General features: G+C 66.2%; 42 protein-coding genes, 1 pseudogene and 1 riboswitch (1 of these 44 running past the window's edge). Of the genes and pseudogenes, 29 read left to right on the top strand and 14 right to left on the bottom strand.

All coding sequences use genetic code 11. The features are described 5' to 3' along the window. From J7E80_RS09100 to J7E80_RS24245, 4 genes are all read right to left on the bottom strand, one after another. On the bottom strand, positions 1-709 hold a 709-nt coding region (locus J7E80_RS09100), incomplete at its 3' end, for an IS30 family transposase (protein ID WP_215051152.1). A gap of 672 nt (positions 710-1,381) precedes the next feature. Beyond that, positions 1,382-2,236: an aminoglycoside phosphotransferase family protein gene (locus tag J7E80_RS09095; RefSeq protein ID WP_215051151.1), complete on the bottom strand. Its 855-nt coding sequence runs from the start codon at positions 2,234-2,236 to the stop codon at positions 1,382-1,384. Between the two features lie 63 nt (positions 2,237-2,299). Then, on the bottom strand, positions 2,300-3,850 hold the full coding sequence (locus tag J7E80_RS09090) for an amidase (RefSeq protein WP_215051150.1): 1,551 nt from the start codon (positions 3,848-3,850) through the stop codon (positions 2,300-2,302). Then, complete coding sequence (locus J7E80_RS24245; RefSeq protein ID WP_285291836.1) at positions 3,843-3,971, bottom strand: hypothetical protein; 129 nt, start codon at positions 3,969-3,971, stop codon at positions 3,843-3,845. The genes J7E80_RS09090 and J7E80_RS24245 overlap by 8 nt, the downstream gene beginning before the upstream one ends. Before the next feature lie 115 nt (positions 3,972-4,086). Here J7E80_RS24245 and J7E80_RS09085 point away from each other — a divergent pair, with 115 nt between their 5' ends. The 3 genes from J7E80_RS09085 to J7E80_RS09075 all read left to right on the top strand — a co-directional run bounded on the left by J7E80_RS09085 (position 4,087) and on the right by J7E80_RS09075 (position 5,766). Then, positions 4,087-4,413 carry a rhodanese-like domain-containing protein gene (locus tag J7E80_RS09085; RefSeq protein WP_215051149.1) on the top strand — a complete coding sequence of 109 codons (327 nt, stop codon included), beginning with the start codon at positions 4,087-4,089 and terminating at the stop codon, positions 4,411-4,413. A gap of 61 nt (positions 4,414-4,474) precedes the next feature. Next, the gene (gene pheA / locus J7E80_RS09080) at positions 4,475-5,455 is read left to right on the top strand and encodes a prephenate dehydratase (RefSeq protein WP_215051148.1); all 981 of its coding nucleotides are present in this window, start codon (positions 4,475-4,477) and stop codon (positions 5,453-5,455) included. A gap of 92 nt (positions 5,456-5,547) precedes the next feature. Next, on the top strand, positions 5,548-5,766 hold the full coding sequence (locus J7E80_RS09075) for a hypothetical protein (protein WP_215051147.1): 219 nt from the start codon (positions 5,548-5,550) through the stop codon (positions 5,764-5,766). Here J7E80_RS09075 and J7E80_RS09070 read toward each other — a convergent pair. After that, complete coding sequence (locus J7E80_RS09070; protein WP_215051146.1) at positions 5,763-6,845, bottom strand: diacylglycerol kinase family protein; 1,083 nt, start codon at positions 6,843-6,845, stop codon at positions 5,763-5,765. The two genes, J7E80_RS09075 and J7E80_RS09070, sit on opposite strands and share 4 nt — an antisense overlap. 135 nt (positions 6,846-6,980) lie before the next feature. On the opposite strand from J7E80_RS09070, the gene serS reads away from it, so the two are divergent. Then, positions 6,981-8,261 (top strand): serine--tRNA ligase, encoded by a 1,281-nt coding sequence (gene serS / locus J7E80_RS09065; RefSeq protein WP_215051145.1) that lies wholly within the window; start codon positions 6,981-6,983, stop codon positions 8,259-8,261. 160 nt (positions 8,262-8,421) lie between these two features. Further along, positions 8,422-9,267: an HAD family hydrolase gene (locus J7E80_RS09060; RefSeq protein WP_215051144.1), complete on the top strand. Its 846-nt coding sequence runs from the start codon at positions 8,422-8,424 to the stop codon at positions 9,265-9,267. Positions 9,268-9,309: 42 nt separating this feature from the next. On the opposite strand, the gene J7E80_RS09055 is transcribed toward J7E80_RS09060, so the two are convergent. The 3 genes from J7E80_RS09055 to J7E80_RS09045 form a co-directional block, all read right to left on the bottom strand. Further along, positions 9,310-9,909 (bottom strand): hypothetical protein, encoded by a 600-nt coding sequence (locus J7E80_RS09055; RefSeq protein ID WP_215051143.1) that lies wholly within the window; start codon positions 9,907-9,909, stop codon positions 9,310-9,312. 165 nt (positions 9,910-10,074) lie between these two features. Then, the gene (locus J7E80_RS09050) at positions 10,075-10,956 is read right to left on the bottom strand and encodes a LysM peptidoglycan-binding domain-containing protein (RefSeq protein ID WP_215051142.1); all 882 of its coding nucleotides are present in this window, start codon (positions 10,954-10,956) and stop codon (positions 10,075-10,077) included. Positions 10,957-10,959: 3 nt separating this feature from the next. Next, positions 10,960-11,124, bottom strand: a riboswitch (cyclic di-AMP (ydaO/yuaA leader). A gap of 204 nt (positions 11,125-11,328) precedes the next feature. After that, positions 11,329-11,817, bottom strand: coding sequence for an inorganic diphosphatase (locus tag J7E80_RS09045; protein ID WP_214968320.1), 489 nt, complete (start codon positions 11,815-11,817; stop codon positions 11,329-11,331). 142 nt (positions 11,818-11,959) lie between these two features. Between J7E80_RS09045 and dacB the strand changes: the two genes are divergently transcribed. The 4 genes from dacB to hpt all read left to right on the top strand — a co-directional run bounded on the left by dacB (position 11,960) and on the right by hpt (position 16,577). After that, a complete protein-coding gene (gene dacB / locus J7E80_RS09040; protein WP_215051141.1) occupies positions 11,960-13,477 on the top strand; it encodes a D-alanyl-D-alanine carboxypeptidase/D-alanyl-D-alanine-endopeptidase in 1,518 nt (505 codons plus the stop codon). A 106-nt stretch (positions 13,478-13,583) separates the two neighbouring features. Continuing rightward, positions 13,584-14,714, top strand: coding sequence for a zinc-dependent metalloprotease (locus tag J7E80_RS09035; RefSeq protein ID WP_215051140.1), 1,131 nt, complete (start codon positions 13,584-13,586; stop codon positions 14,712-14,714). 218 nt (positions 14,715-14,932) lie between these two features. After that, positions 14,933-15,982 (top strand): tRNA lysidine(34) synthetase TilS, encoded by a 1,050-nt coding sequence (gene tilS / locus J7E80_RS09030; RefSeq protein WP_215051139.1) that lies wholly within the window; start codon positions 14,933-14,935, stop codon positions 15,980-15,982. 43 nt (positions 15,983-16,025) lie between these two features. Continuing rightward, positions 16,026-16,577 (top strand): hypoxanthine phosphoribosyltransferase, encoded by a 552-nt coding sequence (gene hpt, locus J7E80_RS09025; protein WP_215051138.1) that lies wholly within the window; start codon positions 16,026-16,028, stop codon positions 16,575-16,577. A gap of 189 nt (positions 16,578-16,766) precedes the next feature. Here hpt and J7E80_RS09020 read toward each other — a convergent pair whose 3' ends face one another. After that, positions 16,767-17,609, bottom strand: coding sequence for a type IV toxin-antitoxin system AbiEi family antitoxin domain-containing protein (locus J7E80_RS09020; protein WP_215051137.1), 843 nt, complete (start codon positions 17,607-17,609; stop codon positions 16,767-16,769). Between the two features lie 398 nt (positions 17,610-18,007). Between J7E80_RS09020 and ftsH the strand changes: the two genes are divergently transcribed. The 11 genes from ftsH (at position 18,008) to J7E80_RS08965 (ending at position 28,734) form a co-directional block, all read left to right on the top strand. Beyond that, positions 18,008-20,074 carry an ATP-dependent zinc metalloprotease FtsH gene (gene ftsH, locus J7E80_RS09015; RefSeq protein WP_215051136.1) on the top strand — a complete coding sequence of 689 codons (2,067 nt, stop codon included), beginning with the start codon at positions 18,008-18,010 and terminating at the stop codon, positions 20,072-20,074. 10 nt (positions 20,075-20,084) lie between these two features. Beyond that, complete coding sequence (gene folE / locus J7E80_RS09010; protein ID WP_215051135.1) at positions 20,085-20,723, top strand: GTP cyclohydrolase I FolE; 639 nt, start codon at positions 20,085-20,087, stop codon at positions 20,721-20,723. A 10-nt stretch (positions 20,724-20,733) separates the two neighbouring features. After that, positions 20,734-21,654, top strand: a complete 921-nt coding sequence (gene folP, locus J7E80_RS09005) for a dihydropteroate synthase (RefSeq protein WP_215051134.1) — start codon at positions 20,734-20,736, stop codon at positions 21,652-21,654. A 25-nt stretch (positions 21,655-21,679) separates the two neighbouring features. Then, positions 21,680-22,039, top strand: coding sequence for a dihydroneopterin aldolase (gene folB, locus J7E80_RS09000; protein ID WP_215051133.1), 360 nt, complete (start codon positions 21,680-21,682; stop codon positions 22,037-22,039). Beyond that, positions 22,036-22,590, top strand: a complete 555-nt coding sequence (gene folK, locus J7E80_RS08995) for a 2-amino-4-hydroxy-6-hydroxymethyldihydropteridine diphosphokinase (RefSeq protein WP_215051132.1) — start codon at positions 22,036-22,038, stop codon at positions 22,588-22,590. Before folB ends, folK begins: the two co-directional genes overlap by 4 nt. 2 nt (positions 22,591-22,592) lie before the next feature. Further along, complete coding sequence (locus J7E80_RS08990; RefSeq protein ID WP_215051131.1) at positions 22,593-23,120, top strand: DUF3180 domain-containing protein; 528 nt, start codon at positions 22,593-22,595, stop codon at positions 23,118-23,120. Next, the gene (locus tag J7E80_RS08985) at positions 23,101-23,613 is read left to right on the top strand and encodes a PH domain-containing protein (protein WP_215051130.1); all 513 of its coding nucleotides are present in this window, start codon (positions 23,101-23,103) and stop codon (positions 23,611-23,613) included. Before J7E80_RS08990 ends, J7E80_RS08985 begins: the two co-directional genes overlap by 20 nt. Positions 23,614-23,615: 2 nt before the next feature. Further along, positions 23,616-25,211: a PH domain-containing protein gene (locus J7E80_RS08980; RefSeq protein ID WP_396020738.1), complete on the top strand. Its 1,596-nt coding sequence runs from the start codon at positions 23,616-23,618 to the stop codon at positions 25,209-25,211. Beyond that, the gene (locus J7E80_RS08975; protein ID WP_215051128.1) at positions 25,204-26,124 is read left to right on the top strand and encodes a Rossmann-like and DUF2520 domain-containing protein; all 921 of its coding nucleotides are present in this window, start codon (positions 25,204-25,206) and stop codon (positions 26,122-26,124) included. The genes J7E80_RS08980 and J7E80_RS08975 overlap by 8 nt, the downstream gene beginning before the upstream one ends. Position 26,125: 1 nt before the next feature. Beyond that, positions 26,126-27,055, top strand: a complete 930-nt coding sequence (locus J7E80_RS08970; RefSeq protein WP_215051127.1) for a pantoate--beta-alanine ligase — start codon at positions 26,126-26,128, stop codon at positions 27,053-27,055. A gap of 143 nt (positions 27,056-27,198) precedes the next feature. After that, on the top strand, positions 27,199-28,734 hold the full coding sequence (locus tag J7E80_RS08965; protein WP_215051126.1) for an MDR family MFS transporter: 1,536 nt from the start codon (positions 27,199-27,201) through the stop codon (positions 28,732-28,734). Positions 28,735-28,874: 140 nt separating this feature from the next. On the opposite strand, the gene J7E80_RS08960 is transcribed toward J7E80_RS08965, so the two are convergent. Together J7E80_RS08960 and J7E80_RS08955 are read right to left on the bottom strand one after the other, a co-directional pair. Further along, entirely contained in the window at positions 28,875-29,711 is an 837-nt protein-coding gene (locus J7E80_RS08960; RefSeq protein WP_215051125.1) for an alpha/beta fold hydrolase, read from the bottom strand. A gap of 105 nt (positions 29,712-29,816) precedes the next feature. Next, the gene (locus J7E80_RS08955; RefSeq protein ID WP_215051124.1) at positions 29,817-30,767 is read right to left on the bottom strand and encodes an alpha/beta fold hydrolase; all 951 of its coding nucleotides are present in this window, start codon (positions 30,765-30,767) and stop codon (positions 29,817-29,819) included. 97 nt (positions 30,768-30,864) lie between these two features. On the opposite strand from J7E80_RS08955, the gene lysS reads away from it, so the two are divergent. From lysS to dhaM, 9 genes are all read left to right on the top strand, one after another. Next, positions 30,865-32,403, top strand: a complete 1,539-nt coding sequence (gene lysS, locus J7E80_RS08950; RefSeq protein WP_215051123.1) for a lysine--tRNA ligase — start codon at positions 30,865-30,867, stop codon at positions 32,401-32,403. 2 nt (positions 32,404-32,405) lie between these two features. Continuing rightward, positions 32,406-32,696: a hypothetical protein gene (locus tag J7E80_RS08945; RefSeq protein ID WP_215051159.1), complete on the top strand. Its 291-nt coding sequence runs from the start codon at positions 32,406-32,408 to the stop codon at positions 32,694-32,696. A gap of 135 nt (positions 32,697-32,831) precedes the next feature. After that, complete coding sequence (locus J7E80_RS08940; RefSeq protein ID WP_215051122.1) at positions 32,832-33,158, top strand: Lsr2 family protein; 327 nt, start codon at positions 32,832-32,834, stop codon at positions 33,156-33,158. Between the two features lie 487 nt (positions 33,159-33,645). Further along, a complete protein-coding gene (locus tag J7E80_RS08935) occupies positions 33,646-36,138 on the top strand; it encodes an ATP-dependent Clp protease ATP-binding subunit (RefSeq protein ID WP_215051121.1) in 2,493 nt (830 codons plus the stop codon). 212 nt (positions 36,139-36,350) lie between these two features. Then, complete coding sequence (locus J7E80_RS08930) at positions 36,351-38,474, top strand: prolyl oligopeptidase family serine peptidase (RefSeq protein ID WP_215051120.1); 2,124 nt, start codon at positions 36,351-36,353, stop codon at positions 38,472-38,474. Positions 38,475-38,511: 37 nt separating this feature from the next. Beyond that, positions 38,512-39,021, top strand: coding sequence for an amino-acid N-acetyltransferase (locus J7E80_RS08925; protein WP_215051119.1), 510 nt, complete (start codon positions 38,512-38,514; stop codon positions 39,019-39,021). A gap of 262 nt (positions 39,022-39,283) precedes the next feature. Next, the gene (gene dhaK / locus J7E80_RS08920; RefSeq protein WP_215051118.1) at positions 39,284-40,285 is read left to right on the top strand and encodes a dihydroxyacetone kinase subunit DhaK; all 1,002 of its coding nucleotides are present in this window, start codon (positions 39,284-39,286) and stop codon (positions 40,283-40,285) included. A gap of 2 nt (positions 40,286-40,287) precedes the next feature. Then, positions 40,288-40,914 (top strand): dihydroxyacetone kinase subunit DhaL, encoded by a 627-nt coding sequence (gene dhaL / locus J7E80_RS08915; RefSeq protein ID WP_215051157.1) that lies wholly within the window; start codon positions 40,288-40,290, stop codon positions 40,912-40,914. Beyond that, positions 40,911-41,657 (top strand): dihydroxyacetone kinase phosphoryl donor subunit DhaM, encoded by a 747-nt coding sequence (gene dhaM / locus J7E80_RS08910; RefSeq protein ID WP_215051117.1) that lies wholly within the window; start codon positions 40,911-40,913, stop codon positions 41,655-41,657. The genes dhaL and dhaM overlap by 4 nt, the downstream gene beginning before the upstream one ends. A 92-nt stretch (positions 41,658-41,749) precedes the next feature. Here dhaM and J7E80_RS23760 read toward each other — a convergent pair. The 3 genes and pseudogenes from J7E80_RS23760 to J7E80_RS08895 form a co-directional block, all read right to left on the bottom strand. After that, a pseudogene (locus J7E80_RS23760) lies at positions 41,750-41,995 on the bottom strand (hypothetical protein); the annotation flags it as partial. Positions 41,996-42,568: 573 nt separating this feature from the next. Further along, the gene (locus J7E80_RS08900; protein WP_311380790.1) at positions 42,569-43,387 is read right to left on the bottom strand and encodes an A/G-specific adenine glycosylase; all 819 of its coding nucleotides are present in this window, start codon (positions 43,385-43,387) and stop codon (positions 42,569-42,571) included. A 575-nt stretch (positions 43,388-43,962) separates the two neighbouring features. Next, positions 43,963-44,022, bottom strand: partial view of a hypothetical protein gene (locus J7E80_RS08895; protein ID WP_215051116.1) — the 3' end only. Its footprint extends 390 nt past the window's final position; only the last 60 of its 450 coding nucleotides appear in the window; its start codon lies off the right edge, out of view; the stop codon is at positions 43,963-43,965.

Below are 44,022 nucleotides of genomic sequence, written 5' to 3'. Positions count from 1 at the left end.
AGAAACATTGAGATTCCCAATGGCCCGCTTCTTCCCTGGTAGCGATGTGGGCTGGGCGGTCACTGATCTTCAGAGCATCAGCCATGTACTGGCGTGGCTTCACCTTGGTCCTGGTCCGCGGCCGCCTGCTGAACTTACCCGATCGCAGCAGCCGTGCAGACCCGGCTGGAACGGGGCGGATGCTCAAATGGTAAAGCGCGCGGTAGACCGTTTCATGCGCCAAGTGCCGATGCTTTTCTCCTGGAAACCGTGCCTTCAAGGCCCGGCAGACCTGCTGAGGGCTCCACCGCTTCGACAGGCACTCCACAACGTAACGCCGCAACTCGTCATCGCTGGCAAGCTTGGCCGGCCTTGGCCTCGGCCTTCTCTTCTGTGCCATCTTCTTAGCGCGGAACGGATGATACCGGCGTGAGTCGGGACGATTCCGGACTAACTCCCTGCTGATTGTGGACGGGGACCGCCCCAGATCACGGGCGATGGATTGAAGGCTCGCCCGCACCAGTAAACGGTCGGCGATGAAGATCCGTTCGTCCTCCGATAAATAGCGGCTGGAAACAGCTGCTGCAGGAACCGCCTTACGAGGCCTTGGATCCAGGCCTTGCTGCACCAAGCCCTCCACCCCGTTGCGTCCATGCAGCCAACGGTGGCCGGTGTTCTGGTTGATCCCGAGAATCTTGCATGCTGCCCGGTTGGAGTGCCCTTCTTTCATGAGCTGAACATACAAGGGCCTCTTCTCAACCAAGCCCGGAGGCCCCATTTTCCTCGATCGGCGCGTCGAACTGCGCATGTATCAACACCACTTTCCGTCGGTGTTGCGACGTTTGTGAGAAACCGCCCAGTTTTAAGCTGCGTGGAGGGCTCCACCTGTCCCCAGTAGGCACACCCTATCTAGGGTTAGGGCTTCGTGCCGCGCGTTCTTCCAGTCCTCCACCCCGGGGCGGCAGCGGCTAGGGCGTCCGGGCCACATGGTCAGCCTGCCGGCGTCAGGACAGACCTTTCATGAGCGTTTGCTGAGCTCCTTGCTGATGGCTTTGTACTGTCTGGAGAGCCTACTTGCATCGGAAATTACTCTCTCGTCTTTGCTCTTCGCCAAAAATTCTCAAGACACTCAGGGTTGTACCAGTTTGGGACGAAATCGCCGCACCTTAGTCCCAGCTGGAAGTCTTAGGTGGGTTGGCTAATGTGGGTTGGCTAATGAATAAGTCATCTTCTCGGTCATCTGCCTCATGGGCTATTGCCTCAGGGCGGAGGTTGTCTTCAGCGACGCCCTGGTTCCGGGCTTTGTCTTCGCGGTCGGCCTCTGCGAGCAGCTGAGCTGCTTGCAGGTTTTCGGCCGGGGCTGCCCTGCCAATCCGCCTGTAGGCAGCCTGACAGCGCCCGGTCAGTCTGTCAGGGCCAGGATGAGGCGGCTGCCGTTGGCCTCAAGCCACGCGCGCCGGCGTTCGATCAGGCCACCTGCCCCCTCTGCCCACATCCGTGCCCAGCCGCCGCCGAGGGTGCGGGCCCGGTGCTTCATGCGGCGCTGCGAAAGGACGGCGGCATGCGCGCCGACCTCCGGCAGCCGCCGTCGTTCTTCCTCCGTCCAGCCGTAGGCGTCGGCGAAAACGCGCAGCCGCCGCAACGGATCCAGCGCCTCCCAGCCGGGCCATGAGTCGGCCGGGTCACGCAGCGGCACCCAGTGCATGGCCGTGTTGAAGGAGTCCTTGAATCCTGTGGCGGGGCCGGCGAGGTCAAAGTCGACCAGCCCCACCGCCAGGCCTCCGCGGACCACGACGTTCTGCGGGGTCACATCCAGATGACAGACAAGCCCGTCCTGCTCTTTGTGGTCTTCGGGCAGGGGACACGGCGGAAAGGGGTGGGCGGCAGGGACAAAACCGGCTGAAGCGGTGTGCAGCCGCCGCACCAAACGGGCCACGGAGACCAGCAACTCCTCTGACTGCACCCACTGTTCGGGAACAGCACTGGCGCAGTCACCCGGGACGAATGTCAGGACGTCGCGGCCGGAGGAGTCGCGGCCCAGGAACCGTGGCGAGCCTTCGAAACCGGCATCCTCCAGCCATTCCAGATAGTCAGCAACCGCATAGCTTTGCGGCTGGTGCGGCCGGCGGACCGTTCCCCCCACCCGCAGCACACCTTCGGTGACATCCCCCGCCGGCAGAAGTTCGACGTCGGACGCCTCGCCGGGCGAAGGGACGTACAGGCGCTGTTCAACCGGGAGGCGCCGGGCTGGGGTCATCCAGCCAGCGTACGCCCGGCCGCCTCTGCCCCGCGAGGCAGAGGCCAGTACCCAAGTTGCGCCTTAGTATCCGAGCCGGGCCGCGACCTGCAGGAGCAGTGCCTCAGATCCCATCGGGCCGATCAGCTGGATGCCCATGGGAAGTCCGTCGCCAGCGCTGGAACGTTGGGCCGGGCCTTCACCGTGCCCATTTCTGCCGGGCCCATTGCCGCCGCGCCCGTTGCTGCCGGTCCCTTCCGCCGTGCCGGACATCAAGCCGGACATCGCGCCCGTCCAGTGCACCGGGATGCTGACGGCAGGCAGGCCGCAGACGTTCACCATCGAGGACCACGGGGCGAACTCACACTGTTTCCGGTAATCGCCGTCGGCATCTCCTGCCCATTCCGACACCGGCCAGTGGCCGTCCCCGTGGACCGAACCCGTGAACCAGCCCACCGGCCGGGGTGTCTGGGCGAGCGAGGGCGTCAGGATCAGGTCCCAGGCAGCGTACTGGGTCACGGTGTCCCGCTGGAACTTGCGCAGGAAGGCCAGCGATTCGTTCAGTTTTGCGGCGCTCCGCTGCTGTGCCCGGCGCCGGAAAGTGCGCGTGAGCGGCGTAAGCAACGCCTCACGCTGCGGGGCTATCCGTGCCGCTCCAACGCCGGCGGTCCAGGCGGTCGTGAAGGCATCGGGATAGCGGTTGTCGTAGCGGATGGTGGTTTCGACGACGTCATGCCCTGCCGCCGTCAGCAACCGGACGCCGGCGGCCAGCGCATCCAGCGCTTCGGGCTCCGGGGTGAACGGAAAGATGCCGGACCACGGGCTGTCCAGACTCACGCCGATCCGCAGCCTGGGCGGGGCAGACTTGATGGCTTTGAGGTACCCGGAGGCAGCCGGCCGCACGTTACCCGCACTGCCGTCAGTGCCCTCCGGGGCCAGCGCATCGAGCATGAGTGCCGCGTCTGCGGCGGTGCGTGCCAGTGGTCCGGCGACCACCAGCCCTGCCGGATCGCCGCTGCTTTCCCCCGAAGGAACCAGGCCGCGGCCGGGCTTGAGCCCCAGCAGGCCACAGGCGGCGGCGGGAATCCTGATCGAACCGCCGCCGTCGGACCCCGGCGCGAACGGCAGCAGTTTGGCTGCCACCGCCGCGGCACTGCCGCCGGAGGACCCGCCTGAACTACGGCTCAGTGCGTGCGGATTGCGCGACGGCGGGGCGATGCGGTTTTCGCTGTAGGCAGTCAGCCCGAATTCCGGAACCTGGGTCTTGCCAAGTGAGATGGCGCCGGCACCTCTCAGCGCTGCCGCGAGGGCGCCGTCCACGGGGGCGGGGCGGCGGTCCAGGGCCGCGCTGCCGTGGGTGGTGACCACCCCCGCGACATCGGTCAGATCCTTGAAGGCCAGCGGAACCCCATGAAGCGGGGGAAGCTGCTCGCGCGGAACGCGTGCCTGCGCTTGGTCCCTGGCCGCGGCCTCGGCCAAGGCCATATCCGCGGTGATCGTGATGAACGCCCCAAGCCGGGGATTGGCGTCCTCGATTCTCCGGAGGAAGTGGGCCGCGGCCTCCCTGGCGGAGAGCTCTCCGGAGCGCAGCGCGTCCCTGAGCTGAAGGGCGCAGAGGTCATGGATCTCAGCCAAGGGCGTGCCAGTCCTGGAAAATCAGCTCCGCGAAAAGCGGCAGGGCCGCCCGGTCACGGGACTGCCCGCGGGACTGCTGGTCACGGGACGGTTTACGGGCCGGGATGGTGCTGGCTGGCAAGGCTGCTCTCCTTTGCATGATCCAAGAAGCCTAACGCGCCGTCCGAGGGGCGCGCGCGGCCAGCAGCTGGCGATACGCTGGTGCTAAAGAGCTTGCAGCCAAGGAGAGGCCTCCCATGAGCGATTTCGATACGGTCACTGTCAACGACGTTCCGGCGGACGCCGTCATTCTGGACGTGCGCGAAGACTACGAGTGGGTGGCCGGGCATGCCGAGGGCGCCACACACATCCCGCTGGACCAGCTTCCCGGCCATCTTGACGAGCTGGATCCGGACCAGGACCTCTACGTCATCTGCCGTACAGGCGGACGGTCATTCCGGGCTGCCCAGTGGCTGGTGGGGCAGGGCTATTCTGCCCTGAACGTGGCCGGCGGCATGGACCAGTGGCTTGAGTCCGGTAAACAGCTGGTCTCGGACAACGGCCTCAAGCCTGTGGTCCTCTGACCTGCAGTTCTGACCCGTGCGGCCGCCGCGCGGTCTCCTATATGACGTTGAAGGAATACTGATGCCTGCCGCACGCCCCACCTACACCTTCCTTGGCCCCGAGGGCACTTTCACGGAGGCGGCGCTGATGCAGGTTCCGGATGCGGCAAAAGCCGTCCGAATTCCGTCCTCGAATGTGAACACCGCCCTGGATAAGGTCCGTGACGGCTCAGCTGATGCCGCCATGGTTCCGATCGAGAACTCCGTAGAGGGCGGAGTGACGGCCACCCTCGACGCGATCGCTACCGGCCAGGAACTACGGATCATCCGCGAGGCCCTTGTCCCCATCAGCTTTGTGCTCGTGGCCAGGCCGGGTACGGACATTTCTCAGATCCGGCGGGTCTCCACTCACGGCCACGCGTGGGCGCAGTGCCGGCTGTGGGCGGACGCGAATATTCCTTCCGCTGAATATATTCCGGGTTCGTCCACGGCGGCCGCAGCCCTGGGCCTCCTAGAGGAGGACGCGCACTACGACGCCGCGATTTGCGCCCCCCTCGTCGCTTCGGAACAGCCCGGGCTCCGCGTGCTCGCAGAGAACATCGGCGACAACCCCGGGGCCGTGACCCGCTTTGTCCTCGTCAGCCGTCCCGGGGTTCTTCCTGCCCGGACAGGCGCGGACAAGACCACCGTGGTGGTGCCGCTGCCCGAAGACCGCCCCGGCGCGCTCATGGAGATCCTCGACCAGTTCGCCACCCGCGGCGTGAACCTGAGCCGGATTGAGTCCCGTCCGACCGGACAGTATCTGGGTCACTACTTCTTCAGCATCGATGCCGACGGTCATGTGGCCGATGCGCGGGTGGCCGATGCCCTGGCCGGCCTCCACCGCATCAGCCCGGCCACTCGGTTCCTGGGCTCGTACGCGAGGGCAGACGAGCAGAGCCCGATGGTTGCCCCGCACACGTCCGATGAAGCATTCCGTACTGCGCATGCGTGGGTCCGGGAAATAGTCGCAGCGGAAACTCTGGAGCCGGGAATGACCGTAAATGCTTCGCCCACAGCGTAGACAAATGCCGCTTGCGGTACTTCCCTGCCCCTAGGACTGTGCGTATGCTTGCCTGATCACTAGGAGGGTGGCCCCAACGAAGGGAGCGGGTCATGTCAGAGCACACCAGAGACGATAACGACGGCCAGGGAATGATCGTCAATCCCAAGCCGACTTCTGAAAGCCTGGACTGGGACGGAGACGACGCCGACCGGGCGGACCGCCTGCGCTTCGAAGAGGAACAGGCCATGATCCGCGAACAGTCAGAAGCCCGTGCCGCCGCCAAGGCCGCCGAGGCTGCCAAGCACCCGGGTACTGCCAAGTCGGCCTAGGACCGGCTGCCGCCTGCGTTAATGCCAGGCATTGCCCTGACCCTGATGAGCAACGATCGGGGATCAACCTGAACCGTGACCTTAGTGGCCTCGCCTGACGTGTCGCCATCGAGCTGGGTAGGCATGGGCTCCGGGCACTTGATCACCACTTTCCCGGAGCGGTAGACGCTCATCACGGGCAGGTGCCGTTTGTGCTTGAATAGAATCTTGGTGTACATCGCGAGCCATCCCACGGCGCTCCGCGGACTCATGACCACCACGTCCAGCATGCCGTCGTCGATCATGGCCTGCGGGATCAGGTCGATGCCGCCGGGGACGAGCCCGCAGTTTGCAAAGAGAACACTGCGGATCTTGCGGGCCTGTTCAGGCTGGTCGTCCAGCGAGATGGACACTTTTTTCCTGCGTCCTTGCAGGTGGCGGACTCCTGCCTCGGTATATGCCAGCCAGCCCACGGCGCGCTTCAGCCCGTCGTTTGTGTCGCCCACCACCTCGGCGTCCATGCCAATGCCGGCGATGACCAGGAATGCATGGCTCGAGGAGCGGCCGGTCTGGGAGTTTTCGATACCCATCCGAGCAGTGTCAATGTAGCGCTGATGGCCGAACAATGCGGTCTGGATATTGCCGTGGAGGTCATAGACGTCCAGGTCCACGTTGCGCGCCAGCAGGTTTCCCGTGCCAAGAGGGACCAGGCCCATCGCCACGCCCGTGTGCGCCAGAGACTCAGCCACCACGCGTACGGTCCCGTCGCCGCCGCCCACGAGGACGACGTCGGCTCCGTATTCCAGCGCCGCCCGGGCCTGAGAGTGGCCGGGGTCCTCCAATGTGGTCTCAAAAAAGCGGGGGGCCTCCCAGCCTGCAGTGAGGCAGGCCCGCTGTATCGCGGCGCGGGCCTCGGGAGACTTGGCCTTGATGGGGTTCAGAACCACGGCGACGCGCTGGTGTTCCAGACCGTGCGCGTGGGCATCCTCCCGGACGGCACTCCTCGCGTGCAGCGCCTTGAGGCTGCGCACGCCCCACCAACTGGAGACGGCGAATGCCAGGGCCCCAATGATCAGGACGTAGAGAAGCAAGTCGCTCATGGTGCTTCAACACTATCCCCCGGGAGCCGCGCCGAACGCAGTGATCTGACGCGCAATCCGGGCGGCAATCCGGCGCTGCCCGCCCGGCGGCCGCGTCGGCGCCGGGCACCCCTTCAGATTCGATACTCTTGTGTGGTGATCGACGTAAAAGACCTCAGTGAAAATCCGGACAAGTACCGCGCCAGCCAGCGCGCCCGAGGTGCGGACGAAACCGTGGTGGACGCGATCATCGACGCGGACGCCACGCGACGCTCCGCTCTGATCCGTTATGAGAACCTCCGCGCGGAGCAGAACGTGTTCGGCAAGAAGGTTGCCCAGGCTAAGGGCGAGGAAAAGCAGGCCCTGCTCGCCGAGGTCCGCGAGCTTGCCGGTGCGGTGAAGGCGGCCTCCGCCGAAGCTGACGCCGCACAGACCAAGCAGGAAGAACTGCTACGCAGCATCCCAAACCTCATCGAGGACGGCGTGCCCGAAGGCGGCGAGGACGACTACATTGTGGTCAGGACCGTCGGCACGCCCCGCGAATTCCCCGAGTTCCAGCCGCGGGACCACCTGGAGATCGCTGAGTTGATCGGTGCGATTGACATGGAGCGCGGCGCCAAGGTGTCCGGCTCACGGTTCTATTTCCTCCGCGGCGTCGGCGCCCGGCTGGAAATGGCCCTGCTGCAGATGGCCATGGACCAGGCTATCGAGGCGGGCTTCATTCCCATGATCACCCCCACGTTGGTGCGCCCCGAGACCATGCAGGGGACCGGTTTCGATGTGAAGCACGACGCCGAGATCTACCGTCTCGCCGAAGACGACCTCTATCTTGTGGGAACCTCCGAGGTGCCCCTGGCCGGGTACCACGCAGACGAGATCCTCGATCTCACGGCAGGTCCCATCCGTTTCGCCGGCCAGAGCTCCTGCTACCGTCGGGAGGCCGGATCGCACGGCAAGGACACCCGCGGCATCATCCGCGTGCACCAGTTCAACAAGGTGGAGATGTTTATCTACACCACGGTTGAGGAGGCCGCGGCGGAACACGAGCGTCTGCTTGCCTGGGAAGAGGAGATGCTGGCCAAGTGTGAGATCCCGTACCGCGTGATCGACACCGCCGCCGGTGACCTCGGCATGTCCGCGGCCCGCAAGTTCGACTGCGAAGCGTGGGTCCCGACCCAGGGCGCCTACCGCGAACTGACCTCCACCTCCAACTGCACCACCTTCCAGGCCCGCCGCCTCAACATCCGCGAACGCGTGCTGAACGAGGACGGCGCGCCCAAGGGCACCCGCCCGGTTGCCACCCTGAACGGAACGCTGGCCACCACCCGCTGGATCGTGGCCATCCTGGAACACCACCAGAACCCGGACGGTTCCGTCAACGTGCCCCCGGCGCTGCAGAAGTACCTCGGCGGCCTCCAGGTCCTCCCTGTTTTGTAGGCCTGGGTTTCTGTGGGCCAGACAGGCGGGCCCACGCCAAGAATTTCGCGCCGGGTAAACACTCACACCGTGGACAACCTGTGAGTATTTACCCGGCGTTCACTTTGCCATGTGGCCTTCGTCCTAGCGGGCAAGAGGGCCGTCTGGTCTACTAGGAAGCATGACTCTATTGACTGAATCCTCAGCCGCTGGCATCGAAGACCAGCGAGAAACTCCACAGAAATTCATGATTGCCCTGGACGTCGACGGCACGCTGGTGGACCACGACGGCCACATGTCCTCGCCGGTCCGCGAGGCCGCGCAGGCCGTGGTCGCGGCAGGCCACGAGGTCATGATCGCCACGGGCCGTTCGCTCAACGCCGCCCTTCCCATCATTGAGCAGATCGGGATCGACCGCGGCTACGCCGTCTGCTGCAACGGCGGCGTCACCCTGCGGCTGCATCCCGAACTGACCGACGGCTACGAGATCATCCACAAGGCCACCTTCGATCCCGGGCCCGCGCTCCGCGCCCTCCGCATGCGCCTTCCCACGGCCAAGTACGCGCTGGAGGACGAGGACGGCAACTTCCTGTCCACGGAGCGGTTCCAGGACGCCAGCTTCGGAGTCGAGGCCATTGGTGTCGACTTCCAGACCATGCTCGAAGCCACTGCCGTCCGCGTTGTGGTGTTCAGTACGGAGAACACCCCCGAGGAATTCAACGAGGCCATCCAGCACATCGGCCTCGCCGGCGTCACCTATTCGGTCGGCTGGACTGCCTGGCTGGACATTGCAGCCGCCGGTGTCACCAAGGCCAGCGCGCTCGAGAACCTTCGCGACAACCTCGGCGTGGACGTGGCCAGCACGGTCGCCATCGGCGATGGCCGCAATGACATCGAGATGCTTCTCTGGGCGGGCCGCGGCGTTGCCATGGGCCAGGCGCCGGAGGAAGTGGTTGCCGCCGCGGACGAGGTCACCAAGTCCGTTTACGACGACGGCGCCGCCCACGTTCTGCGCAGCCTCCTCTAGCGCCGGGCCGGCCATTCAAGGCCCAGAGCGCTTAGCGGACCGCTACCGCACATCGAGGATGAGGGACAGCAGCCGGGCGGCGGCGGGCCGGGCGGCATGCTCCTCATTCCACTGCGACCGCGCCACAGCTTTGCTGACGGCCTGCGTCGTGATGCCCAGTTCCGCGGCCACAGCTTTCTGCTGACCACGGACGCCCGGAGTCAGCAGGTCCAGAACGCGCCATTCCGCTTCGCTCCGGTCGCGCACGATGTGGCCCAGGAGCCGCAGGACGGCTTCACCTTCCGCAGCAAGCTCTACCAGCGGTCCCTCGACGGCCACGGGAATCCGTTCCTTGCTGTTGCGGAGCCGGTCCACGGCTCTGCGCGCATAAACCAGCCCGTGCCCGGAAGCGTCCTTGATTTGGTTCGGCAGCGGCTCATTCACGGGCCCCACACCGATACCCACGTACCAACTGCCGCAACGGAGTGCGATCAGGGCCGCATCCACCGCCTGATGCGGGCAGTCCAGAATGCCTTGGACCTCGTCCTCCACGGAGCGGTCGAAGTCCAGGCGCGCCGGGATATGGCGCAGGTCCTTGAGCAGCGTCGGTACCCGGTCGCCGTCGCGCCGGCTGTCTGTTTGGTTGATAGTCAGCGTGAACATCGTGAAAAACACACTACTACCCGTTGGCTGCTGCGAGACAAGTTGGTCTTATCCCCGGTGACGGTCTGCGCCGGAGCGCCTATGGGGGAGACGGCTCCTATGGAACTCAGAAACAACAGCGGCAGGTGCCGTTGCACCTGCCGCTGTTTGGTCTTGATCTGGCGCTTAGGCGTTGACCCGTACGTAGCTGGATCCTGTGAGCCAGGAGGTCGGGTGCACGATTGTTTCGTTGACACCGTTCATGCCGCTGCTGATGGCTTGCCCGCCGCCGATGTAGATGGCGACGTGTCCGGCGCTGATCATCAGGTCACCGGCCTGCGGGGTTGAAACGGGCGTTCCGTACTGGTGGAACTGGGCGGGTGCGAGGTCGCCAACCGACTTGCCGACGGAGCGCAGGGCCTGCTCCACGAGAATGGTGCAGTCCTGGGTGGCCCCCAGTTGTGCCCGGGCAGACGCCACGAGGGCGGCGCCGACTCCACTGGCCGGAGCGGGAGATGCCTTCGGGGTAACGGAGGCGGAAGCGTGGTAGATGCCCATACCGGCCGGCTTGGGTGCTGCCGGGACGGTCTGGGGTGCGGGCTGCGGAGGAGTCTGGGGGGCCGCGGCAGCCTGTCCGGGACCGGGAATCAGGATCTGGTCACCTGGATAAATCACCGAGGACAGGGACAGGCCGTTCGCAGACAGGACTGTGTTCAGGTCAACGCCGTGGCGTGCCGCTATCGCACCGAGGGTGTCACCGGGTACAACGGTGTGGGACACGGCGGCGACGCCGGGCACGGCAGGTGCAGGTGCCGGTGCCTGCACCGCGGGTGCCTGGACGGCGGGTGCCTGCGCCTGAATGCTGGCGCTGCCAGAGCCCTCCGGGGCGTAAGCCCCGGCGTGTGCGGGTGCTCCGACACCGAAGACCAAGCCCGATACGGCGGCAGCGGCGGCGGCTGGCTTTACCAGGGATGATGCGTTGGACTTCAAGGAATGCGACAGTCCCTGCAGAGCGATGGACTGTGTCGGGGTTGCGCGGTGGCGCGCCGAAATGGACTTACGTGACATGGTTTTTTACCTCTCCCATGCCTGCGGGGTGAGCTGTCGGGTTCGGGTGGGAGGTCACCCGGTCCATCCCCCGTCGCTGGACGGAGCGCCTGGACTTAACCCCAAGGCCTCTAAGGGAGGCCGGTAAAAAGGTGGTTCCCCCGTCCCTGCCATCGGAAATTGCGAACGGATCCCGGTGCAGCGGCAGGGCTCGGCATTCTGCCCGGGAATGCCCCGACTAAAACCAGGGCACGCGTCGAGGCTACCCCACAAGACCGGCCAAAGTCACATTTCGGTAACGTCGGTTGCTATGTACTCGGCTGTTTTGTCCGTTAAACACCGACGGCGGCGGGTGCGGTTCGCGAGGAACCGAACCCACCGCCGTCTTGGGTACTAGTGCGCTGCGGGCACGTAACGCTTGATGGAAGCCTCAAGCTCCGCCTCGGCTGCGGCACGGTCGGCCCAGCCCTCGGCCTTGACCCACTTGCCGGGCTCGAGGTCCTTGTAGCGGGTGAAGAAGTGCTCGATTTCCTTGATCAGGAATTCGCTGACGTCGCTGACTTCCTGGATGTGGTCGAACCGGGGGTCGGCCGGCACGCACAGCACCTTGGCGTCGCCGCCGCCGTCGTCGGTCATGTTGAAAACGCCGATGGGGCGGGCTTCAACGATGACGCCCGGGTGCAGATCAAAGTCCTGCAGGAGCACCAGTGCGTCCAGCGGGTCGCCGTCTTCGCCGAGGGTATTTTCGAAGAAGCCGTAGTGGGTGGGGTACTGCATGGAGGTGAAGAGGACGCGGTCCAGGCGGACTCGGCCGGTCTCGTGGTCGACTTCGTACTTGACGCGCGATCCCTTGGGGATCTCGATGGTCACGTCATGCTTCATGGAATTGCTCCTCGACGATTGCTGGGGTGTTCGCGGCATGCTGAAAGGACAGTCATTGCCGCCGACTACTATTGAGGATATAGCGAGAGTCCCAGGTTTCAGGAACTAATGGGGTAACTTCGGAACTTTGAGGACCAACAGCATGAGGGGCACCACCGGCACGGCCAGCGGCCGTTCAAGGCTCAGCGCCGGAATCCACGCACTGTTCAATCTACCGTTCAGTGCACTGATCAGGGCTTGGCCAATGATGCTGCTCACGGTGCTGCTTACCGTCGTCGCGCTTCCTGCCGGAATAATGATTGCGCCGGCCTTGACCGGCCCGGATGACTCCGTAGCCCCTGCCGCCGTCCCGACCTGGCAGCTTGTGCCGGAACAGCTGTCCGTCCCGCAGGCCGCCGGACCCCTCAGCAATTCCGCGCCCGTTCCGGTGCCTGCTGCGGTGGCGGCCAAGCTGGATCCTGTACTCAGGACCGACGGCGGCGGCACCTTCACAGGAGTCGTCCAGGACGCGGTCACCGGCAAGGTGCTGTTCGACCGGGGCGGTTCGGCCAGCAGGATCCCGGCTTCGAACATGAAGCTGCTCACCGCAGTGGCGGCACTGCGGGCCATCGGGCCGGAGACGCGTTTCAGCACCAAGGCCGTGGCAGGTCCGGGAGCGGGCAAGACCAGGGCCGTCGTGCTCGTCGGCGGAGGGGACGTCCTCCTGGGGGCGAGCGAATCGATTGAAGACAAGGTGCTTGGCCACGCCGGGCTCGCCACGCTGGCGAGGCTGACCGTGGCGTCGCTGCGCAAGGACGGACTTACCGGTCCGGTGCAGGTGCTGGTCGACGACGCCCTGTTCACCGGCCCTTCCCTCAACCCGGCCTGGAGCCCGGACGACGTCGCAGCAGGGGAGATGGCGCCGCTCTTCCCCCTCGCGCTGAACTCGGCACGGTTCGATCCCGCACTGACCACCGGACCCCGTCCGCAGGATTCGGCCCTCACGGCGGGTGAGGCGTTCGCAGCCCAGCTCAAAGCGGTCGGTGCGGCCGCGGGACTGAATGTGCTGGCCGGCGTCGGACGTTCTGAAGGAAAGCCGGCAGCGGACGCAGCGGTACTGGGGGAGGTGCAGTCAGCGACGGTCAGCCAGCAGGTGGACCTCATGCTCCAGACTTCGGACAACTACCTCGCTGAGACCCTGGGCCGCATGGCTGCCGCTGCCGTCGGACAGCCAGCAAGCAACGAAGGGGCCAAGGCTGCCGTACTGAAGCAGCTCACGGATCTCGGGATCCCCACTGACGGCATGGCTGTCGCTGACGTTTCCGGGCTGGCGCTGGCCAATCAGGTCTCCGCCCGCCAGTTCGCGGAAGTGGTCCGGGCCATCACCTCCGGCAAGGACACGAGGCTGCGGGCCGCGCTGGCAGGCTTCCCGGTGGCCGGCCTTACGGGGACCCTGGACGACAGATATATCGATGAATCCACCGAGGAAGGTGCCGGGCTAGTCCGGGCCAAAACGGGAACCCTGAACGCCGTCATCGCTTTGAGCGGGTATGTCGTGGACGCCGACGGGCGGCTTCTCGTGTTTTCCTTCATCGGCAACGGACTGACTCCGGGTGCAGCCGGCAACAAGCCGGCACTGGACGCGTCGGCAACGGTGCTCGCAGCCTGCGGCTGCCGCTGAGCGCCTATGGCCGCTGCCCGCCGCTGACGTTGGCTGACGTGGCCCGCTGTTCGCCGGTCAGCGAACTTAAGGCGCGCAGCCCGGAGCGTGTGGTCTGATGGTGCGTATGGAGTCAACAGCAGGCCCGGCATCGGCCGCAGGCCAGACCTCAGCCCAGTCCCTGATCAACTGGGAGCTGGCCGCATCCGCCGCCGCCCGGCTGGCTCCCCCCGGCCCTTCCTTGAACGCGCGCGAGATCGGGGACGCCGTCGACCAGCTCCGCGCAGCAGCCGATGCGTCCGTTCCGCACGTGCACCACATTACCCGGCTGGAAGCCGCCCGCGATCTTCGGGACTCCTCCGTACTCGTGGTTGACCGCGCCTCCTGGTCAAGGGCAAATACGCAGAGCTTCGCCGTCATGCTGAAGCCCGCCATCGAGCGGATGATGGCAAACCGCAAGGGAACCATCAGCCCCGGCGCGGCCAGCGTCAGCGGGGCCATCACGGGCAGCCAGCTCGGCGCCGTCCTGGCATTCCTGTCGAGCAAAGTCCTGGGCCAGTACGATCCCTTCGCCGCGCTCGCCGAAGGTTCCACGGCACCGTCCGGCGGCCGCCTGCTTCTCGTCGCTCCGAACATCATCTCCGTGGAACGCGAGCTCAACGTGACGCCGGCGGACTTCCGGCTCTGGGTCTGCCTGCACGAACAGACACACCGGGTGCAGTTCGCCGCGGCGCCGTGGCTGCGGCACCACATGCTGAACGAGATCGACAACCTCAGCAGCCACCTCCTCGGCAACGTCGACTCCCTGATGGAGCGGGCCTCCGCAGCAGCCCGCTCCCTGAAGGACCGCACCGCATCAGGCTCCACCCCCAGCCGCGGCGCCATCCTGGACCTGCTTCAAAGCCCTGAGGAGAAGGCGGCACTGTCCCACCTCACCGCCGTGATGAGCCTGCTCGAGGGGCATGCCAACGTGGTGATGGACGCCGTCGACGCGAGCATCGTTCCGTCCGTGAAGACCATCCGGCAGCGCTTCAACGACCGTGGCCAGGACCGGGGCGTCATCGAGAAGTTCATCCGCAGCCTCCTCGGACTGGATGCCAAGATGCGCCAGTACACCGACGGGGCAAAGTTCGTCCGCGCCGTGGTGGAAGTTGTCGGGATGGACGGCTTCAACCGGGTCTGGGACTCCGCCGGGAACCTCCCCACCGAGCCGGAAATCCACGACGCCAAAATCTGGCTCAACAGGATGGGGCTCTAGTTTCCGTGCAGGGTGTTTCCAGCGGCTCTCCAGAGGCCGCGCCCGCTTCCGCGGGCTCTGCTGCCGCGGGAGCCTCTGCTTCGGCTACTTCTGCGGGGGTGCCTTCCTCTGGGGGAGTGCCTTCCTCTGGGGGAGTGCCTTCCTCTGGGGGAGTGCCGGGCCGCAGCGGACGACGCCGACCTGGCCGGCTCGCGCCAGTTATCGGCACTGCGCGGAAAATGGTGCAGGACGCCCTGGCCCAGGCGGGCTATCCGGACCGGGTCCTGGTGGCCTGCAGCGGCGGACCGGATTCGCTGGCCCTTGCTGCCGTGGCGGCCTATTTCGCCCGCCGGGGTCACGTGGACGGCCATGCGGTGGCCGTGGGGGCCGTGGTGGTGGACCACCAGCTGCAGCCCGGATCCGCGGAGGTCGCCGCCCGCACTGCAGAAACCCTGGCAGAACTCGGCCTTAATCCAGTTCTTGTCCGAGCAGTCGATGTGGCCTCCAGCGGCGTCGGCCCCGAAGCGGCGGCCAGGGATGCGCGCCATGCCGCCCTTGAAGCTGCGGCGGCAGAGTGGGACGCGGCCGCGATCCTCCTGGGACACACGATGGACGACCAGGCGGAGCAGGTCCTGCTGGGGCTCGCCCGCGGCTCGGGGACCAGGTCGCTGGCCGGGATGAGGCCTGTGCGCGGGAAACTGCTGCGGCCCTTCCTTGGCCTGCGCAGGGCGGACACGCTGGAAATCTGCCGCGCCGAAGAACTCGATCCCTGGCACGATCCCAGCAACGCCGATCCGACCTTCGCGCGGTCGCGGACCCGGGTGGAAGTCATGCCCATGCTCGAGGAAAAGCTCGGCCCGGGCGTGGCGGAATCCCTGGCCCGGACCGCCGCGATCCTTCAGCTGGACGCTGACTATCTGGAAGAGGCGGCCAACAACACCTTCGCCCAACTCGCAGAGCGCACGGGGACGGATATCAGTCTTCCGGAAGCGGCCCTCAACGAACTGGCGCCGGCCATCAGGTTCCGGGTGATCGCGAAGGCGGCGGCCGACGTCGGCGGTCAACAGCCCAGTTACCAGCGGCTCCTCGCCGCGGAAGCACTGCTGCGGCGGAAGGGTTCAGCCGGACCGGTGGAGCTGGCGGGAGGAGTGAGCGTCTACCGGCTTTCGCTGGCACAGCTGCTGGACGAACCCGGCGGCGAGGCCGAGCGTGGGGGGTCCGGGGTTCCCCGTGGGAGCGCCCGCTGTGGGAAGCTAGTATTCCGGCTTCAAAAACCGACCCGTTTCTAGTCGCACCCGCATCTACACACCCGCATCTACACAGGAGCATTTGGTGGATTCATTCGACGTCCAGGCAGACCTCAAGCACGTCCTCTACACCAAGGAACAGATCCAGCAGCGCATCACTGAACTCGCGGCGCAGATCGACAAGGACTACGAAGGGCGCGAACTCCTCATCGTCGGCGTGCTGAAGGGCGCCGTCATGGTCATGGCCGACCTCGCGCGGGCACTCCACAGCCACGTCTCCATGGACTGGATGGCCGTTTCCTCCTACGGCTCCGGCACGCAGTCCTCCGGCGTGGTGCGCATCCTCAAGGACCTCGACACCGACCTCATGGGCAAAGACGTGCTCATCGTCGAGGACATCATCGATTCGGGCCTCACCCTCTCCTGGCTGAAGACCAACCTTGAATCCCGCGGCACCGCCTCCGTGGAAGTCTGCACGGCTTTCCGCAAGCCGACTGCCGCCAAGGTGCAGATCGACGTCAAGTACGTCGGCTACGACATCCCCAACGAGTTCGTGGTGGGCTACGGCCTGGACTACGCCGAGAAGTACCGCAACCTGGACTTCGTGGGCACCCTGGCGCCGCACGTTTACGAGTAAGCCCCCTTTGGCTTTGGCGGGCGGCGCGCATTCTGCACCGCTTTGGGCCACCACGCCGCCGCCGGACCTTGGAATCATGGGTCCGACGGCGGCGTGACCTGGTTAAAGGGGTGCAAAAAGGCTGCGGACGGGCTGGTTTGGTCTGCGGGCTGGTTTGGTCTGCCGGCGGAGTGCCAACAGGCGGGGAAGTCAGTGCTGCTGGCGGGGAGTCCGCGGCGGAGTGGCCAGGGCCAGCCGTATCTGCGCGAGCATCTCCTCGGGCCGGTGAACCACGTCCTCGTAGAGGTACCTGAGGACGCGGTAGCCGGAGGCCGCGCCCACGTTGTTCCGCCTGATGTCCTTCTTAAACTGGGGTTTGTTGAGGTGGAATCCCACGCCGTCTATCTCCACGATCAGGCAGCCGTTGATCAGGAAGTCCACATAGCCGACTCCCTCGACATGGACCTGGGTCCGGACGCTGAAGCCGTGCCTTCGGAAGAGCACGCGGGCCACTGTCTCCAGCAGCGAATCCGAGCCGCGTTCCATGAGGTCAAGAACAGCCCTGGCAGGGCCATTTCGGGCACCCGGCAGCAGGCTTCGCAGGAAGTCGGGATCGGTCTCGCCGCGGTTGTAGGCGCACTCCACCATCACCAGGGCCTCGAGTTCAGGAAGGCATTGGAGCGCATGGACGAGCACGTCCTTCAACGGCAGTACGGGAGGAAGCAGGGCGGAGGTGTCGCCGCTGAACCGGTGCGGCGGAATCCCGGCAGGAAGCCGTCTGTGGCACGCGGCCAGATGCGGGCGGTCCGGTGCCCGGAGCGCCCAGAGTGAGTAGTAGCTGGCAGCGGAGACACAGGTGATCGCCGCGTTCAACTGGTAGGCCCGAACAAAGTCCGGATTGGCTTCCGGCAGGCGGTATACCCCGTGCCGGTGCCTGACAAGGAGGCCGGAGTCCACCGCGCGGCCGATCTGGCTCCGGGTGAAGCCGGCTCTTTTGAGGTGCGCCAGCCTGGTGACGCCGCCCTGCCGGGTGAGGAAGTCCACTGGCTGCATGAAGCCCAGCCTGCTCCGCCGGGCGGAACTGCGGCAGCCCGGCGGCAGACTATGTGGACAACCCGGGCCATTCGCGGCTGTGGAGGGGGAGTGGAGGCCGCTTTGCCCGGCATTTCTGCACCGCATTGGCAGCCCACGGAGCAGCCGGGCCCAGCAATTCCGCGGCTTCGAGGTCCCGCGGCGCCGTGAAATGGTGCAGAAATGCAGGCAGGCAGCGCCCGCATGCGGCATCCGGGCCTCTCGGCATATCGTTTTCGCTACGCCTACAGGGAACTTTTCGTCTACACCGTGCGTGAATTACTCCGGCGGTGTATAGCTAGAAGCTGACGCAGCACCACACGCGCGCAGACCACGCGCTGTGCAGCACTACCAGGAGGGACGGGGCCAGCCCCGAACAGATGAAAGCTAAGAGTTTCTTCAAGGGCCCAGGCATCTGGATCATCGTTGTTGTCGGCATGCTCCTGCTGGCCTTTGCGACGTTGGCCCCGGGCGGTGCGACACGGATCGACACCCAGCCTGGCCTCGAATTGCTTGCCGAGAGCGGCAAGGTAGAACAGGCAAAGATCTTCGACGGCGAGAACCGCGTGGACCTGGTCCTGAAGGACAACCTGGTCATCGACGGGCAGGACAAGGGCAAGAACGTGCAGTTCTTCTTTGTCAACGACCGCGGCCCGGATGTGGTCAAGGCTGTCACCGATTCCAACCCCTCCAAGGGCTACACGGACCAGCCTGTGGAGAGCAACTGGCTGTCCGGACTGTTCTCCCTGCTGATCCCGGTGCTGCTGCTCGGTGTCCTGTTCTGGTTCCTCCTGTCCCGGATGCAGGGCGGCGGATCCAAGGTCATGCAGTTCGGCAAGTCCAAGGCCAAGATGGTCAGCAAGGACATGCCGCAGGTGACGTTCGCGGACGTCGCCGGTGCCGATGAAGCCGTCGAGGAGCTCCAGGAGATCAAGGAATTCCTTGCAGAGCCGTCCAAGTTCCAGGCCGTGGGCGCCAAGATCCCCAAGGGCGTGCTGCTGTACGGCCCCCCGGGCACCGGCAAGACCCTCTTGGCCCGCGCCGTCGCAGGCGAGGCCGGCGTGCCGTTCTTCTCCATCTCCGGCTCGGATTTCGTCGAAATGTTCGTCGGTGTGGGTGCTTCCCGCGTCCGTGACCTCTTCGAGCAGGCCAAGGCCAACTCGCCCGCCATCATCTTCGTTGACGAGATCGACGCCGTCGGCCGCCACCGCGGTGCCGGCATCGGCGGCGGCAACGACGAACGGGAGCAGACACTCAACCAGCTGCTCGTTGAAATGGACGGCTTCGACGTCAAGACCAACGTCATCCTGATTGCCGCCACCAACCGGCCCGACGTCCTGGACCCGGCATTGCTCCGCCCCGGCCGTTTCGACCGGCAGGTCTCGGTTGAAGCCCCGGACCTCGTGGGCCGCGACCAGATCCTGCAAGTGCACGCCAAGGGCAAGCCGATCGCACAAGGCGTGGACCTCAAGGCCGTCGCCAAGAAGACCCCGGGCTACACCGGCGCGGACCTGGCCAATGTGCTGAATGAGGCCGCCCTGCTGACCGCCCGTTCCAACGCCAACCTGATCGATGACCGCGCCCTGGACGAGGCCATTGACCGCGTCATGGCGGGCCCGCAGAAGCGCAGCCGCGTCATGAAGGAGCACGAGCGCAAGATCACGGCCTACCACGAAGGCGGCCACGCCCTCGTTGCCGCGGCGCTGCGCAACTCGGCACCGGTCACCAAGATCACCATCCTTCCCCGCGGCCGCGCCCTCGGTTACACCATGGTGGTCCCGGAGAACGACAAGTACTCCGTTACCCGCAACGAGCTGCTGGACCAGATGGCCTACGCCATGGGCGGCCGCGTCGCCGAGGAGATCGTCTTCCACGATCCTTCCACCGGCGCCTCGAACGACATCGAGAAGGCCACGTCCACTGCCCGCCAGATGGTCACGCAGTACGGCATGAGCGAACGCGTCGGCGCGGTGCGCCTCGGACAGGGCGGCGGCGAGCCGTTCCTCGGCCGCGACGCCAGCCACGAGCGCAACTACTCCGACCAGATCGCCTACATCGTGGATGAGGAAGTCCGCCGCCTGATCGACCAGGCGCATGACGAGGCCTACGCCATCCTCACAGAAAACCGGGACGTCCTGGACCGGCTGGCGCTGGAACTGCTGGAACGCGAAACCCTGAACCAGGCCGAGATCGCCGACGTCTTCCGCGACATCCGCAAGCGCGACTTCCGCGAGGTGTGGCTGTCCAAGGAGACCCGTCCCGTCCAGAAGGCTGGTCCGGTGGAGTCCCGCCAGGAGCGGGCCGAACGTGAAGCCCAGGAGGAGGCCAAGGAGGCCCGTCTCGAGGAACCCCTGGACGCGCTGCCGCCTCACCCGCAGGGTGTTCCTGAGGATGCCACCTTTCAGGGCGAGGTAACGGAAGCGGGCCCAGACGGCCACCACGGCTAAGCTCTTTGCTGTGACTTACTTCGACGACGACGACCTTGCCGCCTCCGCTGACCACTCGGCTGCGGGCGGACATGGTAAGCACCACAAGGTGGACAGGCCGCGGATTGAAGCGGCAGTGCGTGAGATCCTGCTGGCTATCGGCGAGGATCCGGACCGCGGTGGGCTGCAGGATACGCCCAAGCGCGTAGCCAAGGCCTATGCGGAGATGTTCGCCGGCCTGCACCAGGATCCGGCAGGCGTTCTCGCCACCACCTTCGACCTCGACCACGAGGAACTGGTGCTGGTGAAGGACATCCCGTTCTACTCAACATGCGAGCACCACCTGGTTCCGTTCCACGGCGTGGCCCACGTTGGCTACATCCCCTCGCACGACGGGAGGGTGACGGGCCTGAGCAAGCTGGCACGGCTGGTGGACATCTACGCCCGCCGTCCCCAGGTCCAGGAACGGCTCACCACGCAGATCGTCGAAGCGCTGGTCACATTCCTCAAGCCGCGCGGAGCCATCGTGGTGGTGGAATGCGAACACATGTGCATGTCCATGCGCGGCATCCGCAAGCCCGGGGCCAAAACCGTCACAAGCGCGGTCCGCGGGCAACTTCATGACCCGGCCACCCGTGCCGAAGCCATGAGCCTCATCATCGGAAGGTAACAAACAGACTATGGATTCCCTAGCTGCAGCACCTGGAACCGGACCCGCAACATCCCCGCTGCCCGTTCTGCGCAAACCGCGGCGGGCTGCCAAATATGAAGACCTGCCCACCGGCCGCACCCTCGTGATGGGCGTCCTCAACGTCACCCCGGACTCGTTCAGCGATGGCGGCCAGCACCCGACGGCGGACAGCGCTATCGCTGCCGGCCTCCGGATGTTTTATGCCGGAGCTGACATCATCGACGTCGGCGGTGAGTCCACCCGTCCGGGAGCCGAGGATGTCAGCCCCGAAGAGGAGCAGCGCCGCGTCCTGCCCGTCATTGGGGCTCTGGTCAAGGCCGGTGCCCTGGTGAGCATCGACACCACCCATACCTCCACGGCCGAAGCTGCGCTCGACGCGGGAGCTGCGATCATCAACGATGTCTCGGGTCTGACCATCGAGCCGGGAATGGCCGAACTGGTGGCCAAAAGCAAGGTGCCGTACGTCCTGACCCACCGCCGCGGCGACGCGAAGACCATGACTTCCCTGACGGAGTACGACGACGTTGCGAACGACGTCGTTGCGGAGCTGAGCGGCGTACGGGACAAGTTGTACGCCGCCGGGGTGCTGCCGGAGCAGATCATCATTGACCCGGGCATCGGCTTCTCCAAGACGGACGAGCAAAACTGGGAGCTGCTGGGGAACCTCGACCGGCTTGAGGCCATGGGCCACAAGATCCTGGTGGGCGTCTCACGCAAGCGCTTCCTGGGCACGCTTCTGAGCGTGTCCGGTAAGGCTGCGCTCCCGGAGGAACGCGACGCCGCCACCGCGGCCATCACGGCGATCACCGCCGCCCGCGGCGTCTGGGCAGTGCGCGTGCACGACGTCGGTCCCAGCCTGGACGCAGTCAAGGTCGCCGCACGCATGTCCGCGCCGCATCCCGGCCGCTGACGACGAAGGGCTGAGCGCAAAGACCATGGACAGGATCTCACTGAGCGGTGTCACCGCCACCGGCTACCACGGGGTGCTCGATTTTGAGCGCCGCGAGGGCCAGCCGTTTGTGGTTGATGCCGTGCTGCACCTGGACTTCAGCCAGGCCGCGGCATCCGACGACGTCAGGGATACCGCCCACTATGGGGAAGTGGCCGGGCGGATCACGGACTGGATCACCGGTGAGCCCCTGAACCTGATCGAGGCGCTGGCCGTGCGGATGGCCGAAGGCCTGCTCAGGGAATTCAAGATCGAGGCCGTCGAGATCACGGTCCACAAGCCGAAGGCACCCATCGAGGTCCCGTTCGGGGACGTGGCCGTGAGCGTCTACCGGGAGCGAACATGAGCCCGGTGCCCACGAACGCCCGGTACACGCGGGCGGTCCTCGCCCTGGGCAGCAACCTGGGGGCGCGCAATGACACGCTGTCCGAAGCTGTTGCGGATCTTGTGGACCGGCCGGAAGTGCGGCTCCTCGCCGTCTCTCCGGTGGTGCAGACCAAGGCGGTGGGCGGCCCGGAAGGCCAGCCCGACTTCCTGAACATGGTGATTTCCGTCGAGACGTCCCTGGAGCCGCTTGATCTCCTGAGGCACTGCCAGTCAGTCGAAAACAAGCACCACCGGGTCCGTGCGGTGCATTGGGGGCCGCGGACCCTTGACGTGGACATCATCGTCTACGGAGACGTGGAAAGCTCCGATCCCGTGCTGACCCTGCCGCACCCCCGGGCGGCGGAGCGGGCCTTCGTGCTTTACCCGTGGTCCCTGATCGAGCCGGCGGCCACCCTGAACGGGGAGCGGATCGGCGAGCTCGCAGCCAAAGCCGCCGACTTCCCGGGCCTCACCCCGTTTGATGGGTTCGGAGACTTTAATGGCGTGCCCACAGCGGGGGCGGTGGAATAGCAGTGAAGCCCATGAATCCGCTGCTGCTCGCGGCAGTCGGCCTGGCCGTGGCCCTTGCGGGCTGGTCCGCTGCCGTCCTTACCGGACGGTACGGCATGGCCACTCCGGTGCTGCCGCCCACCGGCCTCGTGACCATGGGCGTGATCGTGGTCCTCACGCTGGTGTTGGGCATCCGGGTGCTGCGCTGGCGGAACGGCAAGAAGAAGAAGATGCTGAACCCGATTCTGGCCGCCTGGACGCTGGTCCTGGCCCAGGCGTGCGCCTACACTGGCGCGATGCTGCTGGGCTGGCACGCGGGGATCTTCGTGGAGCAGATGCGGATCTGGAACCTTCGAAGCAGCCAGGAACTCACGTGGCTCGCTCTTGGCATGGGTGCAGGCGGGCTGGTCATGATCGTGGTGGGACTCGTCGTCGAACGTTTCTGCAGGATCCCGCCCGAAGACGGAGAAGACGCGGCGAAGGGGCTGCCGGGCCACCCGCGCCCCGGCAAGGCCAAAGGGGAAGGCGAATATGCCTACCGCGGCGATTGATCCGCCCGGGATCATCTGGCTTCGCGTATCCCCTAAGTACGTCACCGTCCGGCTGGTGGAGTGGGCCGTGGGCAACCTCATCACCATCGCGTTCATGAGCCTTCCCCTGGTCTTTGTCCTGCTCGACTGGTGGTCCTGGCCGCCCTTGTGGCTGGCCATCGCGGTCCCGGCGTTCCTGCTGGTGCTCGCCCTGTGGCGCTTGGTGCTTATTCCGCGCCAGGTCCGTGCGATCGGCTACGCGGAGCGCGACGACGACCTCCTGATCCGCGGCGGCATCTTCTTCCAGCGCGTCATGGTGGTGCCGTATGGGCGGATGCAGTACGTGGACATCAGCGTGGGGCCGGTGGAGCGCAGCCTGGGGCTGTGCACACTCAAGCTGTACACGGCATCCGCTGGAACCAGCGCCTCGATCCCTGGGCTGCCCGCCGAGGAAGGGGCGCGGCTACGGGAACAGCTCTCAGCGCGCGGTGAAGCCAGGCTGGCCGGACTGTGACCGTGCCCGGGCCCTCTTCCGGAAAGCCCGACGGCGAGTGGCTCCGGGTGCATCCGGCGTCCCCTTTCGTGCGGGGCTGGCTGGCGCTGGTCGCCATCGGGTATTTCTTCGGACGTGAATCCTTCGAGCGGATGCTCCAGGGCCAGCCCATTTTTGATGACCGGATCGCGGGGAGTGCCCCGTGGCTCCTCGCCGTCGGCGCCCTGATGCTGCTGCTGGCGGTCTCCGGATTCATCCTGTCCTGGTACTTCACCCGGTATCAGGTGGCCGAGGGCTATGTCCGGGTCAATACTGGCTTCCTGTTCAAGCAGCAGCGGCAGGCCCGCCTGGACCGGGTGCAGGCGATCGACATCGTCCAGCCGCTGCTGGCCAGGATCTTCGGGCTGGCGGAACTGAAGTTCGAGGTGGCCGACTCCACCGAGTCCGCAGTACGGCTTGCCTACCTCCGCATGGACGACGCCCGGCAGCTGCGCGCCACCATCCTGGCCCGGGCTTCGGGCGCGAAGCTGGATCCTGCACAGGCCGAAGAACCCGCACCGGAGGCTCCGGAATTCGAGGTGCTGCAGGTCCCGCCGTCGCGCCTTATCGGATCCCTGCTGCTCAGTGAGCAGAGTGTCTTCATTGCGCTGGGCGGCGTGGTGTCCGTGGTGCTGTCCGCTGTCACCGAAAACCGGGGCTTCTTCCTGTACCTGGTTCCTGCGGTGCTGGGCCTGTTTGCCTCCTACTGGGGGTCGTTCCACAAGGGTTACAACTTCACGGCGGCCATTTCCCCGGACGGCATCCGGCTCCGCTACGGGCTGCTGGATACCCAGGCGCAGACGCTCCCGCCGGGCCGGATCCAGGCACTGAAAGTCGTGCAGCCGCCGCTGTGGCGCGTTTTCGGCTGGTACCGGATGCAGGTCAACGTTGCCGGGTACGGCGCCGTGGGAAACAACGGCGAGGCGGGAGCACGCACCACCCTGATGCCGGTGGGCAAAATCGACGACGTTTTCAACATGCTGTCCCTGGTCCTGCCGGACCCGGGAACGACCGACCCCCTAGGTGTTTTCCAGGCAGGGCTGGACGGTCTGGATTCCGACGGCGGCTTCGTCACCACACCGCACCGCGGCCGCTTCCTCGCCCCTCTCGGATGGCGGCGGAACGGCTTCACGGCCACGGATACCGCCCTCCTGATTCGCTCGGGGCGCTGGTGGCGGCAGCTGGTGGTCGTCCCGCATCAGCGCACCCAGTCGATGGCGCTGCACCAGGGCCCGCTGGCGCGCCGGTTCGGGCTGGCGGACCTCCTCCTGCACACCACAGCCGGCCCGGTGACCCCACGCGTGATCCAGGCCGGGGTGGACGAGGCACGGGCCCTCTTTGACAACCAGGCCGCCCGTGCCCGTGCCGCCCGCAAGCGCCAGACCAGCGAACAGTGGCTCGCGCAGGTGGCCCCACCGCTGGTTGAGTACCCCCCGCTGGTTGAGCCTGTCGAAACCAGGGAAGCCGCTGAAACCCTCGATCTCGACAAGCTCGATCAGCGGAATGGACCCAATCAGCAGAATTCTCCCGATCAACGGACTTCCCATCCACCTCAACAGGAAGGGCCGCAACGTGGCTAAGCCCGGACGCCTTGGCGTTGGAATCATCGGTGCCGGCAAAGTAGGCGCCGTCCTCGGGGCTGCGCTGCGCGCGGCCGAGCACGCCGTCGTCGGGGTTTCGGCCGTGTCGGACGCAAGCCGGGAACGGGCGGAAACACTGCTCCCCGGCGTACCCGTCCTGGACGTGCAGGACATCGTGGAACGCTCGGAACTGGTGGTCCTCGCCGTGCCGGACGACGCCCTTGGCGGGCTGGTCCAGGGACTGGCCAAGCTCGGCGCCTGGCAGCCAGGCCAGCTCGTGGCGCATACGTCGGGCCGCTTCGGCGTCGGAATCCTGCATCCCGTCCGCGCCGCCGGTGCCGTTCCGCTGGCCCTGCACCCGGCCATGACTTTCACCGGCATGAGCCTTGACCTGACCCGGCTCCTGGACTGCACGTTCGGCGTCACGGCGGACGCCGCCATGCTGCCCATTGCCCAGGCCCTGGTGGTGGAAATGGGGGCCGAGCCCGTGGTGGTCGCCGAAGCCGACCGGATCATTTACCACGCAGCCCTGGCCCACGGCTCGAACCACCTCGTCACCCTCGTGGCGCAAGCGTCGCAGCTGCTCGGCGAAGTGGGCGTGGACAATCCCGAACGCATGCTGGGACCGCTGCTGAGGGCTACCCTGGAGAACGCCCTTGCCTCAGGCGAGTCGGCGCTGACCGGCCCCGTGGCCCGGGGCGATGCGGGGACCGTCGCGGCGCATGCGCGTGCCCTGCGGGAGTACGACGGCGGTGCCGGCGGCGACATCCTCGCAGCGTACCTGGCGATGGCGCAGGCCACCGCGCGGCGGGCCGAAGGCAGAGGGCTCTTGAAACAGGACCAGCTGGAGGGCATCCGTGACGCCCTTGCAGATACAGATGAAGACGGCCCCACGGCCGATGGAGGACGCTGACATGGCAATCCGACTCGTTACCACCGCAGCGTCCCTTCGCGCCCAGAGCCGTCTGCTCCTGACCCAAAAACAAGGCTCGTCCTTAGGGCTGGTGCCCACGATGGGCGCCCTGCACGAGGGGCACGCACGGCTGGCGCGGACCGCCGTCGAACAGAACGACGTGGTGGTGACCTCCATTTTCGTGAACCCTCTGCAGTTCGGCGAGGCCGTGGACCTCGAACGGTATCCGCGGACGCTCGACGCGGACCTGGCGCTGCTGGAGGCTCAGGGGGTCGACCTGGTGTTCGCCCCCTCGGTGGAGGAGATGTACCCGAGCGGGCAGCCGAAGGTGCGGATCACCTCCGGCCCACTCGGGGAAAAGTGGGAGGGGGCGTCGCGCCCGGGGCATTTCGACGGGGCGCTGACGGTCGTGGCCAAGCTGCTCCACCTCGGAATACCCGCTACCGGCCTTCCCGGGGCGAATGCGTTCGTCACCGGCTCCAAGGGAGGGCTTCCCGCCTACCGGGCCTACTTCGGGCAAAAGGACGCCCAGCAGCTCGCCCTGGTCAAGCAGATGGTGACGGACCTGAATTTCCCGGTGGAAATCGTTGGCATTCCCACCGTCCGGTCAGCAGACGGGTTGGCGCTGTCCAGCCGGAACCGCTTCCTCTCAGCCGAGGAACGCGATGCCGCGCTGGTCCTGCCGCGGGCGCTGCGGCTCCTCGAGGAACGGGCCAACGCCCGCAAGCCCTTGGAGGTGGAATCGGCCCAGGCTCTGATCGAATCCCAGCCGCTGGTGGAACTGGACTACCTGGAAGTCGTGGACCCCCAGACGCTGGAACCACTGGCCGAAAACTGCAGGGAAACCCCCTTCCGCGGCGAAGCACTGGCCATCGTCGCGGCCAAGGTTGGTGGAGTGCGCCTCATTGACAACCTCCCGCTGAGCTCCTAGGGGCGGCCCGGCCTGCTCCCCTCTCCGGTGCCCCTTTTGCAACTGAGTCCGTGTACGGGGAATGTCGGGGGACACTAGACTGTTGGAGTCTGCAGCGGCGCTGCCCGCAGGCAACCATTCCAAAACTCCCTGAGGGTCTCTCCATGTCTAACGAAGTCACATCAAATACCCATGGCGAGCCCGGGCGTGAGCCTGCCGGCGCCGGGACAGCCATTCAACAGACGGATGCCCCAGGCCTGAAGCCGGGTGCCCCCGCGCCGGCGCCCACCGGCGACAGGATGTCCCGCGAGTCGGTCACCGTCATCGTCACACTGCTCGTGGCCACATTCGTGGTGATCCTCAACGAGACCATCATGAATGTTGCCCTGCAGCGGCTCATGGTGGACCTTCGCGTGGACGCGCCCACGGTGCAGTGGCTGTCCACGGGGTTCATGCTCACCATGGCCGTCGTGATTCCGACCACCGGCTTCATCCTGCAGCGGCTGTCCACACGCGCCGTCTTCCTGCTGGCCATGGGGCTTTTCACGGGCGGAACCGCCCTGGCTGCCGTGGCGCCCGGCTTCCCGGTGCTCCTGCTCGCCCGGATCATCCAGGCCGGCGGCACCGCAATCATGCTGCCACTCCTGATGACCAGCATCCTCACACTTGTTCCACTGGCACGGCGCGGCACCGTCATGGGCAATGTCAGCATTGCGATCTCCGTGGCCCCGGCCATGGGCCCGACGGTCTCCGGCTTCATCCTTCAGCACTTCTCGTGGCGCTTCATGTTCGTCTTCGTGCTGCCCATCGCGCTGGCGGCGCTGGCGATCGGCGCGCGGTACCTGACCAATGTCGGTGAGACGGAGAAATCCAGGCTCGACTTCCTGTCCGTAGTGCTGACCATCCCCGCATTCGGCGGCCTGGTCTACGGCCTCAGCCAGATCGGCGGCGGCCACGGCGGCAACGGCGGACCGGGCACGCTTGCCGTGACGGCGCTGGTGGTCGGTGTCGCGGGCCTCGTGGCGTTCGTGCTGCGCCAGCTGCAGCTGCAGAAGTCCGAGGCGCCGCTGCTGGACCTGCGGGCCTTCAACTTCCGGATGTTCACCGTATCCGTGCTGCTGCTGGTCGTGGCCATGATTGCCCTCTTCGGCGCCGTGATCCTGCTGCCGCTCTACCTCCAGGAGATCCGCGGCCTGAAATCCCTCGAGACCGGCCTCGCGCTGCTGCCCGGCGGCCTTGCCATGGGCCTGCTCGGCCCGTTCATCGGCCGGCTGTTCGACAAGCTGGGACCCCTGCCGCTCACTGTGACCGGTTCGACCCTTATGGTGCTGGTGCTGTGGCAGTTTTCAATGCTCGACGCCGGTACTCCGGTCTGGTGGATCGTCACCCTTCACGTCGGCCTGAGCTTCGGGCTCGCGCTGGTGTTCACCCCGGCCTTCACCACCGGGCTCAACCCGTTGCCGCCGCACCTGTACTCCCATGGTTCCGCCATCATGAGCACGCTGCAGCAGGTTGCCGGTGCCGCCGGGACGGCGCTGCTCGTGTCCATTTTCGCCGTGGTTTCGGCAGTTTCGGGGCTCGTTGCGGGAATGAGCGCCGCCTTCCTGACCGCGACGGCGATAGCCCTTGCCGCCGTCGTCCTCGCCGCGATGATGCGCAAGACGGCGGGCAGCGAAGCCGCAGCACCCGCCGCCCACTAACCCCGTTAAGCGCGGACAGACACTCACGCCCACCCCCTCAGCGCGAACTGGCATGTAATGCCCTATATTTCCCTTTTTGAGGGCGTTACGTGCCTGTTCGCGCAAGGGAGGCGCGGGGAAACGGCGGCGGACGAGGCAGCTCAGCCGGCGAAGAATTCGCTCAGTTCGGTGACGAGTTTGTCCGGGGCGCGGTTGACGCCGTCGTGCCCGAATCCGGGCAGGATGGTGTAGCTGGAACCGGACAGGACGTCGTGGATCTGGCCACAGGCCACTCCGAAGTAGGCCGGGCTCTTCTCACCCACGATGATGAGCGTCTCGAGCGGCAGTTGGAGGAACGGCTCGGCAGGCATGTCGGCAGCAATGATGGCCTTGATTTCGCGGACGCCGGTGCGCATCATCTCGCGCTGCTGCTTGCCCATCGAGGTGCCTGCTGTGAGCTTGTTCGCCAGGGTCAGCATGGACAGCGGCATCCGCGACGAGAAGGGACCGCCAGCCTCAAGTCCCCGCTGCAGTACGGCGAGGGCCCTGTCGTCGTCTCCGGCCGCCGTCGCGCGTTCGTATTCCGTGGTCCAGTCGGCCTTGACGCTGTGATTCACCGACACCGCGGGATCGTAAACCGCGAGCCGTTCCACCGGGAGCGTCCGGGCGGCGTGAAGGGCCACGGCCCCGCCGAAGCTGTGGCCGAAAACGTCGGTACTGGACGTGTGTTTCATGACGGCGTCGAGATCTCGGATGTCCACGTCCAGGGTGTAGTCGCCCGGCTGCTCGGAGGATGCTCCGCGGCCGCGGCGATTGAAGGTGTGGACCGGACGGCCGAGTTCGGCGCTCAGTTTTTGGGCGAAGCGGGTGTAGTCGGCGGCCGTGACCATGGAGGAGATGACCACCACGACGCCGGAGCCCGCCGAGGCGAGTTCCGCGCCCGTGCTGAACAGCTCAAGTTTGCCGCCGTCGGGTGTGCTGATGATCTCGCGCGTCATGCTCCGAGCCTATCCGAGGTGGCGCCCCGCTTACAGCCGCGTCACGCACGGAAGTACTCCGGAATGTGGGACATCACTGCGTCAACGGCCGCCGATGCGCGGCAGCTACCGCCGTCGGCGGCGCCTCAGTGGCTGGATGCCGCCGTCGGTGCCGTTCAGGAAGCGCGCGATCCGGACGGCCAGCCGTTTCCCGGGACGGATGGGGCCTTCGTGTAGCTGTCCCGGCACCACCGCGAACTCGATTGCTGGAACGGCTGCGGCCAGCTGACGTCCGGTCTCGGCGAAATATCCCGGGCTCCAGCCGCCGCTGAGCATGAGGGTGGGGGTGCTGAGGCCGGTGAAGTCGTCCAGCTCGGCGTTGGCATCGAGCACAGCCCGCATTTCCTTAACGGCGGTGGGCAGGAGCTGCCGCATTTCAGCGCCAAGGTTGGTCCGGGCCGACATGATGCTCAGCATCCGCAGCGCTCCCAGCGGCAGGTAGGACACCGGTCCCGCCGTCGACAGCCCCTGGACCAGGTGCGCCCACGCGTGGTTGAGCTGGCCCTCGATCACAGCTTCTTCCAGCTGCGGACGCCACCGATGGTTCAGATTGCCGGACAGGGACAGTGCGGCGTCATAGGTCACGAGCCTGCGGAGCGGAAAACTGCGTGCCGCCTGCAAAGCCACAAAACCGCCGTAGCTGTGGGCCACAACGTCTTCTGACCCGGTTGCGCGCATCACGGCGGCAAGGTCGCTGACCTCGGTGGCGGCGGAATACCCGTCCGGCTGCGGCGCGGACGCCCCTCGCCCCCGACGGTTGTAGCAGTGCACCGGCCGGCTGAGCAGGAGGCTGAGTTTCCGCGCGAAGGGCCGGTAGAGGGCGTCGGTCACCAGGGTGCCGTGGATAACGACGACGCCGGGCGCCTCCGTTATGGGCGGGTCACCATCGGCGGCGGTGGGGCCGGGAGCGGTGCGGAACGCTGCCGGGCCGCCATCAGCCGGGGTGAGCAGCCCGGGCCGGAAGGAATGCACCTCCAGCCGGCCACCGTCGTCCGTTTCAACAGTCCACGTCTCCACAGCCCGAGTCTATGCCCCGCCCCTGACGCGTTTACGGCAGGTCGAAGGGGTGCCGAGGGAGCCCGAAAACCGCGCGGGTCAAGTCCCGGTAAACTTGATGCTTGTGACTTCCCAAAACACCCCCGCCCCCAAGAATGCCCCAGAGCCGCTCGACGCCAGCGAGCAGATGCGCATCCGCATGGACAAGCGCGCCAAGCTGATCGAACGCGGCACCGAGGCGTATCCGGTGGGTGTCGAGCGGACGCATTCGCTCAGCGAAATCCGTGAAAAGTACGCACACCTGGAAGCCGACGACACCACCGGGGACGTCGTGGGCGTGACCGGCCGCGTGGTCTTCGTCCGCAACACCGGCAAGCTGTGCTTCGCCACCCTCCAGGAAGGCGGCGTTGACGGCAAGGGCACCCGTCTGCAGGCCATGCTCAGCCTCGCCAACGTCGGCGAGGAAGCGCTCGCGGACTGGAAGGCCCTGGTGGACCTCGGCGACCACGTTTTCATCAAGGGTGAGGTCATCTCCTCCCGCCGCGGCGAGCTCTCCGTCATGGCCGACTCCTGGTCCATGGCGTCCAAGGCGCTGCGCCCGCTGCCGGTACTGCACGCCGAGCTGAACGAGGAAACCCGCGTCCGCCAGCGCTACGTGGACCTCATGGTGCGCGACGAAGCCCGCGAAATGGTCTACACGCGTGCCGCGATCACGCGCTCAATCCGCGAAAGCCTGCACCGCCACAACTATGTGGAGGTGGAAACACCCATCCTCCAGCTGGTCCACGGCGGAGCGCTGGCACGCCCGTTCGAGACCCACATGAACGCCTTCGACCAGAAGATGACCCTGCGCATCGCCACCGAGCTGTACCTGAAGCGCGCCGTGGTGGGCGGGATCGACCGCGTCTACGACATGGGCCGCGTCTTCCGCAACGAGGGCGTGGACTCCACCCACAGCCCCGAATTCACCACGCTTGAGTGCTACGAGGCCTGGGCCGACCAGTTCGTCATGGCGGACCGCATCAAGGAGATCATCCTCGACGCCGCGGATGCCGTGGGCGCCGGACGCATCCTGCAGACCGAGGGAGGGGAAATCAACCTCGACGGCGACTGGGCCTGGCTGTCTGTGTTCCCCGGGCTTTCCGAGGCCGTAGGCCAGGAGATCACCCCGGAGACTCCCTTGGAGGAGCTGCGTGCGGTGGCGGAGAAGCACGAAGTCAAGGTGGACCCCAAGTGGGACGCCGAGAAGCTGGCCGTGGAGCTGTTCGGCGAGATCGTGGAGCCCACGCTGCTGAACCCGACCTTCGTCTACGACTACCCGCCGTCCGCCCAGCCGCTGGCGCGTCCGCACCGTAAGGACGGCCGCCTGATCGAGGCCTGGGACCTCATCATCGGCGGCATGGAGCGCGGCACCGCCTTCTCCGAGCTCATCGACCCCGTCATCCAGCGGGAACGCCTCACGGAGCAGTCGCGGCACGCTGCCGCCGGTGATGTCGAGGCCATGCAGCTGGATGAGGACTTCCTGCGAGCCCTCGAGTACGGTGCGCCTCCCATGGGCGGCATCGGCCTGGGCATCGACCGCCTGGTGATGCTCTTCACCGGCGCCGGCATCCGGGAGACCATCCTGTTCCCGCTCCTGAAGCCCGAGGGCCACTGATCATGGAGTACGTAGCCGTACTTCTGCCTTCCCTGGTGGTGGGCCTGCTCTTCTGGTTCGCCATGAAGTCGATCTTCAATGCGGACAGGGCGGAGCGCCAGGCTGAGGCACGGGCGCAGGCTGAGGCCGACGCTAATGCCCGCGCGCAGGCCGAGGCTTCGGGCGACGCGCGGGCCCAGGCCGAGACACCCAAAAAAACGCCGCCGGGGACCCGCCCGGATTCACAGCCAGACGGCCGCCAGGTATTTCCGCCGGCCGACCCTTCGGGCCCCCCGGCCGAATCCGACAAATAGCGGGCACCTTTCTTCTTCCTGCGTCCCAAGGAACCAAAGCGTGTTTTGACGCGTTGCCATAATTGGGGAGATACTTCAAGTGGAAACATCCTGCTTTTCTGATCACACGTCCCTTTCCAAAAGAGAGAAATTCTGATGGCACAGAAAGTAAATATCGTCCTCGTGGACGATCTGGATGGGGGATCGGCGGACGAAACCGTCCGTTTTGGGTTGGATGGCGTCAGTTATGAAATCGACCTGTCATCTGCCAACGCTTCAGAACTACGGTCGGCGCTGGAACGCTTTGTTTCGGCCGCCCGCAAAACGTCCGGAGGACGCCCTGCCCGCACCAGGGCAGCAGGCGGACGCAGCCAGGACTCTGCACAGATACGCCAGTGGGCCAGGGACCACGGCTACACGGTTAATAGCCGCGGCCGTATCCAGGCTGATATCCAGGAAGCGTACCAAAAGGCAAATTCCTAGATTGCTGAAGTTCTGAAGATAAGGGCGGAGCCTCCGGTATACCGGGGGCTCCGCCCTTTAATCATGTGGGCCCACAGGCGGGCTTTAATCAACGGCCTCCTTTGTCTGGAAGATTCTCGTTACCCCCAACAATCCCGTTACCCCCACCATTCTCTTTGCCCCCAAGAATCGGCGCAGGAAGGCAAACTCCGCTGATCCCAACATTGCGGGGCGCCGCTGCCGATAGTTTTGCCAAGGGCAAATGCGGGATTTTCCCATGCTGGGCCCGGCAAACCCTTATTGCGCTCCCGGTTGCCGCTGTGTCGACGGCTGGCGACCGGGGTATGTGGCCTCGGTGAGGCACCGTTTCCGGCCGCGGGGAGCTGGCTCCAACGGCCCACCGGAGATGGGCCGCAAGGGCCACGGTTTCCCCTGTGGCGAACAAGCTCCCCAAGTCGTGCCTCCCCCACGTAGCATCAAAGTACGTCGTAGCTAGGAGTGTGGCGAAATGTTTGAGCGATTTACGGACCGTGCCCGTCGCGTAGTTGTGCTTGCCCAAGAAGAGGCACGCATGCTGAACCACAATTACATTGGTACCGAACACATCCTCTTGGGTCTGATCCACGAAGGTGAGGGCGTTGCCGCCAAAGCTCTTGAGTCCTTGAGCATTTCGCTCGACGGCGTCCGCGAGCAGGTGCAGGAGATCATCGGTCAGGGCCAGCAGGCCCCCTCCGGCCACATCCCCTTCACCCCCCGTGCAAAGAAGGTGCTTGAGCTCTCGCTCCGCGAGGCCCTGCAGCTCGGCCACAACTACATCGGCACGGAGCACATCCTGCTGGGGCTCATCCGCGAGGGTGAGGGCGTTGCGGCCCAGGTGCTGGTGAAGCTCGGCGCAGACCTCAACCGGGTCCGCCAGCAGGTCATTCAGCTGCTGTCCGGCTACCAGGGCAAGGAGAGCACTGGTGCTGGCGTCGGCCAGGGCCAGGCTGAAGGCACCCCTGCGGGCTCGGTGGTGCTGGACCAGTTCGGCCGGAACCTGACGCAGGCCGCCCGGGAGAACAAGCTGGACCCGGTCATTGGACGCGAGCAGGAAATGGAACGCGTCATGCAGGTCCTTTCCCGCCGCACTAAGAACAACCCGGTGCTGATCGGTGAGCCCGGCGTCGGCAAGACCGCCGTCGTCGAGGGCCTGGCCCAGGCGATTGTCCGCGGAGACGTCCCGGAGACCATCAAGGACAAGCAGTTGTACACGCTGGACCTCGGGTCCCTCGTTGCAGGCTCCCGGTACCGCGGCGACTTCGAAGAGCGGCTGAAGAAAGTCCTCAAGGAGATCCGCACCCGTGGCGACATCATCCTGTTCATCGACGAGATCCACACACTCGTGGGTGCCGGTGCCGCAGAAGGTGCCATCGATGCGGCCTCGATCCTGAAGCCCATGCTGGCCCGCGGTGAGCTGCAGACCATCGGCGCCACCACGCTGGATGAGTACCGCAAGCACATCGAGAAGGATGCTGCCCTCGAGCGCCGCTTCCAGCCCATCCAGGTCAAGGAGCCCTCGGTTGCGCACGCGATCGAAATCCTCAAGGGCCTGCGTGACCGTTACGAGGCCCACCACCGCGTCACGATCACCGACGGCGCCCTCGCCTCGGCAGCGAACCTCTCCGAACGCTACATTTCGGACCGTTTCCTGCCGGACAAGGCTATCGACCTGATCGACGAAGCCGGCGCCCGGCTCCGCATCCGCCGGATGACCGCTCCGCCGGAACTCAAGGAGATGGACGAACGCATCTCCGTGCTGAAGATGGAGAAGGAGTCCGCGATTGACGCGCAGGACTTCGAAGGTGCCGCTGCGCTGCGCGACAAAGAGCAGAAGCTCATTACCGAGCGCTCGGAGAAGGAACGCCACTGGAAGACCGGGGGCATGGACGACATCTCCGAGGTTGACGAGGACCTGATCGCAGAAGTCCTGGCGAACTCCACGGGCATCCCGGTGTTCAAGCTGACCGAGGAAGAGTCCTCGCGCCTGCTGAAGATGGAAGACGAGCTGCACAAGCGTGTGGTCGGCCAGGACGAGGCCATCAAGGCCCTGTCCCAGGCCATTCGCCGCACCCGTGCAGGTCTGAAGGACCCGAAGCGTCCCGGTGGTTCGTTCATCTTCGCCGGCCCTACCGGCGTCGGCAAGACCGAGCTGGCCAAGGCCCTCGCCGAGTTCCTGTTCGGTGACGAGGACGCCCTGATCACGCTGGACATGTCCGAGTACTCCGAGAAGCACACGGTTTCGCGGCTCTTCGGTGCCCCTCCGGGCTACGTCGGCTACGAAGAGGGCGGGCAGCTCACCGAGAAGGTCCGCCGCCGTCCGTTCTCCGTGGTCCTGTTCGACGAAGTGGAGAAGGCCCACGCGGACCTCTTCAACTCGCTGCTGCAGATCCTTGAAGACGGCCGCCTGACCGACTCCCAGGGCCGCGTGGTGGACTTCAAGAACACGGTGATCATCATGACCACCAACCTCGGCACCCGGGACATCTCCAAGAGTGTCGCTACCGGCTTCCAGTCCGGCACCGACACCCAGACCGGCTACAACCGGATGCGGGCGCGGGTCACCGAAGAGCTCAAGCAGCACTTCCGCCCCGAGTTCCTGAACCGTGTTGACGACGTCGTGGTGTTCCCGCAGCTGACCCAGGAAGAGATCATCGAGATCGTGGACATGTTCGTGACGCGCCTCGAGAAGCGCCTCAAGGACAAGGACATGGGCATCGAACTGACCAAGGCGGCCAAGGTTCTCCTGGCCACCCGCGGTTACGATCCCGCGATGGGTGCCCGGCCGTTGCGCCGCACCATCCAGCGCGAGATCGAGGACCAGCTGTCCGAGAAGATCCTGTTCGGCGAGCTGCACTCCGGAGACATCGTCGTGGTCGACGTCGACGGCGAAGGAGACGACGCCAAGTTCACCTTCGCCGGCAACGCCAAGCCACGCATCCCGGAGATCGCTCCGAGCGCCTAGGATCTTCAGCCGCACTCCACTCCTTGGAGGCCCCGTCCGCACCCGAAAGGGAGCAGTCGGGGCCTCCTTCGTTAACCGGCTGTGGGCAGGGCCGGTCGTGAGGGTGCGGGCCGGTCGTGCGGGTGCAAGCCAGGGCCGGCCGTGGGCAGACCTGAATTCACTGGTAGTGAACGCCTCTGTGATCCAGAGCACAGGCAGTGTTGAATCGGCACATGGCATCTGAAGACGCAGCGACCCTGCGCGACCAACCGGCGACCCCCTTCCACGACCTCGACCATTACCTGGCGATCCCGCGCGTCAGCGGCCTGACTCTGAGCCCTGACGGGAGGCGGCTGGTCACCACCGTCTCCACGCTCAACAGCAAAGGCACGGAGTACGTCACGGCGCTGTGGGACGTCGATCCAGCCGGCGAGCGGCAGGCCCGCCGGATCACGCGCAGCGCCAAAGGCGAAGCCGGTGCCGTGTTCGCAGCCAACGGAGACGTCTACTTCACCTCGGCCCGGCCCGACCCGGACAGCACAGACGCCGACGGCGAGCCGGTGAGCGCCCTCTGGCTCCTGCCAGCCGGCGGCGGCGAGGCCCGGGTGGTGCTGTCGCGGGCAGGCGGTGTGGAGAAGGTCATGGCGGCGAGGAACGCCGACGCCGCGTTCGTCATGGCTTCGGTGCTCGCAGGGTCCACAGACGAGGACAACGACGCCGAACGCCGCAAGGCCCGCAAGGACAACAAGGTGGCGGCCATCCTGCACAGCGAGTATCCCGTGCGCTACTGGGATGCGGACCTCGGCCCCGCCCAGCCGCGCCTCTTCGCCGTGGAGCCGGAGCCGGACAAAGAACCGGGAAAGCCGGGCACGGTGGACAGTGCAGCACCCCTGAAGCTGAGGAACCTCACTCCCGATGCGGGGTCCCGGCTCCGTGAAGCCGAGTCGGTGGTCAGCCCGGACGGCAAAACCATCTACACAAGCCTCATCAAGCCGCTGCCCAAGGCGGACCTCCGTTCGGTCCTCGTTGCCGTGGACGTCGCCACGGGCATCCAGAAGGTCCTCCTCGACCAGGAAGGCATGAGCTACTTTCCCGGTCCGGTCAGCCCGGACGGTCGGTATCTCGCCGTCCTGAGTGAAAGCGACACCACGCCCCAGGAGGCCCCGCACCTCAGGCTCCACCTGCTCGACGTGGGCCCAGACGCGGACAGTGACAGCCTCACGCCGCTGGCTCACGACTGGGACCGCTGGCCGCACCCTGAGGCCTGGCTGCCGGATGGCTCTGCGCTGCTGGTCACCGCGGACGACGACGGCGCCTCCCCGCTTTTTAGCGTCACTGTTGCGGGAGGAGCCGCCCAGGGGAGTGTCGGCCGGGTGACGCAGGATGCTGCGGCATATATCGACGTCGTGGTTTCACCGGACGGCAATAGCGCGTACGCGCTGCGCAGTTCCTATGAGTTCCCGTCCGAGCCGGTGCGCATCGATCTCGCCACAGGCACAGTCACGAGGCTCCCTGCGCCGGCTGGGCGGCCGCAGTTTGAGGGGTCACTGGAACGAGTGGAAACGACGGCGGCGGACGGCACCCGCGTTCCGGCGTACCTCGCCCTGCCGGCAGGGGCTTCAATCGACAGCCCGGCACCACTCCTCCTTTGGATCCACGGGGGACCGCTTGCATCCTGGAACGCGTGGACGTGGCGCTGGAATCCCTGGCTGCTCACGGCCAAGGGCTACGCTGTGCTCCTCCCCGACCCTGCCCTGTCCACCGGGTACGGCCAGGCCTACGTCCAGCGGGGCTGGGGCGGTTGGGGCCGCGCGCCCTTCAGCGATCTCATGGCCATCACGGACTCCGTGGTGCAGCGGCCGGACATTGACGAAACGAGGACAGCCGCGATGGGCGGATCCTTCGGCGGCTACATGGCAAACTGGGTGGCCGGGCAGACGGACCGGTTCAGGGCGATCGTGACCCACGCGAGCCTCTGGGCGCTGGACCAGTTCGGGCCCACGACCGATGCGTCACAGTACTGGCTCAAGGAAATGACGGCGGAGACGGCGCTGGAGAACTCGCCGCACCTGCATGTGGACAACATCAGGACGCCCATGCTCGTGATCCACGGCGACAAGGACTACCGGGTGCCCATCGGCGAAGGTCTGCGGCTCTGGTATGAACTGCTGTCCCGGTCCCAGCTCGCCGCCGACGAAAACGGGCAGACCAGCCACCGCTTCCTGTTCTACCCCGATGAGAACCACTGGATCCTGCAGCCGCAGCACGCAAAGGTCTGGTACGGCGTGGTTGAGCACTTCCTCGCCAAGAACGTGCTGGACCAGGACATCGCGCTGCCTGCCGAACTGGGCCTGTGAGCCTGCCTTTCACAGCCCCCGCCGTAAGATGGGGGCTGTGACTGACTCCTTCACCATCCGCCCCGCCCGCACCAGCGACGTGGCGGCCATCAAGAGACTCGTGGCTCCCCTTGCCGAGCAGCGGATCCTGATGGCCAAGGAGACCGTGGCGTACTACGAGAGCCTGCAGGAGTTCCGGATCGCGGAGTCGGCCGAGGGCGAGGTGATCGGCTGCGGCGCTCTGCACGTCATGTGGGAGGATCTCGCGGAGGTCCGCACGCTGGCGGCCTCCGACGCCTGGCGCGGCAAAGGCGTGGGCCACGTCCTTGTGGAAACCCTGCTGGAGGCTGCGGCAGCGCTCGGAGTCTCGCGGGTGTTCTGCCTGACGTTCGAGGTGGACTTCTTCAAGCGGCACGGCTTTGAAGTGATGGCCGACCAGTCCGCGCTGGATCCGGAGGTGTACTCGGAACTGCTGCGCTCGCATGACGAAGGCGTTGCGGAATTCCTGGACCTCGCACGGGTCAAGCCGAATACGCTGGGCAACACCCGGATGATCAAGACCCTCTAGGATCCTTCGCTGACTCCCGGACTGCGTGTCCGGATATCCAGTCACCCCTTCCTTTTTGTACATTTGCTGGATAAACTTTCGGAACGCCGGAAGGGACTGGCATTTGGGGGCTGTCCCTTCCGGCGCTCCCTGCGGCATGGCCGCGCCGGGTTTGGGCACACGCGGCAGCCGGAGCTACCGAAGGGCGGATGCCGGTAGTAGGGTCAAAAGCACATCCTGACCGATGTCAGTGACGAAGCAACCAGAGCCCAGGAGCCCGGCCGTGAAAAAGCTCATCAATGACCCCCGCGCTGTGGTGGACGAGTCAGTGGAAGGATTTGGGCTTGCCCATGCCGACCTCGTGCGCGTCAACGCAGAGCCCAAGTATGTGGCCCGCCGGGATGCTCCCGTGGTGGGCAAAGTCGGTCTTGTTTCCGGCGGGGGCAGCGGGCACGAACCGCTCCACTCAGGTTTTGTTGGCCTCGGCATGCTCGACGCCGCGGTGCCCGGTGCCGTCTTCACCTCACCCACGCCGGACCAGATCATTCCGGCCACCCTCGCCGTAAGTTCCGGCGCCGGGGTAGTCCATATCGTCAAGAACTACACCGGCGACGTCCTGAACTTCGAGACCGCGGCCGAGATGGCCCAGGCGGAAGGGGTGGAGGTCCGCACGGTGCTGGTCAATGACGACGTCGCGGTGGAGGATTCCCTCTATACTGCCGGCCGAAGGGGAGTGGGCGGAACGGTGCTGGTCGAGAAGATTGCCGGAGCCGCGGCCGAGCGTGGTGATGACCTCGATGCCGTCACCGCCATCGGGGACCGCGTGAACCAGAATGTCCGGACCATGGGCGTGGCGCTCTCGGCGTGCACCGTTCCGCACTCGGGCTCGCCGAGCTTCGACCTTGCAGACAATGAAATCGAGATCGGCATCGGCATCCACGGTGAGCCGGGCCGCCACCGGCTTCCCATGGAAGCTGCGGACGCCATTACCGATCGCTTATTGGAGCCGGTACTGGGAGACCTCGGCCTCGCCTCCAGAGATAAAGTCCTCCTGTTCGTCAACGGCATGGGCGGCACGCCGCTGAGCGAGCTCTACATTGTGTACCGCCGCGCCGCCCAGGTCCTCGCCGAACGGGGTGCCCTGGTGGAACGCTCGCTCGTGGGCAACTACATCACGTCCCTCGAAATGCAGGGCTGCTCCATCTCCGTGCTGCGGCTTGACGACGAACTCACGGCACTGTGGGATGCGCCTGTGCACACGCCTGCCCTGCGATGGGGGGTGTGACGGTGGCATTGGACGTTACCTGGGCCGTCAAATGGCTGACTCTGTCAGCGCAGGCCATGGCCGAGCACCGTGTCGAGCTCATCGAACTGGACAGGGCCATTGGCGACTCCGATCACGGCGAGAACATGGACCGCGGCTTCCAGGCCGTGCTGGACAAACTGGCTGAGGCGCCGCCCGAGACCCCCGGGGCTGCCCTCAAGCTGACAGCCATGGCACTGATGTCAAAGGTGGGCGGTGCCGCCGGCCCGCTCTACGGCACGGCGTTCCTGCGGGCGGCAACGGCCCTTGGTGATGCCGCGTATATCGACGCCCCGGCGCTGGCAGCGGCGCTCGGAGCTGCGCGGGACGGCATAGTGGCCCGGGGCAAAGCCGAGTCCGGCGACAAGACCATGGTGGATGCGTGGACACCGGCCGTCGAGGCAGCCACGGCGGCGGCAGCCGACGGCGACACACTGGCTGTGCTGATCGCTGCAGCAGAGGCAGCCGAGGCCGGAGCCATAGCCACCGATCCCCTCGTGGCCCGGAAGGGGCGCGCAAGCTACCTCGGCGAGAGAAGTGCCGGGCACCGTGATCCCGGTGCGGCCTCCAGCGCACTGATCCTTCGCGCTGCGGCGGGAGCCGCCGCATGACGGTGCGGATCGTGGTGGTTTCCCATAGCGACAAGATTGCCGACGGCGCCGTGGAACTGGCCGCGCAAGTGGCACCGGATGTGATGATGGTGTCGGCCGGGGGAACCTCCGACGGCAGGATCGGCACCAGCCTTGAGAAGGTGATGGCCGCCCTGGAGCAGACAACAGGCGGCGACGGCGTACTGGTGCTTACCGATCTGGGTTCCGCCGTCATGACCGCCGAGTCCGCCCTGGAATTTGCCGGCGAACCGGCGGATGTGCTCCTCGCCGACGCGCCCATCGTGGAGGGCCTTGTGGCGGCGGCGGTGGCAGCCCAGGGCGGCGCCAATCTGCGTGCTGTCAGACGGGCGGCCGAGGCGATCCAGGGGTATTCACGGCCCCAGGACGAAGCGCATCTCCCGGAAGGCGCTCGTGCCCCAGCCGGTGCGCCTTCCCGGGCCGTGGCCGCCTCTGCTGATGCCGTTGCAGCGGACGGACGGACACGCCCGGACGCGACGGGCGACTTTGAGCTCGTGAACCTCGCGGGCATGCACGCCAGGCCCGCGGCCAAGATCGCCGGCGGCTTGTCCGGGATGGACGTTGAGGTCACTGTGAACGGAGTGGACGGGGCCTCGATGACCGGTCTTATGACCCTTGGGGCAGGCAGGGGCACGGTTCTGCATGTCGAGGCGTCCGGTCCGGATGCCGAGCGCGCAGTCGAATACGTGGGCGGTCTGGTCAGGGCGGGCTTTGGGGAACCCTGACGGCCAGGCCCTGCATGCCCCGGCATCCTGGCGGCCTCGCAAGCTTGGCGGCATGGCGCCCGGGCGCCTGGCGCGCGTGACGGCCAAACGGCCTAGCGGTCGTGACGGAGTCCGGCCTCATCCAGCACGACGGAAGCGGAGACAAACCGCCCGCATGCCTCGCCGAACGGGTAGTCGCCCCTCGGAGTGAAGCGCAGCGTCCGCACGGGCAGAGGGCTTCCGTCTATGGAGGTTCCCGTGGCCGTAATGTCCATCGGCGACTCCGTCAGGGTATCCAGCATGAGCATTCCCCGCTTGGTCCCGTCCGGTGATGCCGTGGCTGAGCAGACGCGGTCGGGTCCGGGCCCGCCGGGGTCCGGAACAGGGGGCACTGGAACGCCGGGCTCCGGAACATAGGGCTCCGGGACGGCGGGCTCTGGAGCGCTTTGCCCTGGAACGCCGGTCTTTGGAGCGCCTTGCCCTGGAACGCCTTGCCCTGGAATGCCGGGCTCCGCAACGCCGGACTTCGGAATGCCGGGCTCCGGAATGTAGGGCTCACAGCCCTGGTCCACGGAAATGCTGCCCGGCACCAGCTCCAGGTCGCCTTCCCTGCACACTCCGTCCTGGCATGCCTTGAGGTGGAGGGCCTTCACTGCCGGGGCGTAGCTGGCCGCCACCGTCACCGACACGCCTGACGCCTGGGCGATTGCCGGGCACGCCATCTCGAACACATGGCATCCGGAGACAAGCACCGTCGTCGCAAATGTGGCCAAAAGTACCTTTGTCCTGCCCATAAGTTCAGGGTAGATCCGGCTCAATGGTGTGCGAACCCGTTGGCGGAAACTGGTGCAGACATCGTTACCCCTGACACAAGAACGACTGCCAATTCGAGATCAAGCCCCGACTCAGTAGAACGGGTGTGTTTCGGTTCGCTACGCCGGCAGCTGGTAGCCGCCCTGGTGCAGCTCGGCGAGTCCATCCTCCAGCAGCCCGGCGAGGGCGCGTTCGAGCTGTTCCGGTGCCGAATTCAGCCGGTGCAGGGCGGCGAGCGGAACGCCGATCCCGGATGCGGCGAAGCCGAGGTCCGCGGGCGCCTGCTGGAACATTTCGGCAGGCACCGGCCGCTCGGCGAGCCGAAGCACGGCCAGCACGGCTCCGCGGACCTGCCGGTCTGTGCCGTGCCAAGCCTGGCCTTTGGGGGTGTACGACGGCGGCGGCTCACCGGCCGCCAGCCAGGCGCAGCTCCCGCGCACCGGGCACACCGAGCACTTGGGCGCCCGAGCCGTGCAGACCAAGGCGCCCAGTTCCATGACCGAAGCGTTCCAGCGGACGGAAGTGCCGGCGTCGTCCGGCAGCAGTTGGGCGGCAAGCCGCATTTCCGATGCCGTCAGGGCCTGCGACGGCAGTGCCGCCCCGAGGAAGAGGCGCGCGTGGACGCGCCGGATGTTGGTGTCCACCACGGTCTCACGCCGGCCGAAGGCAAAGGCAGCGACCGCGGCCGCCGTGTAACTGCCCACTCCCGGCAGGCCGAGCAGCTTCACATAGTCCGCAGGTACCTGGCCGCCGTGGTCCTGCCCGATGGCAACGGCGGCGGCGTGAAGCCGGAGTGCGCGGCGCGGGTAGCCGAGGCGGCCCCAGGAGCGGACCGCTTCCCCGGCTGGTTCACGGGCGAGATCGGCGGGTTCGGGCCAGCGCCGGAGCCATTCCTCCCAGACCGGCAGAACCCGCACCACCGGGGTCTGCTGAAGCATGATTTCGCTGACCAAGACGCCCCAGGGCGAGCACTCCGGGGAACGCCACGGCAAGTCGCGGGCTTCAGCGGCAAACCAGTCACCCAGGGACCCGTGGATCTCTGCCAGCTCCCGGCGGGTAATTTCCGGGCGGGTGGATAGGGGCGCGGCGGGGTCATCAGTTGTGGTTTTGATGCCAACATACTAGTCGGTCTCAGGGCGCTTCCAATTTCACGGCCGGTTTAACCCGCCGCGGAACCGAACGCCGCCCCAAGAACCCGCGCTACCTGGAAACCAGCTTGAAGAACGTGCTGCCCTCGCCGCTGCTCTTGCGCTCCTGATACAGGAATGCGAGTTTGTTCGCCTCGAACTTCTCGAACCAGTCGTCCCAGCTGATGTGCTCGAGGCTTTCCTCACCGGCGCCCCGGGGAAATCGATCCTCAGGACTCCGGCGGCATCGCCCTTGTCGGTGCCTTTTACGCTGGCAGGCTTCCCGTCGTTTTCCTCGACCCACTTGCGGATATCGTCATGATCCGTGGTGGCATGCGATTCTGATGCCATGGTTACCCCCTGACGTGGTCTGAAGGCTGGTGCCCTCAGCTGGCCTCGCGGTCCACGTCAGGGCTGGTTCCCACACGCGGGTGCAGCCGTTTGAC

It is taken from the genome of Arthrobacter sp. ISL-28 (assembly GCF_018613875.1).
In the GTDB taxonomy this organism is placed as follows: Bacteria; Actinomycetota; Actinomycetes; order Actinomycetales; family Micrococcaceae; genus Arthrobacter.
The sequence above is the reverse complement of the archived record's forward strand: the minus strand, read 5'-3'. Positions and strand labels throughout refer to the sequence as shown.

Excerpts from the sequence above, each read along its gene's own strand:
- J7E80_RS09095 (WP_215051151.1), bottom strand. The coding sequence starts at position 2,236 with ATGACCCCAGCCCGGCGCCTCCCGGTTGAACAGCGCCTGTACGTCCCT.
- J7E80_RS08985 (WP_215051130.1), top strand. The coding sequence starts at position 23,101 with ATGCCTACCGCGGCGATTGATCCGCCCGGGATCATCTGGCTTCGCGTA.
- J7E80_RS08900 (WP_311380790.1), bottom strand. The coding sequence starts at position 43,387 with ATGCTTCAGCAGACCCCGGTGGTGCGGGTTCTGCCGGTCTGGGAGGAA.
- J7E80_RS09085 (WP_215051149.1), top strand. The coding sequence starts at position 4,087 with ATGAGCGATTTCGATACGGTCACTGTCAACGACGTTCCGGCGGACGCC.
- J7E80_RS08940 (WP_215051122.1), top strand. The coding sequence starts at position 32,832 with ATGGCACAGAAAGTAAATATCGTCCTCGTGGACGATCTGGATGGGGGA.
- folK (WP_215051132.1), top strand. The coding sequence starts at position 22,036 with ATGAGCCCGGTGCCCACGAACGCCCGGTACACGCGGGCGGTCCTCGCC.
- J7E80_RS09050 (WP_215051142.1), bottom strand. The coding sequence starts at position 10,956 with ATGTCACGTAAGTCCATTTCGGCGCGCCACCGCGCAACCCCGACACAG.
- dacB (WP_215051141.1), top strand. The coding sequence starts at position 11,960 with ATGAGGGGCACCACCGGCACGGCCAGCGGCCGTTCAAGGCTCAGCGCC.
- folP (WP_215051134.1), top strand. The coding sequence starts at position 20,734 with ATGGATTCCCTAGCTGCAGCACCTGGAACCGGACCCGCAACATCCCCG.
- pheA (WP_215051148.1), top strand. The coding sequence starts at position 4,475 with ATGCCTGCCGCACGCCCCACCTACACCTTCCTTGGCCCCGAGGGCACT.
- J7E80_RS09055 (WP_215051143.1), bottom strand. The coding sequence starts at position 9,909 with ATGTTCACGCTGACTATCAACCAAACAGACAGCCGGCGCGACGGCGAC.
- ftsH (WP_215051136.1), top strand. The coding sequence starts at position 18,008 with ATGAAAGCTAAGAGTTTCTTCAAGGGCCCAGGCATCTGGATCATCGTT.
- lysS (WP_215051123.1), top strand. The coding sequence starts at position 30,865 with ATGCTTGTGACTTCCCAAAACACCCCCGCCCCCAAGAATGCCCCAGAG.
- J7E80_RS08930 (WP_215051120.1), top strand. The coding sequence starts at position 36,351 with ATGGCATCTGAAGACGCAGCGACCCTGCGCGACCAACCGGCGACCCCC.
- J7E80_RS08970 (WP_215051127.1), top strand. The coding sequence starts at position 26,126 with ATGGCAATCCGACTCGTTACCACCGCAGCGTCCCTTCGCGCCCAGAGC.
- dhaM (WP_215051117.1), top strand. The coding sequence starts at position 40,911 with ATGACGGTGCGGATCGTGGTGGTTTCCCATAGCGACAAGATTGCCGAC.
- J7E80_RS09060 (WP_215051144.1), top strand. The coding sequence starts at position 8,422 with ATGACTCTATTGACTGAATCCTCAGCCGCTGGCATCGAAGACCAGCGA.
- J7E80_RS08935 (WP_215051121.1), top strand. The coding sequence starts at position 33,646 with ATGTTTGAGCGATTTACGGACCGTGCCCGTCGCGTAGTTGTGCTTGCC.
- J7E80_RS08960 (WP_215051125.1), bottom strand. The coding sequence starts at position 29,711 with ATGACGCGCGAGATCATCAGCACACCCGACGGCGGCAAACTTGAGCTG.
- J7E80_RS09020 (WP_215051137.1), bottom strand. The coding sequence starts at position 17,609 with ATGCAGCCAGTGGACTTCCTCACCCGGCAGGGCGGCGTCACCAGGCTG.
- tilS (WP_215051139.1), top strand. The coding sequence starts at position 14,933 with ATGGTGCAGGACGCCCTGGCCCAGGCGGGCTATCCGGACCGGGTCCTG.
- J7E80_RS09035 (WP_215051140.1), top strand. The coding sequence starts at position 13,584 with ATGGAGTCAACAGCAGGCCCGGCATCGGCCGCAGGCCAGACCTCAGCC.
- folB (WP_215051133.1), top strand. The coding sequence starts at position 21,680 with ATGGACAGGATCTCACTGAGCGGTGTCACCGCCACCGGCTACCACGGG.
- J7E80_RS09070 (WP_215051146.1), bottom strand. The coding sequence starts at position 6,845 with ATGAGCGACTTGCTTCTCTACGTCCTGATCATTGGGGCCCTGGCATTC.
- J7E80_RS08945 (WP_215051159.1), top strand. The coding sequence starts at position 32,406 with ATGGAGTACGTAGCCGTACTTCTGCCTTCCCTGGTGGTGGGCCTGCTC.
- J7E80_RS09045 (WP_214968320.1), bottom strand. The coding sequence starts at position 11,817 with ATGAAGCATGACGTGACCATCGAGATCCCCAAGGGATCGCGCGTCAAG.
- J7E80_RS08965 (WP_215051126.1), top strand. The coding sequence starts at position 27,199 with ATGTCTAACGAAGTCACATCAAATACCCATGGCGAGCCCGGGCGTGAG.
- J7E80_RS09075 (WP_215051147.1), top strand. The coding sequence starts at position 5,548 with ATGTCAGAGCACACCAGAGACGATAACGACGGCCAGGGAATGATCGTC.